Origin of the sequence: Posidoniimonas polymericola, assembly GCF_007859935.1 — a bacterium.
In the GTDB taxonomy this organism is placed as follows: Bacteria; Planctomycetota; Planctomycetia; order Pirellulales; family Lacipirellulaceae; genus Posidoniimonas; species Posidoniimonas polymericola.
This window is the reverse complement of the sequence record NZ_SJPO01000010.1, coordinates 171626-220000: the sequence shown is the minus strand read 5'-3', so window position 1 is coordinate 220000 and position 48375 is coordinate 171626. Positions and strand designations below refer to the sequence as shown.

Here is a 48375-nt window from a genome sequence, read left to right as displayed (position 1 = left end):
ACAAGTGAGTGGGGTGGAACGTGATGACACGCAGCCGCTTAAGTCTTTTTCCGATCCTGTTAGCGTTAGCCGGGGTAGGCGTGATGACTTCTCTGTCGGGCGCACAGATCATTGTCGGCCACCGCGGCGCCTCGCACGACGCGCCGGAGAACACCCTGGCCTCGTTCGAGCTCGCCTGGCGGCAGGGCGCCGACGGGATCGAGGGCGACTTCCACCTCACCAAAGACCGCCGGCTGATCTGTGTCCACGACTACGACATGAAACGTGTGTCCGGGGACCCACGGAAGGTAGTCGACCTGACGTTCGACGAGATCCGCTCGCTGGACGTCGGGAAGTGGAAGGCGCCGGAGTTCGCCGGCGAGCACCCCCCCACACTAGAAGAGATGCTGGCGACCGTGCCGGCAGGGGGCAGAGCCGTCGTCGAGCTGAAAACCGGGCCCGAGATCGTCGACCCGTTCTTGTCTGAGCTCGGCGACGCCGGGTTTGCCCACGACAAGTTGGTCGTGATCGCGTTCAACGAGGCGACCATTGCCGCTTGTAAACGCCGGCTGCCCGAAGTGAAGTGCCACTGGCTGACCGGCATCAAGAAGAAACAAGGGGCTTGGACCCCCACGGTCGGCGAGGTGGGCGAGTCGGTCCGCCGAGCGTCGGTCGACGGCGTCGGCTTCCAGGGGGTCCCCGAGGTGCTCGACGCCGGCTTCCTCCAGGAGGCTGGCATTCGCGAGTTCCATGTGTGGACCATCGACGACGCGGCGGACGCGCGGTACTTCCGCGAGCTCGGCGCGCTCGGCATCACGACCAACCGGCCCGCGTGGCTGCGGGAGCAGCTGGAAAAGACTCCTTAGAACCGCCCCGCGTCACAGCGGTCAGTAGCCACAGCTCAGCACGCCGAACACGCCGCGCTGCACGTCGGTCGTCGAATTGACGCGTGACGGTTCAACAAACTCGGTGTGGCTTGGTTGCAGCAGGTTCTGGCCGACAAGCGCGGCCTCCATGCCGTTGCGGAGTCGCCAACCGAGTCGGACATCCATCTCCACGTAGGAGCCCACCCTGGCCAGCGAATCGACATAACGAATCGTCGTGTCGAGGGTTACGCACTCGGTGAGGTCGGTCGAGGAAACGAGGTTCGCCATGCTTCCCGGGTAGGTCCCTGAGACATTCAGCAGATCAAAAGCGTTGACGCCACGCTCATCGAAAACCTCTCGGTAGAACGAGTACGAGGCCCTGAATCGCTGCCGGTCTGAGGCTTCGTAGGTCCCCCAGATCTCGGCTCCGTAGGTATCTGCGGCTGCGTAGTTGGCGAACACCCCATTCACAAACGGCGGTGTAACGCCGGTCGGCACGGTCTTGATCAGGTCTTCGTAGCGGGTAAAGTACGCGGCAAAATCCCAGTAAAACCGCTCGGTCGGCTGCCGGCGCATTCCTAGTTCGTAGGTGATTGCCTGCTCCTCAGTCGTCGCTCGAGAACCGTTGACACGCAGGAATTGGCCGCCCCCAAGTGGCGCTATGAACCGGATGTCTCGGTTCGTTACCGACGGCGTACGCACCGATCGCGAGACCGACGCCCACAAGCTGGTCCGCTCGTCTGGAGTCATCGCCAGCTTGGCGGCCGGCTGGTACAGGAAGCCGACGAAGCCGTTGTGTTCGAACTTGCAGCCAAGGGTCAGGAACAGCAGGTCGTCGCTCAGCGTGACCGTGTCCTGAACAAATTAGCTGACGCTGTCAAAGACGTCCTTGTCGGGCTCAAAGTCGAGCGCCTGGCCGGGGCCCGACGCGTTGAACGTCTCGTAGTTCCGGTACCCGATACCGCACACCCATTCGTGAGCACCAAGCACCTTGTGAAGCTTGGCGTCGAGGTCGGTGGAATTCTGCCACACGACGTCGGCCAGCAGCGAGCCCGGCCCGTAGTCTACCTTTAGCCGGTCGTAGTACGCCTGCACCGACCAGTCGGTGTCGTCGTCGATCTGACGGTTCCACCGCCAGAGGATGTTGCCGAGCGAGTTCTCGTTGCCGGGGGCGCCGACACCCTGAGTGACGTCCGCCAGGTCGCCCTGCAGAGTGATTGTGTCGTCGCAGTTGGGCCGCCAATCGAGACGGAAGCCGACCTGCGTGCCACGCCGGGCGTCCGCCGGGTCGCCTAGCGGCACAAGGCCCGAATCCTCGTCGATCTGAGCGCCGTACACGCGGTAATTCGCATTCTTTCCGATCTGTCCGCCGACACGCGCGTGGCTGAACGAACGGTGCTCGTTGCCGCCGCCTCCCTCGGCGAACACGCCTGTGGTGTCGCGGGAGTCCTTCGTAACGACGTTGATGACGCCGTTCACCGCGTTGGCGCCCCACACGGCGCCGCCGGAGCCGCGGATCACCTCGATCCGCTCGATGTCCTGCAGCGGGATCAGTTGAAGCTCCCAAAACACCCCGCTAAAGAACTGATTGTAGATCGGCCGCCCATCAATCTGCACGAGCAGCTTGTCGGCGAAAGAGCCGTTGAACCCGCGGATGCTGATCGCCCAAGCGTTTGCGTTGATCCGCGCGACGTGCAACCCGGGTACCGTGCGCAGCGCCTCCATCACATTGCGTGCGCCGGACCGATGGATCATTTCCTGGGTGAGGACGTAGACCGCCGAAGGGGTCTGGCGGACCGACGTGTCCGTGCGCGACACGGTGCTCACGACCGTGTCGAGCCCCACCTCGCCCAGCGCCGTGACCTTCACGTCCGCTCGGGCCAGCTGGTCAAGGTCCAGGTTGAGCAGGTCTTCGCCGCCGGCGAGTGGGTCGTCGTCGGACGGGCTCGGCTCGATGCCCTCGACGTCTTCGGGTTGCTGCAGGGCGGGCTCGGCCGCAGACGCGACCGAGAACGCGGCTAGCGTTCCTATCAGCGTAATGGCTGCGCACCGCCTCGTGATCTGCCCAGTCATCCGGCCTACCCCTCCATGGAAACTCACGCCGCGCATCGGTGCGCGGGTTCAGTTGCCATGAATCGTCGCCGCAGACCTCCCAGGCCTCGCAGACTTACACAATGTGCGGTGGGTACGCAGCGCGTGTGGTTCTTACGCAGCGGACTTGGGGCAGCAGGCCGCGGGCAGCCGGCTCAGGCGTCGCAGGCGGCGAGCAGGTCGTCCTTGCCGATCCGGTCGCAGTAGTCGCCGAACGACTCGCCGTCGTTGCGTCCCTGCTTGTAGTGCTCGAGGACCGGCTTCAGGGTCGACACGACGTCCTCCTCGGGGACCAGGTCCTTGTAGATCCAGTTCAGGCGGTCGCCCTCGACGCGGCCGCCCAGGAACAGCGTGTACTTGCCCTTGGTTTTGCCGACGAGTCCGATGTCCGAGTTGTACGGCCGCGCACAGCCGTTCGGGCAGCCGGTCATGCGGGTCGTGAACCGGGCATCGGACAGGCCAAGCGTGTCGAGCTCGCTCTCGAGGTCGTCCATCATGCTGGGAAGCACCCGTTCGCTCTCGGTAACCGCCAGGCCGCACAGCGGCAGGGCCGGGCACGCCATCGACCAGCGGCGGACGGTGGTAAACTCGTCGGTGAGCGGCACGCCGTGCGACTTGAGGATCGACTCCAGCCGCTCTTTGTCCTCCGGCTTGATGTCGCAGAAGATGACGCCTTGGTGCGGCGTCATCCGCATCGGCGGGGCGAGCGTGGTGCAGATCTCACGCAGGGCCGACTTCAGGCGGTAGTCGCCCTCGTCCTTGATGCGGCCGTTCTCGATGTTCAGGCCGTAGAACCACAGGCCGTCGCCCTGCTCGCGCCAGCCCATGCCGTCGTCGTGGCCGTTGACGACCATCGGGCGGGAGTCTTCGATCGCATCGCCCAGGTACTCCTCGACCTTCTGCTTGAACTTGTCCATGCCCCAGTCGTGGATCAGGTACTTCATGCGGGCCCGCTTGCGGTCGCTGCGGTTGCCGTAGTCGCGCTGGACCTTCATCACCGCCTTGACGACGTCCACGACCTTGTCGGCCGGCACGTAGCCCAACGGCGTGGCGACGCGGGCAAAGGTTTTGGCGGCTGAGGGCGTGACGCCGAAGCCGCCACCGACGACAAAGTTGTAGCCGACCACCGTGTCGCCCTCGCTGGTTTGCTCAACGATGCCGAGCATGCCGATGTCCTGCGAGTAGACGTCGGCCGAGTTGTCGCCCGGCAGCGCGACGCCCATCTTGAACTTGCGGGGCAGGTAGGTCGCGCCGTAGAGCGGCTCGTCGTCCTTCGGGGCCCCGCCGGCGGCCAGCGTCTTCTCGCCGTTCTCATCGGTCAGCCACAGCTCGTGGTAGGCCGTGGTGCGGGGCATGGTCTCGTCGGCAACCTTGTCGGCCATCGCCTGCAGCTGGTCGTAGACCGGGTTGTTTTTGTAGGGCGCCGGCGAGCACATCACGTTGCGGCGGACGTCGCCGCAGGCGGCGATGGTGGTCAGGCCGACCTCGTTGATCCGCCGGATCACCTTCTTCAGGTTCCCCTTCAGCACGCCGTGCAGCTGCAAGCCCTGACGGGTCGTCACCCGCAGGGTGCTGTTGCCGACCTCGTCGCACAGGTCGAGCTGCGCGAGCAGCTGCGGGCTGCTGATCAGGCCGCCCGGCATCGCGATGCGGATCATGTAGCTGTAGTACTTGCCGCCGGCGATCTTCTTCTCTTTGGCTTCCTTGCGGCGGTCGCGGTCGTCCTGCTCGTAGGAGCCGTGGAACTTGATCAGCTGGATCGTGTCCTTCCCCAGGTTGGGGTTCCCATCCACCAGCTCTTCGGCGATGTTGCCACGCAGGTAGTTGCTCTCGGACTTGATGCCTTCAACGGCGGACAGCTTTTCTTCGGCTTCGCTCATTTGGGTATTCGTGACTGACCTGAGACAGGTTTAGCTGGAAGGGCGACTTGTCCCACAGCGCCGGGCGCAACGCGGGGCCGCGGGCGACGAGCAGCAACGGCCGCGGGTCGCCTGCGCCCGTGCGAACGGGCGCCCGTAGGGCGTGAGGCTGGGAAAGATAGAACGAAATGATACTCTGCTAGGGCTGGACCGGCTATATCGGCTCGCCCGGCCCCTTCTTAGGACTAACGACAGCTGGATTTGGTTCATGTCGGAACAGCACCCCAAGCAACGCTTCTCGCTCTCGGTGCTGCTCGCCACGGGCCTGGGGGTGGGATTGATCGCCCCGGCCCCGGGCACCTTCGGGGCTCTGTGGGGGATCCCTTGGGCCTGGGCGGTGCTCGCCTGCCCCGAGCCGTGGGGCGCGTGGGCGTCGGTCTGGATTGGGATTGCAGTGGGAGTCCCCCTCTGTGCGGCCGCCGCGCGGCACATGCCCCAGCCCAAGGACCCCGGCGAGGTGGTCTGGGACGAGATCGCCACGGTGCCGCTGGTGTTCCTGCCGGTCGGCGAGCTCGGCCCTTGGTGGTGGCTGGCGGTCGGGTTCGGCCTGCACCGCTTGTTCGACATCAGCAAGCCGTGGCCCTGCAACCGGTTGGAGAAGCTCCCCGGCGGCCTCGGCATCATGGCCGACGACGTCGCGGCCGGCCTGTACGGGGCGGCCGCGATGGCCCTCGTCCGCTGGTTGGCCGGCTACTAGCCTGACCGGGTTTTGTCCGGCTGGTGTTTTGTCCGAAATATCGAGCGGAGGGGACAAAACCCCATCCGCGGCAATCTCCATCACGCGTTTGACTCTTGTTTAGCAGGGATTTCTGAGTTTCCCGCCGCCGGCTCAGGTTGGGTTTTGTCCGCCAAGCACTGGCACTGCTCCCCCACAGAGCAGCTCTCCACCGGTTCAGCCCACGGCGCCAGCCGTGGGACCGCGCGCCGGCGCAGCACAAAGGCCAGTCCCATGGCCGGTCCCATGGCTGGCGCCATGGGCAAGTCCGAGCGGTCGTGGCCCTGAGTGGGAACGTTTTGCCCCCTCTATTAGAACCGCCCCGCTGGCTCATTTCTCGCGGAAAAATCGGCGGGCTGGCAAACCTACTCGACGCTTCGCCAATGCCCGCACGGAATCCCTGACTACCGGTCGGCTGGGCCCCTCTCCGCCCCCGGTCAGCTGGGCTAAAATCGGGGCTTCACTCGACACGCGCGGAGACCTCAGGAACGAGCATGGCCCAGGTTATTAGTGGCAAGGAAATCGCCAAGCAGCTCAAGAGCGAGCTGGCCGAGCAGGTAGCAGTGTTCATCCAGAACAACGCCAGCGTGCCCCGTCTGGCCGCCGTGCTGGTCGGCGAAGACCCGGCGAGCGACGTCTACGTCCGCAACAAGCGGAAGGCGTGCGAGGCGGTCGGCATGGAGAGCGACCTCCACCGCCTGCCCGCCGAGACCACCCAGGACGAGCTGCTGACGCTGGTCGCCAAGCTCAACAAAGACGACGCCGTCCACGGCATCCTGATCCAGCTGCCGCTGCCGCCGCAGATCGACTCCGACCGCGTCCTCCGGGCGGTGAACCCGGCCAAGGATGTCGACGCGTTCCACCCGGAGAACGTCGGCCTGTTGGTGCAGGGCCAGCCGCGGTTCCTGCCGTGCACGCCGCACGGCGTGCTGCAGATGCTGAAGCGGTCGGGCATCGAGACCGAGGGCCAGCACGCCGTGGTCCTGGGCCGCAGCCACATCGTCGGCCGCCCGCTGTCGATCATGCTCAGCCAGCCGCCGTACAACGCCACGGTGACGCTCTGCCACAGCCGCACCAAGGACCTGGCGGAAGTCACCAAGCAGGCCGACATCCTGATCGCGGCGATCGGCAAGCCGAAGTTCGTCACCGCCGACATGGTAAAGCCAGGCGCCGCGGTGATTGACGTCGGCACCAACCGCACCGACGAGGGCCTGGTCGGCGACGCCGACTACGCCGCCGTCAGCGAGGTGGCGGGCGCCATCAGCCCTGTGCCGGGCGGCGTCGGGCCGATGACCATCACGATGCTGCTGTTCAACACGCTGGAAGCGGCCAGAGGGCTAGAGACTTAGCCGCACCTATAGGGGTGCCGGGGGCGCTCCGCGACAGCGGAAGCCCCCGAGAGGTACCAGCCGTGGTCTGATGGCAGTCGGGGGCTTCCCTAGCGGGAGCGCCCCCGGCACCCATTCTGGTATTCGATCCGCTACGACCGCGCGTACTCGGCGAACAGCTGCTTCAGCTTCTTGCTGATCGGGCCGGGCTTGCCGGTTCCGATGACCCGTGTGTCGACCTTCACGACCGGGATCACCTCGGCGGCGCTGCCGGTCAGGAAGCACTCATCGGCCACGTAAACGTCGTGCTTGGTGAGGCTCGTCTCGTGGGCCGTGACGCCGTGCTCCTTGGCGAGGTTGATCACCACGTTGCGGGTCACGCCCGCCAGGATGCCGGCGTCGAGCGGCGGGGTGTACAGCTCGCCCCCCTTCACCAGGAAGATGTTGTCGCCGGTGCACTCGGCGACCTCGCCCTTGTGGTTGAGCATCAGGGCCTCGATGCAGCCGGCGCTGAGGCCCTCGATCTTGGCGAGTATATTATTGAGATAGTTGAGCGACTTGATCCGCGGGCTGAGCGCGGCTGGGTGGTTGCGGATCACGCTCGAGGTGATGATCTCCAGACCGTTCTCGTAGTACTCCTGGGGGTACAGCGTGATGCTGTCGGCGATGATGATCACCTGCGGCACGCTGCACTGATTGGGGTCGAGGCCCAGGGCGCCGCTGCCGCGGGTCACGACCAGGCGGACGTAGCCGTCGGTGATCTTGTTCGCCTTGACCGTCTGGTTGACCGCGTCGGACATCTCGTCCGGCGACATCGGCAGCTCGAGGCAGATCGCCTTGGCCGACTCGTACAGGCGGTCGATGTGCTCGGCCAGGTGGAACACCTTGCCGCCGTAGCTCCGCAGGCCCTCGAAGACGCCGTCGCCGTACAGGAGTCCGTGGTCGAAGACGCTGATCTTGGCGTCCTCCTTTGCGAAGAAGGACCCGTTGATGTAAACCTGTCGCGACATGGCATCAAAGCGTTGAGAGTTCAAGAGTTACGCACCCCGCCTGCGGGCGCGTTGGGATCAGGCATTCTAGCGACCGCCGCCCGCTTGCGTGAGGACCACCCGGAGAGGAGCCCGAAGGCCACTCGCAAGTTTGCGAGGGCGGGGGCCGTTTGCCGCCCGCCGAGTGGCGTGACGCTAGCACACGGCTGGGAGAATCGCGGCCGCGATTCTCCCAACCCGAAGCGTCGTCGGGACTTGCGTCGATCGCGGCCGCCCCGAACGCGCCTTGACCCCCTCGTCGGGCGGCCCCTATACTCCGCCGCCATTTTATCGGCCGGCGTGCGCGCAAAATGCGCGACCGCGGGACCGACCGTTTTGCGGCGTTTGAGGCTCTATCATCTTCCTGTCCGCCCCAACCAAGCGACGCATTTTAAGCAGGCCAGGCCGTGCTGCGCGGTCGGTGTGCGCGCTATTTGCGTTCACCTGCCTGATGGCGGCGCAGGCGTGGGGCGACGTGCAGATGCCGACGCCCGACCCGTCGGCCGCGATCGAGATCGACGCCGGCGGCGCGACCCAGTGGGTCGAGGGCGCGTACAACGTGCGGCTGCTGTCGCGGGGCGTGAAGATTACCCAGGGCGCCACGACCATCGAGGCCGACCAGGCGGTCGTGTTCACCGATATCGCGCCCCGGCTGGGCGACCCGCGGCGGGTGATCGTCTACGCCGAGGGGACCGCCGAGTCGCCGGTCGTGGAGAAGCTACGCAAACCGGGCGCGGAGCCCGCCGACGCGCCGGTCGCCCGGCAGCAGTCGCCCAACTGGTACGCAACGCTGGTGACCGAGGTGTCGGTCGAGTGGCGGTCGCCACCGCCGTCGCCCCGCGGCGAGGCGTTGCCCGAGATCGCGTCGCGAGCGCTCACACGCCTGCGGAAAGTCGACAGCGAGGTGCAGGTCGCCCAATTTGCTGCGCCCGGGTTCGCGACCCCGCTGGCCCCTCCGCCCGGACCCGAGCTGCCGACGCAGCCCGGCTTCCGGCAGGTCGAAATCTTCCGCCGGAGCGCGGTGGGCAGCAACATCCTGATCGAGCCCGACCAGATGACCGGCGAGACGGTCTACCTGATCTCCGAGGGCATCAACATCGTCGTGAAGGGGATCAACGCGGCGGGCCTGCCCGACATCCTGGGCGATGTCGAGGGCTTCGACCTCGAGACCGACCGCGCCGTGGTGTGGGCCGGCGGCGCCGCCGGCGGCACCAGCTTCCAGCAGCAGCGCGGCGACCCGCTCGAGATCTACATGGAGGGCAACATCGTCTTCCGCCAGGGCGACCGCACCGTCTACGCCGACCGCATGTACTACGACGTCCGCACCCGCAGCGGCGTGGTCCTGAACGCCGAGCTGCAGACCCCGCTGCCCGATCTCAACGGCAAGTCGATCCGTGGCCTGGTGCGGCTCAAGGCGGGGATGATCCGCCAGCTCGACGCCAACCGCTTCGTCGCGACCGACGCCCTGATCACCAGCAGCCGGCTGGAGGTCCCGAGCTACCACATCGGAGCCGACACCATCACCTTCGAGGACAAGCAGCGGCCGGTCATGAACCCGCTGACCGGCCGGCAGGCCCGCGTCGCCGCGACCGGCGAGGGCGTCTTCGAACACGAACGCACGGCGTCCGCGATCGGCAACAAGGTGTACGTGAACCAGGTGCCGGTGTTCTACTGGCCGACCATCACGACCAACCTCGAGGAGCCGGCCTACTACATCCGCGGGCTGAACGTCGGCAACGACAGCATCTACGGCTTCCAGCTGTCGGTTGACCTCGACCTGTACCAGCTGCTCGGCGCCCGTGCGCCGGACGGCCACGCGTGGGAGCTGAACCTCGACTACCTCGGCGACCGCGGCCTGGGGCACGGCACCAGCTACTCGTACGTCGACGACTCGTTCCTGGGGCACAACGGCCCGGTGGTTGGCCGCGCCGACTTCTGGGCGATCGACGACAGCGGCCTCGACAACCTCGGCTTCCTGCGTCGGGCGCTGGTTCCCGAGGCGGGCTACCGCGGACGCGCCTACTGGAATCACCGCCAGCACGTCACCGACGGGCTGCTGGAGGGCTGGATCGCCCAGGCCGAGGTCGGCTGGATCAGCGACCGCACGTTCCTGGAGCAGTACTACGAGTCGGAGTGGGACGAGAACAAGGACCAGACCACCGGCGCGCGGTTCCGGCGGCTGTCCGGCAACCAGTCGGTCTCGATCGAGGCCAACGCCCAGCTCAACGAATTCTTCACCCAGACACAGTGGCTGCCGCGGCTGGACCACTGGATCATGGGGCAGGAGTTCCTCGGCGACTCGATGACCTGGTACGGCCACACCAGCATCGGCTACGCCGACCTGGACGTCGCGACCGCGCCGGCCGACCCGGCCGCGTCGCTCGGCCTGGCCAACTACACCGCCTTCCCGTGGGAGGCCGACGTCAGCGGCGAGCGGTTCCTGACCCGCCACGAGATCGACCTGCCGATCGACGCCGACCCGTTCAAGATCGTGCCGTACGCCCTCGGCGAGTTCGCCCACTGGGGCGAGGACCTTACCGGGCAGGACGTGCAGCGGACCTACGTGCACACCGGCGTGCGGGCGAGCATCCCGTTCTGGGCCGCCAACCCGAGCATCCGCGACCCGCTGTTCAACCTGCACGGCCTGGCCCACAAGGTAGTGTTCGACGCCGAGCTTTCGTACACCGACGCCAGCGAGAACTTCGACCGCTTCCCGTTGTACGACGAGCTGGAGGACAACTCGCTCGAGGAGCAGCGGCGGCGGTACTTCGACCCGCTGTTCGCCCCCGGCCTGGCCGGCCTGTACTCCGCCGGGACCATCAACCCGCGGGTCGACCCACGGGTGTACGCCATCCGCAGCGGCATCCACGGCTGGGTCGCCTCGCCGTCGGCCGAGCTGGTCGAGGACCAGATGGCGATGCGGGTCGGCATGCGGCACCGGCTGCAGACCAAGCGTGGGCTGCCGGGCCAGGAGCGGATTGTCGACTGGCTGACGTTCGACTCCAACGCCACCTGGTTCCCGGACGACACGCGGGACAACTTCGGCGAGCCGTTCGGCCTCCTGGACTACGACATGCGGTGGCATCTCGGCGACCGGTTCACGATCCTCTCGGACGGCTTCGCGGACACATTCGCCGACGGCCTGCGGACGGTGTCCGGCGGCGTGCAGCTGAACCGGCCGACCATCGGCAATATCTACGTCGGCTACCGCACGGTGCGGGGGCCGTTTAGCGCCGACCTGATCACCGCCACGATCAACTACCGGATGAGCCCGAAGTGGATCGGCTCGGCCTCGACCGTGCTCGACTTCAGCGAGGCGGGCAACATCGGCCAGTCGTTCATGATCAGCCGCCTGGGCGAGGCCCTCATCACCAGCATCGGCGTCAACGTCGACGAGTCGAAGGGCAATGTCGGGTTCAACTTCGCGATCGAGCCCCGCTTCCTGCCGAGCCTGGCCATCACCCGCCGCACCGGCATCGACGTGCCGCCCGCTGGTTATTATGGGCTGGAGTAGGGTGGCCGTTGGGCCGCAAAGCGGCCTCCTCATCCCCCTCCCCTGCAGGGGGAGGGGCTAGGGGAGGGGGCTAACTCCTCCGATACGAGTGATCCCTCCTGTCCTCTCCCGGCCACCCAATAACTAACCCATGTTCCCCCCACCAAAACGCTGGTCCGAAAAGTACCGCTGCGCCCTCCGCGGCTTGGCGGTCGCCGTCCGCGGCGAGGACAGCTTCTGGGTGCACCTCCCTGCGGCAGTCGTGGTGATCGGACTCGCCGCGTGGCTGCGGGTGTCGGCCGTCGAGTGGCTGCTGCTGGTGCTCTCGATCGGCGTCGTCTGGACCGCGGAGCTGTTCAACACGGCGCTGGAGCACCTGGCGAAGGCCGTTACCCGCGAGCCGAACGACCACGTGGGTAACGCGTTGGACGTCGCTGCAGCGGCGGTGCTAGTAGCGGCGGGGGCGGCGAAAGTCGTCGGGACCGTAATCTTCGCGACGCGGCTCTTCGGCTGGTGATTAATCACCTTGCGCAGGTAGGTAATGAAGTATCTACCTCGTAGCAGGAGAGGACTCGGCGGGTCAACGTGTCGGGTGTGCTGACTGGTTACCCAACGTTAAGAAGTCGTCTCGTTCCGTGGATGACGATGAGGAGCATCACAAATCCGCCAAGAGCACCAACCAGCCCTAGAGCAAGCAGCAGCATGAAAATACCGGGCTGGTAACCAGCTGGGTCTGCTGAGTACCGCGTGACCGAACCAATCAGCCCCACCACCATCAGCAAGGTGGAAGAGGTAAGTGTCGCGGCCGCTATCGTTGAAAGTTTCGGCTGCTTAGCGGTATATGCCGCAGAAAGCCAGGAGAGCTGAAAAGCAAATGCGGACAGGCTCGCGAACGCGAAGAGGTGCATCCCGAGGGTGCTAAAATCCGTCCCGTACTCTACTTGAAGGTAGATAAGCGTCGGAGGCCGCCAGACGCCAACAACTAAACAAGCCATCGCCAACGATTGGAACAGAACGGCACAGCACCCGGAAACCGTCCCTCGCCGATCGCTAGCTACCAATGTGCATAGCAACTGCCCGGCCAGACGCACTCCAAAAGGCACGAACACACCAACACCGAGGATCCAATGCGCCGGTCGCCCCTGGATATCAGCTAACACGGTTCGGCCGATCACCATCGCCGCACTCAATACGATCGACGCATACAGGACTAAGCCCAGGCCGATCCGGAGTAGGCGCGGCGATCGGCCTGGCGTCGCGTGTGGCTGCAAATCGCCCGTCTGCTCCTCAGAACTGGGCGATTTGTACGGGTTCATTGCTGAGTCACTGCCCCCTACTGCAGCTTGCCCGCCGCGAACACCGCCGCCACGTCTACCGAGAAGCCGTCCAGCAGCTTCGACGGGGCCTGACCGTCGGTGGCAACGCGGTGCTCGAAGTACCTGTCGCCGTCGAGGGTCAGCACGGTGATCTTGTGCTGCTGAGGATCGACAATCCAATACTCAGTGGCTCCCCCTTCGGCGTAGTCGGCGATCTTCGTCTCGTAGTCCCGCTTGCGACTTTCCTGGTCGTCGCTCACTACCTCGACGACTAAGTCTGCGCCGCGGTAGTACCGCTCGCCACTCTCTGCTGCGTTGGCAGCAAACTTGAACGCAATATCCGGCTCGCGGTACTTGCCTTCGCGGATGTACACACGCAGCACGGCGAACAAGACCTCGCCCAGCTGCCGCGGGTCGACGAACGCACGCAGGGCGTCGTACAGGAATCGAACAATCCGCTGGTGCTCGATCGTCGGCATCGCGAGAAACTCCACGCGGCCATCGGTGAATTCAATGAAGCGATTCACCGAGTCGGTGAGCTGTAGGTACTCGCTCTCTGACCAATTCCCCTGCTGCGGATAGAGCGTAGCAACTTCCCAGGTCCAATCAGCGTTCTGGCCGTGATCAACTGGTAAAGATGACATCGCGATAACCTAGAAATCCGCTTGGGCGCTGCTGGATTGCCCCATTGTAGCCGGCGGTCGCCCGCTGGTGCAATAAAACCGCGGCGGCTCTAGTCCAGCCAGTCCTGCGCCTCGAGCCGCTCGGGGACGTACACCTCGGTGACGTAGCTGATGTCCTTGGCGATCAGGGATTCGACCTCCAGCTTGAAGTCGTTCTTGATCATCTTGTCGATCTCGCGCTGCCAGTCGCGTTTCTTCTCGAACCAGGGGTACTTGGCGATCTGCTTGGCCCGCTTGCGGTCGCTGTCGTTCAGGGCGATCTTGACGGTCTCGGGGAGGTCGCAGCGTTCGTAGTCGATGCTCCGCAGGCCGAGGAACTTGGCCTCGGGGATCGCCATCCGCTGGCTCTCGAAGGCCAGGTTGATGGAGCCCTGCTTCAGCACGCTGTAGATGTAGTACCCCCAGGGGTCGTTATCGAGGACGCAGTAGATCGGCAGCTTCAGCTCGTTGTGCATCCGGAACAGCAGCCGCCGCACGCCGCGGGGGGGCTGGCCGCTGCCGTGGGTGAGGATGCAGTTGTGTTTCTCCCAGAACCGGTCCTCGTTGAATCGCTGCCAGACGGTGCCTTTTTCGACATGCAGGATGAACTTGGCGTCGCACTTCTTGGGGTCGAGCTCGATGATCTCCGGCTCGACGATCGACGGGATCGCGTAGCCGCCGGAGCCCATCCGCCGGCAGTCGATCGTGTCGCCGCGGTCGGTCAGCGTGATGGCGCCGACCATCGCGCCGCGGTTCTCGGCGTACAGGTGCAGCTCCTCGCGGATGCTGTTGAGCAGCACCTCGGCGTCCTCGATGATAGTGTCGCACTCGTTCTGATCGTCAAAGGTATTCTCCTTCGTGTTCTCGATCGTGTGCTTGAGCATGTAGAACAGCCCTCGAAGGCTGGTGGTCTTGCCCTCGTCCAACAGCCGCTTGCAGCCGCTGGCGACCAGCATGGTCCGCATGTAGGCCTTGGCCTGCGAGAGGTCGAACAGCTGCCGCCGGTTCTTGGCGCCGCCCATCTCGAGGATCCGCTTCCGCGGGCTGTACTTGACGTTCGACAGCGTGCGGCTGGGGATGTCGACGTACGGGTCCCGCTTTTTCTGAGCCGCCGTGACGACGCCGTCCGCCAGCGCCCGGAGCGAGGCCATCGTCTTCTTGTCCCGCGGCGTCAGTTTGACCGGGGCCTTGGGCTTGGGGGCGGGAGCGGCTTTTTTCTTCTTGGCCATATTCGCTGAGATGCACGTCGTGCATCGATTCGTTTTGTGGGTTCCTCTTGGTGCGTCTCGTGCACCTTGTCGCGTCGCGTCTTGTGCGGCGCGTTGGGGCCTAGCCGGCCCCGACTCCTACGAAAACATCCAGTACCCGACCGCCCCCAATGCGCCGACCGAAGCGACCAGACCGAACACCGCCAGCAACCCGTCCCGGGCGGTGACCGCCAGGCCGAGGAACAGGATCGCGGCGCCCGGGATCGCGCAGGCGAACGGCAGCAGTTCCAGCGGCGGCATGGTGCACGCCATCAGGATGCAGACCGCGGCGATCACGTACTTCATCGGGCCGGTGACCATGGAAGTCATCCTCTCGGCGGTGAACGAGTCGACCCACTTGAGCCACGGCCGCACCTTCTCCATCGAGTCTTTGAACTTTTCCTCGTCAACTCCCCGCTCTTTGATTATGCCGGGCAGCCAGGGGTGCTTCCGGCCGAACAGCGACTGCCCGGCGACCAGGATAATAAACACCCCCATGGTAGTCGGCACGAACGGGATCCCGCCGACCGGGGTCATCACCAACAGCCCGGGGATCATCAGCAGCGGCCCGAACAGCCTGCCCGCAAACTCCTCGAGGGCGTCGCCGACGAGCAGGTCGCCGTCCTCGGCGGCCTTGTCCTCAAGCTGGTCGACGACTCCGGTAAGGGATTCTGCGGTCTGTTGCTCTGCCACGTGTCTATCCTCGCAGGGGGTGGTCGATGCTCGCCACGGCTGGCTCATTGGTCTCCAGAGAGCAAGTGACGTGCCATGCAGGTGCAATCCAAACGAAACGGCTCCCTCCCCGGTTACTTCGGCCCGGACAGAGCCGCGCCTACGACGGTGACCAGCCGCAACCGCAGGTCAACTTGATAAACGACCAACAACGGGCCCCGCAGCAGAACCCGGTCGGTATCCGAGGCTCGCGACTCCCCCTCAAGCATTGGCGCCGTTGCAAGCAAATGGTCGGTGTCGTCGAGTAGATCAAGCACCCGACGCCTGCCTTTGGCATCCAATGCGTCCCACTGCACGGCCAGGTTCTGAAGCACCTCTGGGCGCCAAGTAAGCTGAAAGCTCATGGCAACTCTTGGAGTTTGGCCTTGAGTTCTTCGGTTGTGAGACCGGGTTCGTTCGACGCAAGACGCCGCTGGATCTCCTCTTCTGTCAGCTCCGGCATAAGATGTTGCCACCCTTTCGCTGAGTCGGTCTCTGTCCCCATGAAGGTGCCGAGCATTCTGCCGGACGCGTCGACCAGCTCCACCGGCTCGCCCGCCGAAAGTAGTTGCTCTGCGAGCTCTGAGGTAACTTTAATTCGCACCATTGATCTGGCTCCTAGGCCGCGTTATTCCTCGACACCAAGATTCTACTCCTCGGCGCCTTCCTCTTCCTCCTCGGTCACGACGCGGTTAATCGCCGCCTCGTGGCCGGCCGGGTCGACGATCAGCACATTCTCGCCGAGGTTCATCTCGGTCGGGTCCTCTTCGATCTTTCGGCCGCGGTCGTCGAGCTTCATGTCGGCCTCGGCGGTCCGCTTCTGCGCGACCGCCACCAGCTGGTCGTAGAGCTCCTTCTCTTCCGCGGCGTTGATCACGCTGACCGCGCCGGCGACCTCCTTGAGGTAACGGAGGAAAATCTCGCGGCGGTCAGACTGCTGCTTGACCTTCATCCGCCGGCGGAGGTACATGCCGAGCTTGCGGCCGACGGCCTGCAGCCCGAGGCGGATCTCCTTCTGGATCTCGGGGTAGCTGGCGATTGCTTCCTTGCTCTCGCTGGTGAACGGCACCCACACGCTGGCGATGTGCACCATCAGGCTGACCGGGCCCTTGGGCATGGCGCCGCGGGACTGGCTCAGGCCGTAGCCCCGCCAGTTGGTGCCGAGGATGGTCTGGGTCACGGCGCAGGCGGACTGCTGAAACTGCAGCGGCACGCGGTTGGCGTACCGCATGACTTCCATCTGCTGCCCCTCCGCGACGTTGACGTGCTTCATCGCGTCGAACAGCTTGTCGCGGTCCTTCGGCTTTAGCCCGCCGGGCGCCTGGCGGGTCTTGAGGCCCGACGTCTTGACGATCTTGTCGGCGGCGTCGCCACCGAGGCCGTTGAAGGTGTGGATCAGGAACTGCCGCACGGTGCGGGTGTCGGTTTCCTCGAGGAGTTCCAGGAGCAGCTCTTTGGTGATGTTCTGGGTTGGGGCCGTGCCGCCGTAGGCGAGCCCGACCTCGATCTGAAAGGGGTTGCCCCGGTACACGCCGGGCGGGCGGGTGGCGGCGGCGTAGAATTCGCCGGGGACGACCTGGTGCAGGCCCTTGAGGATCAGGTCCTCGCCGATTGGGCAGATGCAGTCGGTGGCCGGCGGGCTGATGCGGGTCGCCTGGATCGCCTCGTAGAGTTTGTCGATCTGCGGGCGGTCGACCTTGTGGACGCTCACACGCGAGCTGACCTTGGCGGTGGTGCAGACCTTCTTGGCGACCGCCGGGGTGACCCGCGAGAACTTGGTCCGCATGAACTCGCTGACGCTCATCGCCTCGGACTCTTCGAACATCTGCGCCATGCGGCCGACCTCGACCCCGTACGGGTGGGGCTTGATCTCCTTGGGCTCGCTGGGGAGCTGGTCGGTGCTGCGCAGAAAGTCGTACTGGTAGTCGTCGGGGTCGAGGTAGTGGAGCGTGACGTGCGGGTTGGCGATGGCGGTCTGGGTGAGGTACTCGTCGACGCTGCCGCGGCCGCGGACGTACTTGGCCTCGAGCTCGATGGTGACCCGCGTGCCGTGCGGCTGGTCGACCCACTCGATGCCGTGCTTCTCGATGTACTTGGCGCCCTTCTCGCCGGGCGGGATGTCGACCCCCTCGCCCTTGCCGTTGAGGATCTTGGGCTCGTTCTTCTTGGTGTCGATCTGGATCTCGTAGTAGTGCGCGGGCTTGCGCACCGAGACCTTCGACACGATCTTGACCGGCTTGCCGGTGGTCTGGACGCCGTACATGCCGGCGGCGCTGATGCCGATGCCCTGCTGGCCGCGGCTCTGCCGCAGGCGGTGGAACTTGCTGCCGTAGAGCAGCTTGCCGAAGATCAGCGGGATCTGCTTCTTGAGGATGCCGGGGCCGTTGTCCTGGATGCCGACCTTGTAGCGGTTGGCGGAGGTCGGCTGGATATGGACCCAAATCTCCGGCAGGATGCCGGCCTCTTCGCAGGCGTCCAGCGAGTTGTCGACCGCCTCCTTGACGGTGGTCAGCAGCGCCTTACGCGGGTTGTCGAACCCCAGCAGGTGACGGTTCTTCGCGAAGAACTCGCTGACGGAGATCTCTTTCTGCGAGGCGGCCATCGCCTTCGCGGTTGACCGTCGCTTCGTGCCGCTTGTCGCCAAGACGATAGCTCCTGAATACGGAAAAGGGATCGCGGAATGATTGCAGTCGGGCGCCGCCCGGCGGAATCCACAATTCGAAATCCGCAATCCGAGATTTGGCAAACCCTGAGGGTCGCAGCGATTATAGCCCCGGTCTGCCCCCCCTCCCAGGCGGTCCGCAGCCCTACCAGTGTTAAGAGACGCACGACTGTTACGGCTGGCGTGAAAAGTCTCACCGGAGGAACCGGGCCTGCCGATTCCACCGTGTAGCAAATCATCAGCGGGCTGCCGGGGCGACCAATCGGGGGAGTCCTAGCGCCCACCCGCCCGCTGCCCGCACCACCGCCGATCCGCCCGGATCAAAGGAGGCACCCCATGTTGCGACGCCCCGCCAAGTTCTTGGCCACCGCCGCCGTGCTGACCGCCGCGTGGCACAGCCTGCCGCTCACCAACCAGACCGCCGAGGCGGCCTACGGCTGGGAGGGCCAGCGCCGCGTGAGCCACCAGGACCCCCACGATCTGTTCTACAACTACTACGTTGGGCCCGGACCGAGCGGCGCCGCCGCCCAGCTTTACGTGTCGCCCCTGCCCGTGCCCGAGCACGTCGGCCACACCTACAACACCTACCAGCCGTTCTACCCGCACGAGTACATGTACGGCCACCAGCGGGCGTACTACTCGCACCAGCCGGGCGCCGGCTGGACCCGCACCAACGTGCGGTACAACACGGGCGGCGGCAAGCTGAAGTTCATCCAGTACCGGCTGAACCACTAGCCACGGCGCTGGTCCCACCAAGCAACCCCACCAGTCAACACAGGAGGCCCCCCATGCCCCGAATCAAGATCCTGGCGGCGGCGGTGATTCTGTCCGCCGTAGCGGCCTCGTCCTGCGAGGCGGTCGCCCCGTCGATGTGGGCCACGCGGTACCGCGCCCCGACCTACAACTGGAACGGCAACTACGCCCATGTGCAGTACGGACAGCCGGTCGCCGTGGCCCTGCCGCCGACCGTCCGCCTGCAGACCAACTGGGGCTGGGGCGTCGGCAGCAGCCACATCTCGCGGGTCGACCACCAGTTCGGCCGCGACTACCCCGGCGCGGGTCAGTTCGGCGGGCCGTTCCAGAAGCAGCCGATGTGGCCGCAGAACACCAACCAGTTCGGCTCCTACTACGTCCGCGGCCCCTGGTGAGCTGTCGGAACGTTTGAAACATGCGTAGCGGGTGAGTCCATTCCCCCTGGTCGATCCCGCCGCGTTGAGATAGCCCCGGTCGCTTGCGGCCGGGGCTATTTTTATTGGCAGACTAGCGGGGCGCTCCCAGCCGCCTCGCGAGTTCCTCGCGGCGTGCCCGCAGGCGCTCGTCTGCCGGCGGCTTGTAGAGCGCCTCGGTGAGGCGCCACAACTTGGCGGCCTCCTCCCGCCGGCCGAGGCGGTCGAGCAGTTCGATGCGGGCAACCCGCGCCTCGTGGAATTCTCGGGAACCCTTGGAGGCTGGCCGCTCGAGCTGCGTCCACAGCGACAACGCCCGCTGCTGGCTCTCCTCGTCGGCCTGCTTGGCGAGCGTTTGGGCGGCGAGCCGGCGGTCGTCGCCCCGCGGCGTGCTGCCTGCCGGCGGCTCGGCCGCGAGCTGGTCGGCGGCGTCGGCATCGCCGCGGCGGGCCCGGACCAGCAGCCGCCCCCGTTGCAGCCAGCCGGGATCGTCGGGCAGGTCGTCTCCTTGGGTGAAGTCGGCTAGCAACTCCAAGGCCGCGTCTTCGCTGGGGTTGGCCGCGACTTGCCTGGAGAGCTCTACCACTACCGGTCGCAGCGCCGATGTCGGCTGCCGAGACGCCCGGGCGGCGACCTGCCGGGCGACCTCCCAGTCCCCCACAGCCGCGGCCGCCTGCAGCATCGACGGCAGCGCCGCGAGGTCCCACGCCGCCGTGGGGCGTGGCGCACCGGTCGCCGAGGCCGCCAGCAGTCGGTAGGGGTAACGCGGCCCCGCTGCGCCGTAGGCGAGGTGGATCCGCGCCAGGGTGAGCGCCGCCTGCCGCTGCGAAGGGTCCCATTCGGTCGGCCATTGATTCTCGGGACCGGTCACCGCCGGCTGCAGGAAGTTGGTCGCGTGGCGGAGCAGTTCCTGCGAGTCCGCCTCACCACGCAAGGCAATGACGGCCGAGGCGTAGCTAGGAAGCAGCCCGGCCGCCGCCAGCTCTGCCGATCCCAGCTGCTCGCACAGGGCGGCTGCCTCGCGCCAGTCTTGCAGGACCAGCAGCACACGCACCCGCCGCGGGTAGGCCTGCCGTGCCGAGGGCGCTTCGCGCCACTGGTCGAGGTGCTCGCGGAGCGCCTCGTCGAGCTCGGCCGCATTTTGCTGGGCGTTGCCGCCACCCACGCCGCCGTTCCACAGGCAGACAACCGCCGCCCAGTGGGTCGCGGCCGCGTCGGGGTGGTCGGCGGAGCCGAGAGCGAGCCGCCGGAGTCGCTGGCCAGCCTTCGCCTCCTCGCCGCTGGCCTGCAGGATCGCCGCCGCGGTGCGCGACAGTTCAAACGCCCGCCCGACGGCGCCCTCGGCGAACGCCAGCGCGCTCGCCTGGTCGTACTTGGCAATCGCCTGCGGGGTCTTCTCCGTTCGGTACAGCTTCTCCGCCTCGGCGACCAGGATCTCAACCCGCACCGACGCGGCGTCGTCGGCCCGGGCGTGCGGTCCAACGCTCGACGCAAACAGGCCCAACAGCGTCGCGAGCAAACGAGAGATCATGCTTGGCCGACGCAATTCAAACTACTCCACCGAGGCCGCGAACTTGACATCGACAAACCCGGCCGAGCGGGCGGCGTCGAAGCCGTCGATGACGCGGCCGAGCTCGACCTTGCGGTCGGGGTCAATCACCACCGGCAGCGTGCTGTCGATGCCCGCCAGCTGGCCGAGCAACGCGCGGAGCGCCGCGTCGGTCGGGCACGGGCTCTCGTTGACGGTCCACGCAACGCCGGCGCCGGACTGCTCGGCGCGGATCACCACCCTCTCGAGCGGCGGCTGCTCCTCCTGCGGGACACCAGCGCCGCCGGCGCCAGAAATCAGCAGGTCGCCCGGCAGCAGGGCCTCGACCGGCTGGAAGCTGGCCGTGCAGACAAAGAAAATGAGCAGCAGGAACACGACGTCGATCATCGGCGTCATCGACGCGCCGAGGGTCGGCTGGCTGCGGGCGGCGGGTCGCCAGGTGGTGCGCACGGCTAGTTCCCCTCGCCCGGGCCTGGCTCGCGGACCGCGAAGCGGAGGTTCCAGACGTTCGCCTTGGCGCAGGCGGCCAGGATCGGCTCGACGTCGCCGTAGGGCACAGAACGGTCGGAGCGGAGCCGCACCTCGACCGGGGTCTGATCGCGTTGGACCTCCCGCTCGAGCTTGGCTGTCAGCTCCGCGGCGGGGGTCGACTCGCCGGCGACCATCAACTCTCCGGTCGGCAGCAGATTGACGGTCACCACCCGTGCGGTGGACGCCTGGGCGAGCTCGCCGCTGGCAGCGTCGGGCAGGTCGAGGTCGAGCTGAGTCTCCTGCCGGGCGAGGTGGCTGCTCACCAGGAAGAAGATAATCAGCAGGAACACCACGTCGATCAGTGGCGTCATGTTCATGCTGACCGAGTCGTTCTCGCGGCGGTATCGGAGCATGCGGTATCAGAGCAAAGAGAAGTAGCTGGTGGCTCGGGGCGAGCTACTAGCTTACCAAGTCCCCGCCCGCTGCGCACTCCTGGCCGCCCTATTCTGAGCGAGTCGATTATTGAATGGGGGCTTCGATCTGGTTGACCGCCAGCCGTGGTTCGCGGCGTTCGGTCTGCCCGGCGACAAAGAGCCCGCCCTGGCTGTACTGGATGTCCTGGAGGGTGCGGCGGTGCCGCGCGTCGGAGGCCAGCTGCTCGAAGTCGACTAGGAGCGCGGGGCGGCCCTCGACCTCCGCCCACTCGAGCGGCAAGCCGGCCTCGGCGAACACCGACCGCGAGGCCTCAACAATCCTGCCGGTCGGCAGCGGCACGGAGCCGACGCGGGTCTCGGTCAGCTCGACGCCAAGCCGGCCGTCTTCGGTGACAAACGGCGCGACGCGGAAGCGGACCACGGCCTCGATCACGCCCCGTTCGATGCGGAACGCCAGGGTCAGGCCTTCGTCGGTGAACATCACCCGCGGGTCGACCAGCCCCTGGGCGGCCGCCTCGGGGAACTCCGTGGCCAGCCGGGTGGCGAGCCAGCCATTGATATGCTGGTCGGTGACCGCAGAGCTCCAGGGCCGCGCGTCCGAGTCCTCGTCGGCGATCGACTGCGTCGCGTCGCTGTAGACGGCCGCGAGCTGGGCCTCGAGCTCCTTGCGGCGCTCGTCCTGCTGCTCCGGCGCGACCTCCAGCACCGCCTGGTAGTCCTCCGGCAGAGTGGTGGCGGCCCGGTAGAACCAGTAGCTCGAGATCGCCGAAATGGTGAGAGAAACCCCCAATGCAATCGCGGACCTGCGGAGCCACTTCGCCATCTGCCGCTCTCCATGAAAGACGGGCGCCTGAGGGTGAGGCCCTAGGGCGCGGGGCCTGAGCCGCGGGAATGCTAGGAGCATCGCCCCCACGGGTCAACGCGGACGCGACGCAGGCGCCGTTGACCAAACGCTAGCTGGCCGGCGAGAATGCCTGCCCAACGCGAATCATACCGCCCCGTTTTCTTCGGGGAATCGACTCCGATTTATTGCAAAGAGAACCCAATGTCGCAGGAAGAACCCGACTCGACCGACCCGCTCGTAGCCCGCCGGCAGAAGCTAGCTGCTATCGCCGAGCTGGGGTTGGACCCCTGGGGCAGCCGGCTTGACGATCATACGCCAGTCGGCGAGGTCCGCGCTCGGGCGGGGGAGATCAAGTACGTTTTCCCCGACGGAACCGAGATCGACCTGCCCGATTTCGAGGCCCAGCCAGAAGACTTCAATTTCCGTCAGTGGAAGGCCGACCGCAACGCGGAGAAGGACAACGCCCGCGGCGAGGTTGTCGGGCCCAATTTCCGCGTGGCGGGCCGCATCGTGCTGAGCCGGCCGGGCGGCAAGCTGGTGTTCATGAACCTGCGGGACATGACCGGCGACATCCAATTAATGATCGGCCAGAAGCAGGTCGGCGACAGCTGGGCCGTTATCGACAAGCTCGACCTCGGCGACCTGATCGCTGTCGACGGCATGCTGATCGTCACGAACACGGGCGAGCTGTCGATCGCGGCCGAGAAGGTGCACTTCCTCACCAAGAGCCTCGAGCCGCCGCCAGAGAAGCACCACGGCCTGACCGACCCCGAGATGCGGCAACGCATGCGGTACGTCGACCTCGCCTACAACGACGGCGTCATGCAGCGGTTCCTCAACCGCTCGAAGATCGTGTCGTCGGTCCGCAGCACGCTGGCCGAGCGGCGGTTCGTCGAGGTCGAGGGGCCGACGCTGCACTCCATCGCCGGCGGCGCCGCCGCGCGGCCGTTCACCACGCACCACAACGCGCTGGACATCGACCTGTTCATGCGGATCGCGCTGGAGCTGCACCTCAAGCGGCTCATGGTCGGCGGCATCGAACGCGTTTACGAGCTCGGCCGCGTCTACCGCAACGAGGGGATCAGCCCCAAGCACAACCCCGAGTTCACCATGCTCGAGGTGTACCAGGCGTACGGCGACTACCGCTCGATGATGGACCTCACCGAGTCGGTGATCATCGACGCCATCGGCGCAATCTCGCCCGACGAGAAGCCGAGCTACGTGCTGCCGTGGGGCGACGACTCGATCGACTTCACCCCGCCGTTCGCCCGCAAGACCTACGACGAGCTGTTCGAGCAGCACGCCGGCGTCGACCCGTCGGACGAGTCGGCCGTGGCCGACCTGGCCAAGAAGATCGGCTTTGACGTCGACGGCCGCCACCCGGACGTCGTGAAGAATGAGGTGTTCGAGGAGAAGGTGGAGGACGCGCTGATGGCGCCCACGTTCGTCATCGACTACCCGGCCAGCATCTGCCCGCTCACGAAGCGGAAGACCGACAACCCCAAGGTCGCCGAGCGGTTCGAGCTGTTCATCCGCGGCATGGAGGTGGCCAACGCGTACACCGAGCTCAACGACCCGGACCTGCAGGAGGAGCTGTTCAAGAACCAGCTCGCTGGCCTGAGCGAGGAGGACAGCATGGCCAAGATGGACGACGACTTCATCCGCGCCCTGCGTCACGGCATGCCCCCGGCCGGCGGCCTCGGCATCGGCATCGACCGCCTGGTGATGCTGCTGACCAACAGCCAGACCATCCGCGACGTGATCCTGTTCCCGCTGTTGCGGCCTGAGAAGTGAGCTCTGCAGACGACCGCCGCCGCTTTGCAACGGCGGGTAGTGCCTAAGAACGCCGGCTGACGCGAGGCAAACCCCTTTAACAACAGGCCCTAGTGGGTGTTGAGGAAGGGCGGTTGCTCCGAGGCGCAATCGACGCGGCACTCCGCTACATTGAGGGTCTCGTCTTCCTCAGAGAGCCTCATCGATGTTCAGACTGTTCTGCTGCTGCCTGTCCGCCGGCCTGGCGACGCTCGCCTCGCACGCCAACGCCCAGATTTCCGCGCCCATCCTGCCCGGTGTGACGGTCGGCGTGCAGGACGTCGTTTCGTTCCCCGACACGCGGGGCATCGCGCAAGAAGACAACCGCTCGGCCGCGAACGTCGCCCGAATCAACTTCATGCGCGAGATCCCCGGCTACTCCGACCAGTGGCTGGTCAACGACCTGCGCGGCCCCATCTACCGCGTCGAACCCGCGAGCCAGCAGGTTGTCGAATACCTCGACGTAGCCGATGTGTTCTCGCGGTTCAACATCGGGCCGGGCGGGCTCTCGACCGGCCTCAACACGGTGGCCCTCCACCCAGAGTTCGCTGTGAACGGCAAGTTCTACACCATCCACTCGGAGTCGGCGGCCGGCAACCCGGGCGCAATCGACTTCGGCAACCTGTCGCCCTCGTTGGGGCACACGGTGGTGGTCGAGTGGACCGCTGACAACCCATCGGCCGGGACGTTCAGCGGTACGCACCGCGAGTTGCTGCGGGTCGGCCAGGGGAGCCGCATCCACAACCTGGGCGACATCTCGTTCAACCCGATGGCCACGCCGGGCGACCCCGACTACGGCATGATGTACATCGCCGGGGGCGACTCGAACACCGGCTCGCCGGCGCAGGACCTCGGCTCGATCTTCGGCAAGCTGCTGCGGATCGACCCCGCCGGCAATAACAGCGCGAACGGGGCGTACGGCGTGCCGGCCGACAACCCATTCGCGTCCGACGGCGACCCCAACACCCTCGCCGAGGTCTGGGCCTACGGCTTTCGCAACCTGCACCGGATCAGCTGGGACCAACAGACGGGCGCCTTCCTGGGGACCGACATCGGCGACGGCAGCGTCGAGGAGGTCAACTTCCTCGCCGCGGGCAGCAACTACGGCTGGAGCACCTTCGAAGGGACCTTCTTCCGCGGCGGCGGCGCCATCCCCCGCGGCACAGACACCGACTCCTTCGTCTGGCCGGCCGCCCAGTACGACCACGGCGACGGCCTCGCAATCGCCGGCGGCTTCGTCTACCGCGGCGCCGAGGTCCCCGAGCTGTACGGCAAGTTCGTCTACGGCGACATCGTCAACGGCCGGCTGTTCTACAGCGACTTCGACGAGCTGGTCGCCGCCCACGAGGACGGCGACTTCCGCAGCACCGCCGACGTGCACGAGCTGTTCCTGACGCAGGGCGGCCAGGCGGTCACGGTCAAGGACCTGATCATCGACGCGCGGACCGACGCCAGCCTGCCGAACAATCGGACCGACCTGCGGTTCGGCCAGGACTCGGCCGGCGAGATCTACCTCAGCACCAAGCAGGACGGCTGGATCCGCACGCTCACCGGCGACCGCACAGCGGTCGACTACAACGGCGATGGCCTGGTCGACGCCGCCGACTACACCGTGTGGCGTGACGCGGTGGCCACGAACGACCTTACGGCCGACGGCAACAACGATGGCGTGGTCGACGCCCTCGACTACGCTGTGTGGCGGAGGAACTTCGGCTTTACCTATGTGGCGCCGGGCGGGGCGGTTCCCGAGTCGGGGGCAATGCTGCTGGCATGCTGGGTTTTAGCCGGCAGCCTCGCGGCGTCGCACCTACGCCGATCGCGGGAGTGGGCCCCGCGCGAATCAGTCGTAGATGCGATCGACGTTGCCGTGTGCTGAGTAGCCACTGTAGCCATTACTCTCGCTGGAATAGCGCGCAACCGCGGAGTTGATCGCGTCATGCTGCTTGGTTCGGGCATCAAAGAGCGCCTCCATCAGAAAGCACCCGTTATTGCTCATTAGCAAGACCGCAAGTAGTGCTAGGCATTTCCTACGCTGCATCGGAACTCCTCCTAGGGCGAACGGTAAGCCGCGACTTTTATCAGTAGGCGTCCCTTTCTGGCAACGCCGGACCTGATTCCCGGCGTGCTAGCACCCGCGCCGCACTTCTCTGGCGGCCCGCCGGCCTTCCCGCTATCCTCCCCGGCCCAGCTACCCCCGCGCCGCGGGACCTTGGCCCCTGCCGATAGCCAATAGCCGACTGCCCCATGTACAAACTCCTGCTCTGCTGGCGTTACCTCCGCACCCGGTACATCGCGCTGGCGTCGATCATCAGCGTGACGCTAGGCGTGGCGACCATGATTGTGGTCAACGCGGTGATGGCCGGCTTCAGCCACGAGATGCAGGACCGCATCCACGGCATCCTGAGCGACGTCGTGTTCGAGAGCCGCCACCTGGACGGCGCGTCGGACGCTAGCCTGCACATGCAGAAGATCCGCGAGGTGGCCGGCCAGTACATCGAGGGCATGAGCCCCACGGCCCACGTCCCCGCGGCGATGCAGTACTACGTCGGCGGCCAGCACCGCACCCAGCAGATCAACCTGATCGGCATCGACCCTGACACCTACTCTTCGGTCAGCGACTTCGGGCAGTACTTGCAGCACCCCGAGAACCGTGAGGAGCTCGAGTTCGAGCTCAAGCAGGGCGGCTACGACGTCTACGACCACCAGACCGACGACCCCAGCAAGGTGGTCGCCCGCGACGACATGCAGCGGGCCGGCTGGGAGCACCGCAAGATGATGGCGCAGTACCGCCAGCCGATTGTGGCGCCGCCGGCGTACGCCTCGGACGAGGCCGCCGCAGAGAGCGACTCTGACGCCTCGCCGCTGCCTGCCGACCCGTTCAGCAGCAGCACCAGCAACCACCAGGCGACCTTTGACCCTAGCAAGGAGATCTTCACCGGCTGCGTTCCGGGCATCTCGCTCTGCTCGTACCGCGACGCCGCCGGCGCCGATAAGTTCTTCTGCGTCCCCGGCGACGACGTCACGATTATGTTCCCGTCGGCCGGTCAGAAGCCCGAGCCACGCTCGGCCAAGCTGACCATCACCGACTTCTACGAGAGCAAGATGCAGGAGTACGACCAGTCGTTCGTGTTTTTGCCGCTGGCCGAGATGCAGAAGCTCCGCGGCCTGGTCGACCCGCTGACCGGGGTCGCCAACTTCAACTCGATCCAGATCCGCCTGAAAGAGGGCGTCGAGCCAAACATGGTGCGGGACCTGCTGCGGAACAGATTCCCCGAGCAGTTCTACGTGGTCAGCACCTGGCGCGATAAGCAGGGCGCCCTGCTGGCCGCCGTGCAGATGGAGACCATGGTCCTCAACGTCTTGTTGTTCTTGATCATCGCCGTGGCCGGCTTCGGCATCCTGGCGATCTTCCTGATGATCGTGGTCGAGAAGACCCGCGACATCGGCATCCTCAAGAGCCTCGGCGCGAGCGGCTCGGGCGTGATGGGGATCTTCCTCAGCTACGGCCTGACGCTGGGCGCGGTCGGCGCCGGGATCGGTGTGGTCGGCGGCTTAGTGTTTGTCGACCAGATCAACGAGATCGCCGACTTCCTTGGCTGGCTCACCGGCACGCCGGTGTTCGACCCATCGGTCTACTACTTCTACAAGATCCCGGCGATTATCGAGCCGTTCACGATTCTGTGGGTCGCCGTCGGGGCGATGCTGATCGCCGTCTTGGCGAGCGTGCTGCCCGCCTGGCGGGCGGCGTCGCTGCACCCGGTGCAGGCGCTGCGTTGGGAGTAGTCAATGTATCCCCGGCTCTCCGAGCCGGGAAATCGTCTCCCGCTTCGCCGATGCGGGGATACCTTCAGCTACCGAGTAGAGTTGCCATGAGCACTACCAGCCCCACGCTCGCCGACTTCCTGCCGACCGCCGACGCCCCGCCGGCCAAGCCGCGGGCCAAGTCGACCGGTCCGGTCATCCTGTCGTCGCACGACCTCCACCGCACCTACCGCAAGGGCGACGTCAAGACGCCCGTGCTGCAGGGGGTCGACTTCGAGGTCCGCAAGGGCGAGCTCGTAGCGATCGTCGGCCAGTCGGGCAGCGGCAAGAGCACGCTGCTGCACCTGCTCGCCACGCTCGACCGGCCCGACGCCGGCGAGGTCCGTTTCGAGGGCAACCGCATCGACAACCTGCCGGGCGAGGGGAAGAACATCCTCCGCAACCGCCACATCGGCATGATCTTCCAGGCGTACCATTTGGTGCCGGAGCTGACCGCGATCGAGAACGTGCTGTCGCCGGCGATGATCCGCTACAGCACCCTTGGCTATTGGCGCAACCGGAAGCAGCTCCGCCAGCGGGCCGAGCAGCTGATGGAGACCGTCGAGCTGTCGCACCGCCTAAACCACAAGCCGCGCGAGCTGTCGGGCGGCGAGATGCAGCGGGTCGCGATCGCGCGTGCGCTGATGAGCGAGCCGCGGCTGCTGTTGGCCGACGAGCCGACCGGCAACCTCGACCAGAACACGGGCGAGGAGATCCTGCGGCTGCTGGAGCGGCTCAACGAAGAGCAGCAGCTGACAATCGTCCTCGTCACGCACGACCTGCGGATCGCTGATCGGGCGCACCGCATCGTCACGCTGGTCGATGGCCGTGTGCAGGGCGGTTCGCTGGCGGCGGCTTAGCTCGTCACCCTTAGTTGCCAAGTCGAACCGCTGTTGTTCAGTGTGATCTTGCCGCTGGCTAGCTCGGCTTCGACTCTTTGCTCGTCGCAGCTCATCCAAGTGAATTCCCCCGCGACGACACGGCGCACCTCGCCGCGGCTGCCGCTCACCGGGCCCTCGTAGTCTAGGTACGCCAGCCGGTGATCGGGGAGCCGCTCGGCTTCGATTTCGTCTCCCGAACTGCCTCCCCACCGCGCGGGCAACCTCGGCAGCGACCAAGTGAGCAGCACGCCGTCGCGCTCGAGCATCAAGTCCCAGTGCGAACCGACGCGGTAGTCGGGGGGGCACTCGTGGCGGAGGAGGACGTAGCGGGGCATCGCTTGATAGTACCCCCACCGGCACGCATTCGGCAAAGCCCTACGGCTCGACCGTGACGATCACGCGGCCATCGGACGGCGCCGTGCCGCCCTGCCACGTGCCGCGGGCTTCTACCGCGCCCTGCCCTGGGTTCACCGCGTCGTACGGGACGCGGATGGTCGCCTTGCCGCCGGGCGCGAGCGAGGCGATGGCCGGGCTGAGCCGCAGGAACGGCTGCTGGGCGATCAGCGCTGTGCCGATCGGCGTGTCGGCCACCAGCGGCCGCGGCGAGAGCTGCGGCGGGATGCGGATGTCGACGTTCACCCCCAACAGCGGCTGGGCCGTGTTGTTGGTCAGCGTGACGGTTACGTCGGCCTGGCCATTCCGCCGGATGGGGTTCGCCGAGGTCTGGACCGACACGCCCAGCGGCGCGGCCGCCGGGGGCGCGGCGGCCGCCGGCAGGATCTCGATCTGCTCGCGGCCCGCCAGGCTGATGCCGTCGCCCTTGAGGAAGGCGGTGATCTCGGCCGGGTTGCCGATTTGGGTCGCCATGTTGGCGTTGCAGCCGTAGCGGATCGTGACCTTCTGCCCCGCGGCCAGCGTGCCGAGCGGAGTGATCGCACCGCCCGTGGTCAATGCCTGCGTGACGTTGCTGAGGTTCTCCGGCAGGATTCCGGTGACCCTCAATGCGGGGTCGGGGGCAATCTCGAGCCGCAGGTTGGTCGCTGGCACGTTGGAGGTGTTTTCGAGGACGATCTTGAATCGCACCTCGTCGCCCACGGTGGGACGCACAGGCGCGATGTCGGTCTGCATCGTGACCGCGGCGGCAACCGGCTGGTCGTCGATCGCGGTGAAGTCGGCCTTGTAAAACGCGTCGACTCCGCCATCGGCCTTCACGGTCACCTCGTGCCAATGCTCGCCGGCGGTGAGCACATCGAAGGTGAGGGGAATCTCGCGAGTTCCTGTCGGCGCAATGTCCTTGATGTTGTCTTTGGAGTCGATCCGCCCCACGCGTTCCCCGTCTTGCGGGCTGGCGAGCCCGGGGTCGAACACGTCGAACAGACGCACGTTGCGGGCCACGCCGTCGCCGATGTTGCGGATGACGATGTTGTAGGTCACTTCTTGGCCCACCTTGATCGGGTCGGGCGTGATCTTCTGAACCCTCACCTCTAGGTCCGGGCGGCCGGGGGGCTCGATGCCGATGGGGGGCTCGTTGTCCGGCGGCAGCTGGGGACGCGGGTTGGGCTCGGTCGGTTGCTGGGGGAACGCGGGCGGCGTCGCTGGCAGTTGCGGCGTGACCGGCGGGAACAGCGGCTGCGTGCCCGCGGCGGTGTTCGACCAGGTGATGGTCGCCTCGCCGGCGCCGACGTCCAGCCGCGGGCTCGACGCGATGCCGGCCTGCTCGGGACGCACCACCGTGATCCGGATCCGCGACGAACCGGGCTGGGCGTCGGTCGGGGTGACCTCGACCTGCGCGACGCCGCGGTTGTCCGATGTGACCTCCGAGACTTGCCCGGCGTCGTAGCCGAGCCGGGCGCCCGTGCCGTCGGCGACCTCGTAGCGGACGATCCAGCCGGCGAGCGGGGCGCCATCGGTCTGGCGGGTGATGGTGGTCGCCAGGACATGGGGCTGCCCGGCGGCGATCACGGCCGACGGCGGCAGCCGCCACTGCGCGTCGACCCAGTAGATCGTGGCCTGCGCGCGGCGGGCGTTCCAGTTGTCTTCGTTCGGCGCGTAGGCCGTGATGTAGCTAGTCCCCTCCGACGGGCTCGTGATGCTCACCCAGGCCTCGCCGTCGTTGATCTGCAGGTCGTCGGCCGGGTCGGCGGTGCCGCGTCGCAGGCAGGTGTGCACCGGCGAGGTGTAGCCCACAGCGTAGGTGTTGTTGATCTTCTTCGGCGTGCTCCAGGGGTAACGCATGAAGTCGCGCTGGCCGGCGTCGCCGATCTCGGCGAACTGCCCGACGCCCTCCTGGTCGATCATCCATTCAACCTTGCGGTTGGTCAGCAGGTAGCCGTCCTTGCCGCAGACGCCGGCGCGGAGCACTACCTCGCTGCCCACCGGCGCGAGCACGCGACCTGGCGTGAGGGTGACCCGGTTGGTCGGCTCGACCGGCGGCGGTCCGCCCGCCACCGGGCCGATCACGGTCTTGTCATCGAATAAGCCGCCCAGCGGGCAGCCGAGCGGGCACAGCGGACAAAGCGGGCAGCTCGGCCCGGTCGAGGCGGTGGTCCCGGCGGAGCCGACCGGCGGCAGCGTGGCGTTGCCGCCCGGCGGGGCGATCACCGCCCCGGGCGAGGCCAGCGGCCCCACCACCGGCTGGCTGTCGGGCCAGATAAAGAACCGCTCGCCAGACGGGTCGATCCGCGGCAACCCGTTCATAGCGCAGCCCGTCAGCGTGGCGACCGCCAGGGCGGCCAGCACTAGGGGGAGAGCGGATTGGGGAGTTCGGGGCTTCATGCTGGGCTGGGGCTGACCGCATCCGGCGTGGTCAGGGGGTTGGGGCCGGTCTCGCCGCAGCGTCCTCCAGGAGCGCGCAGCGGGTCGGCCACGCAACTCTACCGCCCGACTTGGGGCGTGTTGTTAATTTGCAACCTCTGGCGGTGAGTTTTCTCAACATGCCGGTTGGGGGCCTGCGGGTGGCGCCGGCAGTAGCGGTGGTAGGGCCGCGAGACGGGGATTACGTCGTGTTGCGGGCGCCAGAACCGCCCAAAACCCTGCCTATTTCTTGCTTTACCTATTTTGACTGATTACGATCAACGGAAGGTGCCACGGGTCTTCGACCCACCTTGCGCCCAGCCCGCCGCATCGAGAATTGGCAAGGCGGGCATCCCCGCGAACCAGGAACCCCGGCGGCTGCTCACCGCCCCTGCCGGGCGAGAAGAAACCGCCGACCTTACCAGGGTGATCCGACCATGCGTGTCGCTGCTCCAACACTTTTTTGTAGCCTGTTTGGCGGCCTGCTGGCCGTTGCTTTGTGCGTCGTGCCGGCGTCTGCCCAGTTTGGTGGCGGCGGCGGTGGCCAAGGCGGCGGCGGCTTTGGAGGCGGCGGTGGCGGCTTGGGAGGCGGCGGTGGCGGCACCACCGGCACCCAGGGCGCCTCGGGCGTGGTCGTCGACGCCGAGGGCGTGATGAAGCGTGTCTCGGTGGCGGACCCGACAGGCAACCTCGGGCGGCAACGCGTACAGCAGGCAATGGCCGCCTTCGAAGGCGACCTCACCAAGCCGAGCAAACTCCGCAAGGTGTCGCTGACGCGGCTCGAGAAAGAGATCGAGAACAAGATCGCCGCCGGCCAAGAGGCCGATGACGTCATGCAAAACCTGGCCGGGCTGACCCGCATCGACTACGTGTTCTGCTACCCCGAGTCGGGGGATGTGGTCATTGCCGGCCCGGCCGAACCGTGGGCCGAGTCGCTCGAGGGACGCAAGCTGGGCGTCAAGAGCGGCCAGCCGGTGATCGAGCTGCAAGACCTGGTGGTCGCCCTGCGGGCGTTCCCGCCGGCTGGCAGCGCTGCCGCCGAGTCGGCCAGCAGCAACCCGCTGATCTACTGCTCGATCGACCCCACCCAGGAAGGCCTGGCTCAGTTCCAGCAGTTCCTCGGCGGCCTTTCCCGCACCAGCACCGGCCGCATGCCGACCCAGGCCGAGACCCAGATGCTGGTCTCGAAGATGCAAGAGAAGCTCGGTCCGCAGATGATCACCGTCGGCGGCGTCCCGGCCTCGACCCATTTCGCCCAGGTGCTGGTCGAAGCCGACTACCGCATGAAGCTGATCGGCATCGGCCTTGAGCAGCCTCCAGTACGGCTGAAGAGCTACGTCGACCGGGCCAACCCGTCGAATGTCGCCCGCAACGCGATGCAGCGTTGGTTCTTCGTCCCCGACTACGAGCGGATCCGGGTGAGCGAGGATTCGCTCGCGATGGAGATGGTCGGCGAGGGCGTGAAGCTGATCGGCGAGGACGAGATGATCCAGCAGTCGGGCGCCCGCCAGGCCGTCGGCCGCGGCAACCGCGCCAGCCAGGCGTTCGTCAACGCGTTCACCAAGGTCTACCCGCAGCTCGCCGAGCGTTCGCCCGTGTTCGCTCAGCTCCGCAACTGCATCGACCTGGCGGTAGCCGCGGCGTTCATCCAGGACCGCGACCTCTACTCGCAGGCCGACTGGCAAATGACGACCTTCGCCGACGAGCAGGCCTACCCGGTCCAGACCGAGAACGCGCCGCAGAAGGTTGCCTCGGCCGTGAACAGCCTGTGGAAGGGCAACACGCTGATGACCCCAATCGGCGGCGGCGTCCAGATCCGCCCCGGCGAAGCCCTGCAGCCGGTCAACCTGCTGGCCGACGAGGCCGGCGAGGTGAGCTCGACCCGCGAAGAGGTTGACCTCAGCGGGCTGAACGCCGGCCAGTGGTGGTGGGACTGATCCCGCGGCTCTGCTGCGATTACCACGATTTCGTACAACCGAGTCCTCTAGCCCTGGCCTTGCTGGGGCTAGAGGACTTTTCGTGTTCGGGCTCCGATTTTGAGCCGCGCTCAAGAACTGGTCGCCAGCGGACTTTGCGGATCAGCGCAGCGGCCAACCGGCGACTGCATGACGTACAACACGCTCGCTTTTGCGTCGCTACCCGAAGATTCCCGTGCTTGCGTTTCGTCCTCGCCAAATTTCGCGCGAATCGCAGACTTAAATGCGCAAGCTTTGCATTTAGGTTTGGGGCGATTGTGACTCTACTAAGAGAGAGCGCGAGAACGCTTGTGCGCGGCCTGCTTGGCCCCGCGTGAGCGACACGCGATGCCAACGGTTTGCCGCTTGCGGATTCCGACGGCGCCCCCCCGATACAGGCAGGCGATTCCCTTCTTGGATCAGAGCTCCACCATGTCCGCACACCTCCCCACGAGCCAAAAGATGATGAACTCAGCGTGGCGCCTCCTGGGCAACGCCCCCACCCGTATTGCCTCGGCCCTGGCCGCCGGCCTGCTGCTGACCGCCGGCGCGAACGCGCAGGTGGTGATCAACGAGCTGGCGTACGACTCGTCTCCGAATGCGAGCCGCTTCGCCGAGTACATCGAGCTCTACAACGCCGGCGCCTCGGCCGTGAACATCGGCGATTGGAGCGTCGCGAGCATCGAGCTCGCCGACAACTTCTTGTTCTTCGAAGACTTCATCCCGTCCGGCACCATGCTCGCCGCGGGTGAGTACTACGTGCTGGGCGCCACCGGCACTCCCAACCTGGACCAGGACCTCGGCAACTCGCTCGACCTGTGGCCGAACGCCAACACCGTGATCGAGCTCCGCAACGGCCCGACGACCATTGTCGACGCCATCGCGTACGAGGCCAACAAGGGCAACGCCAACCTGACCGCGGCCCAGATCGCTGAGGTTGGCGCCGGCTGGTGGGGAAACACTCAGAACTACGACCGCCCGGACCACCCGATCTCAATCGGCCGCTACATCGACGGCCGCGACACTAACAACAGCGGCGCCGATTTCGGCATCGTGCCGACCACGCCGGGCGCCTCGAACGGTTTGCTGATGACCGGCGCCTATTCGATTCCGGACGTCGATGGACTTTCCGCGGCGTCGAACGATCCCGTGCCCGGCATGAGCGGCTCGTTCACCGTGCCCCGTGTTGTCGATCCTACGGTCGTCGATACCATCAACCCGAACGCCATCCCGGCGTCGCCTCAGGGCGGCAACGCGATCATGGCATGGGACGAGTCGGGCGGCGGCAACATGAGCTTTGCGCCGGAGCTGATCACCAGCTATGACATGTACGCTTACATCGACACCGTCCCCTACGGCGGAGGCGGCGCCGAGTCCACCACCTACGGCATCGGCACTACCGGCAGCCTCCACAACCTGCCGGACCCAACGGGCCTGTTCTTCGGCGACGTCGGCACCGCGAACGGCAACACCGGCATCGGCTGGGTGATCCAGAAGGAAGACAGCGCGAGCCTTAACCGCGTTATGCTGGTCGACTTCAACGATGGCGGCCCGAGCAACCCGGCTAGCGGCGACTGGACCGTCCTCGAAAGCATTGAGATGGGTGAGATGGCGTCCGACTGGTACCGCCTGTCGCTCGACTACGACCCCGTTACCGGTGACGTGGTCGCGGTCTTCGGCGACCAGACCTTCACCCACACCGCCACGACCGACATGATCGGCACTTTCTACATTGGCTACCGCGAATCGGTAGACCAGTCGCTGGTCCAGATTCGTCCGCCGACCTTCGACATGATCGGCGAGGCCTCTGGTCTGGCCGGCGACTTCACCGGCGACGGATTGGTCGACGCGGCCGACTACGTCTTCTGGCGTGACGACAACGGCGCCACGCTGACTCCTGGCGACTACGCCGTTTGGGCGTCGAACTACGGCGCCATGGCCGCCCCCGGCCCGTCGGCCGCGGCGGCCCCCGAGCCCACCGCGCTGCTGCTGGCGGCCCTAGTTGGCGTCGGGTTTGTCTGCCGTCGCTCGTAGTCTTTCCCGCCCCACTAGCGGGGGCGTGGGGCAGAATTGCTAATTGAGAGCCGGCGGTTTGTTCGCAAACCGCCGGCTTCTTTTTTGCGCCGGCGACACGTCTGGACCGCGGCGGAGTTGATACGATGGTCAGCAACCTCGTCCGGCCCTCGTCTTTGCAACTGGAGCCCCAAGCATGCGTCACGCCACCCTCCCCTGCCTTGCGGTCTTTGTCTCGCTCTTGTCTACGGTCCGCGCGCAGGGTGAGGACCCGGTGACCCGCCTGGAGAACTCGCCGCGGCACCACGAGTGGGTCAACATCAAGACTGACGCCGGCCGCACGGTGCGGACGTTCGTCGCGTTCCCCGAAGCTCCGGGCCCAACAGCCGCGTTGGTCGTGATCCACGAGAACCGCGGCCTGAACGTCTGGGCCCGCTCGTTTGCCGACCAGATGGCCGAGGCCGGCTACCTGGCGATCGCGCCGGACCTGCTCAGCGGGACCGGCCCCGACGGCGGCGGTACCGAGGCGTTCGGCTCGGCCGACGCCGCCCGCAACGGCATCTACAAGCTGCCGGACGAGCAGGTTGGCGCCGACCTCGACGCGGTGATCGCGTTCGCCCAGAAGCACCCGGCGGGAACGGGAGTGGTGGCGGCGGCCGGCTTCTGCTGGGGCGGCGGCAAGTCGTTCGCCCACGCGGCCACCAACAGTGGCGTCTCGGCGGCCTGCGTTTTCTACGGCACGGCGCCGCAGGACGACGCCACCTACCAGGCGATCTCGGCGCCGGTTTATGGATTCTACGGCGGCAACGACCACCGCATCACCGGCGCCGTGCCCGAGGTCAAGAAGAAGATGGAAACGCTGGGCAAGAAGTACGACCCGGTCGCCTACGAGGGCGCGGGCCACGCCTACATGCGGGCCGGCGAGTCGGCTAGCGAAGGCGATCCGAACTACGAGGCCCGGGCCAAGTCGCTGGTGCGGCTTAAGGGCATCCTCTCGGAGTTGACAAAAGAGAAGCAGTAAGAGGGGCGCCCGGGCGCCGAAATCAGGCGCCCGGGCGTCTCTGAATAGCGTCTCGGCTAGATACGACGACGCTTCCCCAGCGCGGCGCCAAGCACCGCTAGCAGCACCACGCTGGCCGGCTCGGGGATACCGGCAACCCTGGCTTTGACGTAGTCGATTGCGGCGTCGTGCACCGACTCATCGACATTCTGATTGAAAACCAGGTACAGCGGTTCCGAGTCTCCGATAGTGGGGTCACTGCTGCCGAGCTTGAGCGACAGCAGGTAGACGCCGTTTGTGGCGGGGGGATTTAGCAGGTAGTCGAGGTGGCGGTGCCACGAGCCGTCGGCCGCTACATTGAGGGCAAACCCTTCCACAACGCCGGGGGTCGACGGCGTAGTAACGGGGCCGAGCGAGCTCCCGAACTGAGTCGACATCGTCAACGGAGCAATCTCATCAAAGTCGATTCCATCCCAGACCCGCAGCGAGTCCACAAACGCGAACCCAACACTCGACCCGGCCGGGAAGGTCCCCGGATCGCTGTCGAATCCCGGCTCGTCGACTTCGTTCGGCAGGATCTCGCCGAGTTCGGCCCCGTAAACGCGTTGGCCGGTCACGATCTTTCCACCAGAGACGGTCAGATCGACGTCGCCGCCGTGCAGTTGGGCAGACGCGGGGCCAGCAGACAGGATCACAAGGCAAAACGCGTGCATCTTCGCATTCATAGCAATCGTTCTCATTCATAGTAGGATTTAAGGATTATTGAGGCGGCAGCATGAAGTTGTCGCCGTGGTCCGCCAACTCACGGAGCGTCGACTCGGCGACAAACTCCACGTGCGCGTCCGCATAGAGCAAGTGGGAGCCCGAAGTGTGGCGGTCAGACTGCATCTCTTCTTGGACCGCCGACCAGACGAGCCGATCCCGCACGTTGCTCCGCTTGAACCACGCCTTGGCGTGGATGTGCTCGTGGTAGAACGATAACGGCAGGTTGTCAGAGGCCTCGAGCGCAACCACCGTGGCGTGGGTGGCGGGCAGGTCGTGCAGGCTGGTGATCGCCCCGCCGCGGGGGACCGTGACGTAGTCGTTGAGCACGTAGCTCGTCAGCTTCTTCCGCAGCCGCTCGGGCCCACGCGGGTCCTCGGGGCAGATGCGCAGCTCGTCCACCGCCTCGGTGTAGGGCCCAAGCGTGTAGATCCACGACCGGGACTCGTCCGCGTCGACGATGGTGTGCATCGTCTCCGGGAACCTGCCGTGGTGGTCGTTGCAGTAGCCGTGCAATCCCAGGCCGATCTGGCGGAGGTTGTTCACGCACTGGGTGCGACGCGCCGCCCCCCGAGCGGCCTGGACGGCCGGCAGAAGGAGGGCGATCAGAAGCCCCACAATCGCGATAACAACCAGCAGCTCGACCAGGGTGAACGCGACGCGCGCGGCGCGTGACATACTCCCCTCCTTTCGAGGTGGGCAGGCAAATAGCGGAAGGGCCCCGCCGACGCGGCGTGTCTACCGCAACGGTGGTCGGACCGCATGACGACATGCGCCAGACGCCGGCGAGGCGATCGGTGCGCAGCCGTCCCCCCTACCGCGGCGACGTGGCCGCGATGATAGTTGGGAAGTGACCGCGCTTATAACAGCGGCGCGGCGGGCGGCCCGCGCGAACGCGGCGCACGTCCGGGGGCATAAGGAACGCGGGGTTCAATCGCCGGCGCGACCACGGTCGCGAGGCCGGCGACCACAACCAACGGCCGCGGCGCAGGTCGGTCCTGCGATAGCGCGAAAAGTGCGCAGATGGGACAGTCGTCGACCGGCTGTGGATTGACCGGCTGCCGCTGGTCGCCCGAGGGGATGGTCTGACGGTAACGAGCGAACGGCGAATCGTCGTGATTCAAGCCGCAGCTGCAGTGCTCGCAGGCGTTTGTACTGAAGTGGTCAAGCCACGGGAGGGCGTGCAGCGTCTGCCCAAACAGTGCGAGGGCACTGTAGAAAGCCGCGAGGGCGAGGGGGACGCATTTCTGAAACGAAGCACGCATAAAGGCCGCTGTTCCTACCGATTAGCAAGAAAAGCGGTCCGACCGGAAGGTATTGTGCTCCGCCCGAACGACCGGGTCAACCCATCAAGCGGCAGATTGCCGACGGCTGCGAGACAATCCCGCCGTCACGCCATCAGCTCGACAGGAACACCCCGATCGGTTGCAGGCTGCGGTAGTGGTCGCAGGCGATCTTCAGCACCAGCAGCATCGGCACGGCAAGGAAGATGCCGCCGATGCCCCACACCCAGCCGCCAACGAAGACCGATAGCAGGATCACCACCGGGTTGAGGCTGATCGAACGGCCGAGCACGGCTGGCGTGACGAGGTTCGCCTCGATGCCGTTCGCCCCCAGGTAGATCGCCGGAGCCATCAGCTGCTCGCCGAGGGTCGGCAGCTCCGCCATCGCGGCCAGAAAAACCAGGCCGGAGCCCAGCACCAAGCCGGCGAACGGGATGTAATTGAAGAGCGCCGCCAGCACGCCCCACAACAGTGGGTTAGGCATGCCAATCGCCCACATCCCGAATCCGATCACAACGCCCAGACCGATGTTGATCAGCGTGATCGCGCCCAGGTAGGTCGAAACCTTGCTCTGCAGGTCCTGCAGCAGCACGACGACATCACGCTTCTCTCGCCAGGTCGGCATCACCTCGACGGTCTTTACCATGAAGTGGTCGCCGGCCGAGAGCAGGAAGAACAGCAGCGACACCGTGATCACCACGCCGGTAGCGAACCCGCCGGTGCTGTTGAGCATCTCGCTGCTGAGCGCCGGCTGCTTGATCCGCACCTCGAGCGGAGTCACCTCGCCGGAAACCGCCGTCATGTCCGCCACCTTGGTCTGGGCGTCCTTGATCTGCTGAAGCGGTGTGGCGAGGTCACGCAGCTCTTCGCCCAGCACCTTTAAGCTCTTGGGGGCCTCGCCCATCAGTTCGGCGGTTGGCTCCCACAACGCCCGAGCTCCCAGCAGTGTGGCGATGCAGAACGCCGTAAGGATCAGCATCGCCGCGAGCATGTTCGGCAGGCCCCACCTGTGAAGCCGGTTCGTGACCGGCTTCAGCACCAGGCTCAGCATCACCGCTAGCGTTGTCGGCAGCAATATGGCGCGAGTGAAGTAGAACGTGTAGAAGATCGCCAGGCCGGTGAGGACAATCAGGCAACGTCGCTCTACGGAGCCTATTGGCAACCTGGACCTCACGGGTGGCGTCGCTTCGCGGCCCTGATCCCGGGGGGGATCTTCGATGGAAGCAACTCTTAGCTCTGACATTGGGATTCCTGGCTGCCCTTGACTGAAGCAGTCGACCCGCCCGACGGACGGTCGACCGCCAGCGATGGGGAAGCAATCGGCGTGCCGCGGCCGCCGGGCCGACAGTCAGGGGGGAGGCTGCTCGCACGGCGGCTTGGGGGTGGTCGCCTTCCCGCCAACCTGACCGTTTTGCATCCGCGCTTCGCGGCGGCGCCGCCCTCGGGATCCGCACATTCTGTCGTGTTTTACTGCTCGGTCGGAGTTGGCGCGGTAGTTGCTTCCCAAGTTCCCGACGAAGACGCCACTAACTAGAGGAACGTGCGGCCAATTGGCTGACCCGCTCTTCGAATCTCAAAGGGAGTGACCCACGATGAACACTCAAGGCTACGAAACGCAGGCCGCCGGCGACTGGACCGAACTCAAGGGCAAAGTGAACGAAGGCTGGGGCGAGCTCAGCGGCGACGAGGTGCGTGAGTTTCAGGGCAACGTGCAGCAGCTAGTCGGCTATATCCAGCAGAAAACCGGCGAGACCCAGCAGCTCATCGAGCAGAAGCTCGTCGCGCTGGACGCCCGCTTCCGCCCGATGCTAGAGCAGGCTAGCGCGACCGCGCAGGAGTATCTGCAGAGCGGATCCGACGCCGCCAACGACGCGGCCGCCTACGTCCGCGACGCGGTCGCCGCCAAGCACGCACAGGCCGAACAGGCGGTGCGTCGCAAGCCGATCGAATCGGTGGCGGTCGCCTTCGGGACCGGCATCATCGCGGGCGCGGTGATCGGGCTAATCCTGAAGCAGCGGTAACCCAAGTCAACTCTGCTCTCGAATCACACCGCACGTCAAAGGAGAGACGCCATGACCCCTACCAATCGCATTGAAGACCACGACTCCTCGTGCCTCACGGCCCGATCGCAAGAATTTATCCGCTCGCGGCCCGACGAATCGGTGCTGCTCGCCCTGGCGGCGGGCGCCGCGGTGGGGGTGGGCCTGGCGTTGCTCAGCGGCGGGCAGCGGCAAGGCTGGTCCTTCACCCGCGACCGCCGGGTTGCCGAAGGATTGGGCGAACGGCTCATGCACTCGTTAGAGAAGGTGCTGCCTGATTCGCTCAGCTCGTCGCTAGGAGTTAAATAATGTCCGCGGGCAACCATCACAATGGTCGCTACGGAGCGAGCGGCTCGTCGAACGGGCACAGCTCGAGTAACGGGCACGGCCCAGACCAGCTCTCCGAGCGGATGAGCCGCGTCCGCCGCGACCTCGAGCGGGACGTCGAGAAGCTGTCGGACGACGCTCGGCAGGTGACCGACTGGCGGTACCTTGTTAAGCGGCACCCGTACGCCGCCGCTGGGCTAGCTGCGCTGGTTGGGTACAGCTTAGTGCCGGGCAAGAAGCAGATTGTTACCGCCTCGCGGAGCGACATCGAGTCGCTGGTGCGGGCGGGCAAGCTGCAGATCGTTGCTGACGGGCAGGGCGCCCAGAAGGCTGGGTTGCTCTCCACTTCGCTGCTAGCGGTGGGCACTGTCGCGGCCCGAGCCGTCATGGCGTACGCCGGCAAGCGGATCGGCGAGAAGCTCGACAGCAGCGGGTCCGCCTTTGGACCGGCGCCCTCGGAGTAACCCATCGCTCTTACGCGAAGAGTCACAAGCATGCCGCACGAAACCACAGAAGTCAGGGTCCCGTCGATGTACTCGGCGGAGGCCCTCAACAAGCAGAGCGTCTCGAGCCTCGCCGAGCGGATCGCGTCGATCGCGACCGCGAAGCCGGCGGCTTGCTTGATCGGCGCCCTGACGACCGGAGTCATCATCGGATGGTTAGTCAAACGACGTTAAACCGAGACCCGCACTCCCCGGCGCCCGAACCCGAGCTCGGCCGCAACAGCAAGGGCCTGACCCACGACGCGATCGAGCTCTGCGAGCTGCAGTGGGCGTTGCTCAGCGAAGACCTAAAATCCGCCGTGCGTGGCGGACGGACCGGCGGCGTGCTGGTGCTCATCGCTGGGGCGATGCTGTTTGCATCGGCGCCGGTGCTGCTGCTGGCGCTCGCAGCGTGGATTGAAACCGCGTTCGAGCTCAGCCAGTCGCTAAGCCTGCTGATCGCCGGTGCGGCCGCCGCATTGGCCGCCTTTATCTCGCTGGCGGTCGGTTGGAACATCGCCGCGAGAGGAGCCGCGTCCCTCAAACGCTCGCGGACCGAGGCCCAGCGTAACGTCGCTTGGCTCAAACAGATGATCGCCAGCAAACCCGCCTGCCGCAACTAGCCACCCGCAAACCTGCGCAACCTCAGACAGATTTACACGAAGGAGAATACCATGGGCCAAACAGCCACTGCGAACAAGCCGTTGGAAGACACTACCGAGTACCCGCCGCGGGGCGCCGACCTGCAGCCCACCGCGGACATCTCGGAGTACATCAAGGAGTACGCCCGTCAGAAGCCCGAAGTCGCCGCGATGTGGTGCTTTGGCATCGGCTTCATCATCGGGTGGAAGCTTAAGCCCTGGTAGGCGACTGGGCCTCGCCCGCCGCGTCGGCTAGCAGTGCGGGCTCCTTTCCGGGGCCGCTGAGCGAGTAGGCCGGGTCACGGCCAGCCAGCTCCGCGGCCCGCGTGAAGCAAGCACGGATCTGCTCGTCAATCAGCTGCATGATCGCGTCGTTGCTCATCGACTCGAGCTGCTCGTGGGGGATCGCCTCGCCGTAGACGATGGCGATCTTCTTCGGCTTCGGGTAAGACGCTTTGTAGGGCATGGCCTCCCAAGCACCGTTGATCGCGGTCGGGATGAGCGAAGCCTTGCCCCGCCGCAGCAGTGTCAGCACGCCGGGCATCATCGGCTGGAACCGTCCATCGAGCGTCCGCGATCCCTCGGGAAACACGAGCACGGCGTCGCCCAGTTTGACCCGCGCGAGTGTCGCCCGCAGGCCGGCTAATGCGCTCCCCTCCTGGTCGACGGGGATGGCGTCGTACGATCGGATCAGCACTCCGAACAGCCCGCGGAACAGGGTCTCGCGCGCGAAGTAGCAGATAATCCGCGGGCAGAAGACACCTACTAGCAGCGGGTCGAGGTGGCTGCCGTGGTTGCAGACGAACACGGCCGGGCCGCTCTCGGGGGCGTTGTGCCGCCCCTCGGTCACAAGGCGGAACCAGACCCGAGCTACCAGGCCGATCACCCACTGGGTCAGGCGATACCACAACCGCTTCGCGAGCGGGCGGTGATGCACGGCGGGAGGGGGGTTGGCTTCCATGCAGATGCTCCGTTGCTTTTCTCTTCGCTAGCAGCCAGTTGGCTTGCACTGTTGCACGATATCCATCAGCTTCGCTACGACCTCGTCGTGGCTCATGCCGTCGGTGCTGACCCTGATGGCCCCGTCAGCCTTGGCGAGCCCGCCCTGGGGCCTTGCCTTGTCGCGGCCGTCGCGGTCGCGTTGCTGGTCGAGCACGTCCTGCAACGAAACCCGCTCGCCGCGATTGACGAGGTCGATGTAGCGGCGTTCGGCGCGGACCTCCTCGCTGGCGGTCAGGTAGATCTTGCACTCCGCGTCGCGGAACACGACGGTCGCCTGGTCGCGGCCCTCGGTGACGATGTCGCGGTGGCGGCCCGCGTGGCGCTGCAGCTCGGTCAGGTGGGCGCGGACGCCCTGGTGGTCGGCGGCGTGGTGGGTCGCCGCGGTGACGCTGCTCGCGCGGATCTCGCGGGTGACGTCCTGGCCATTGAGGGTGACCTGATCACCGGTGGCGGTGATTTCGCAGCCCTTAGCGACCCGCAGCAACGCGTCGGCGTCTGCCAGGTCGATACCCTCCCGCTGCGCCGCCAGGGTCACAGCCCGGTACATGGCGCCGGTGTCGAGGAACTGGAAGTCGAGCCTCCGCGCCAATTCACGGGCGGCGCTGCTCTTTCCGGCTCCGGCGGGGCCATCGATAGTGACAATCATTTAGCAGCGTTGGCGAGGGGTGGGGTCCCGCTCTATCCTAATCTGGCCCGGCGGGGTTACCAAGTGAGCTCGATCCGCCGCGATTCGTACGCACTGAGCGGCACGACCACGGCCTCGCCAACGAGGTCGAGCATGCCACCCCGCTGCCCGCCCGCAGCAATCCAGAACGCGGCCTTGGGGTATTTCGCCAGCCGCACACGCACGTCGGCGCTGCGGCCTTCGGTCTCGACCAGGTCGATCTGTAGGCCCAGCGCCCCGGTGTCTAGCGGCTTAGTCGTGAGCCGAGATGCCTGAACATTGCCGCAATCAAGATGAGCAAGCCAACCCGATTCGCCGATCGCCGCGGCGCACCCTGCTTCGGCCGCCGCCGCATACTGCGAACGCAGGTCCAGCGTGACCCGCAGCGGCCGCGGTTCATCCAGGCCAAACGCGAGCCGGTGGAAGCTGCGGCCCGCGGGTTCGCGGGTGAGCAGGCTGTCGAGCATCCGCCCGCCGAAGCGGATGTGCTCGCTGAAACGGTCGCCGGCCAGCGTCACCGAGCCTTCGGCCGCCGCGGCGTGGACGTAGTCGGTCGCGGCGAAGCTGCTGCGGTGCGTCGGCAGCCGCGTCCACTGCACGCCCCGGCTGATCAACCAGTCTTCCTCCGGCAACGCGACCCGGCTGGTTAAGCACAGATCGTCGAGGGTTGTGGTGGCGTCGGTCGTGTCGAGCAGGATGTCGACGTACAGCCGGTTGCAGCGGGCCAGCAGGTAGTAGCGTTGCTCGAAGCGCGCGATCAGGCCCCCCTTCAGGTCGAACAGCCGCCCCGCAACCGACGTCGCGCCGCGGTCCGCAGAGCAGGCCAACACGCGGGCCTCGTCGCGTTCAACGCGGATCGGCAGGTCGACGCGGCGTGGGCCGCGGCGGACGCCGATCCGCTGCGACAAGCGGTTGCTGCGTTTGGTTTGTGTGCGGAATGAACGCACCCCGCCGGTCTCTGGGTCGATCAGCACTTGGAAGAACTCGTTCTGCAGACCGTCGCTGGTCGCGCGCGGCGGGGCGTTCTTGGCCAGCGTCGGCGGGTCGCTGGGGCCGATCACGCGGTAGCCGAGCGCCGGCACGTCGGGGACTAGCGTCGCCGATGTCAGGTCGCACGGGCGTCCCACTTCTACGCATTTCCCGAGCAGCACCACCGCGCTGTAGCTTCGGTCGTTAACGACGATTCTTCCCTCTGGTTGTACTTCTGGTGTTCCTTCTGGTCTTATCTCCGGCTTGCCGCCGGCGGGCTTCACCCGCGCGACGGACCTTCCTATTCGCGTCGCCAGCTCGCTAGCGCCCGCGTCGCTGCGGCATACGTCTCCAGGCCCGCCATCCAGGCCGACCAGCGCCTCGGCGTACTCGGCCATGCCGGCGAGCACCTCTTCGTTGCGGGGCGCCGACGGCGCCGAGGGCGCGAACACGGCAAGCTGGTCGTCGCTCACAACGCTGATTGGCGCCACGCCGAGCGTGTCCGAAAAGTACTGGTCGACCGTCAGCAGCCGGCCGAGCAGGGTGCTGCGGGTCGCGACCCGACGGAGGTCGTCGAACAGCTCGTGCCGGTGTCCGGCCCAGGCCGCAAAGAGCTCGGTCGAGACCGCGTCGCGGTACAGCGATTCGCTCAGCTGCGCGCCGAGCCCGAGCAGGGCGCCGGCAGACGCGGCGTTGTGGGGGGCGAGGGCGAGGGTTTCGGTGTGCTCGCCGTCGGCGTTCTGCCAGGCAAACCGCCGCTCCTCGACTGCCGGCGGCCGCACGCCGTCGAGCGGAGCCACGAGCAGCCCAGCGGCGTCGCACTCCTTGGCGATTGCCGACAGCCGCGGCGGCACACCGCCGTGCGTTTGGGCGAACGCCGGGCGCCCGTTCGGGTAGTGCTGGGCGACCGCGTCCACTGCTTGCTGCACGCGGCGGCGGGCCGCGGCAGGCGAGAGGCTTGTCAGCTGGTGGTCGCCACAGGTCGCGACCAGGCACTCGCCGTTCAGCCGCGCTGACACGGTCGGGGCGTCCGTTAGTTGGTCGCAGAGCTCGGGCGTCAGCAGGTAGCTCTTGGGCGACGGCTCGTCGAGCTCTTGCTGGAGGCCCGCGCCGCGCGTCGGGTCGCTCAGCAGCACTAGGTCGAGCAGGTAGGTCCGCACCGCGAACGAGTGGTCGCGGGCCTGCTCGAGCAGGTCGTACACGCCCCGCAGGCCTGCCTCTGCCTGCTGGTCATCCCCGGCAACGGCGCCCTGCGCGGCGCTTACCGCCCGCTGCTCGAGCTCGTCGAGGCTGATGATCGAGCCGGTGCTGAGGGCCCGGGTCAGCAGCTCGGCCTGAACGAAGGCGTAGCCGAGTGCGTAGAACTCGGGGGCCCAGCGGTCGCCGGTTGGCGTGAGCGTCAGCCCCCGCGCCGCGAGGTCGGCAATAATCTTGTCCCGATGCTCGAATCCTTCCACTAGTTGGATGGTCGACTCGCTGTCCGCCGCGAGCTCCTCTCGCCAGGACGCCAGTTCGCGGGTGTCGCTGAGCGGCGGGATGATGAGCACGGCGCCCGAGATGTTCTCGACCGCAGGCGGCGAGTAGGCCGAACCGACGCGGGGCAGCCGCTTAGTTGCGGCCAGCAGCTCGGGCCGCCAGGCGGCGGTCCAGCTGTGCAGCACGGTGGCGGAGTCCCGCTCGGTCAGGTGGGTCGGGAAGTCGCCCAGGCCGTCACAGGGCAATACGGTGATGACGCTCCGTAAGTCCATGCGATGCCACAGTTTGCTGGGATAGGGGTCGGGATTTGACAATCGTCCGGGATAACCAGCCCCGGGACGCGGTGCTGCCGCCCGAGATGCCCCAAACCAAAGACTACCCAGGCTCCAAAGTCAGATTAGAATGGAGGTTACGACAACAGGCCGCTGACGGGAAGCGGCCCAGCCGGATGGATTATGGAACTCCCTCCCCGGTTGACGCTTCTCACTGATTGGGTCTCGCCCCGAGGGCGCTCGTCCGACCTGCCGCCGCTGGCGGGAATGGCGGCGATTGCCGGGAAAATCGGGGGCGGTACGTTTTTCGTCGCCGCGTCGCCCTCACGGGCTCGGTATGATGAGAGGCTTGCAGCGCGGCGACGAAACGCACGCTCTACGGAACAGAGGAAACGACAAGAATGGCCAAGTCCGGCGCCGTTTGGGGTATCGATATCGGTCAGTGCGCGCTCAAGGCGTTGCGCTGCCGCGCGCACGAAAAAGACACGAATAAAATCGTTGTCGAGGCGTTCGATTACATCGAGTACCCGAAGATCCTAAGTCAGCCCGACGCCGATCGCGATGAGCTGATCCGCGAGGCGATCGAGACCTTCCTCTCGCGCAACGAGGTCAAGGGCGACCGCGTGGCGATGTCGGTGCCCGGCCAGAGCGGCCTGGCGCGGTTCATCAAGCTGCCGCCGGTCGAGGCCAAGAAGATCCCGGACATCGTCAAGTACGAGGCCCGGCAGCAGATCCCCTTCGCGCTGGAAGACGTCGTCTGGGACTACCAGCCGCTCGAAGGCGGCAGCCAGGACGAGGGCTACGCGCTGGAGACCGAGGTCGGCCTGTTCGCGATGAAGCGGGACCAGGTCGCCAAGGCGCTCGAGCCGCTCGAGGCGGCCGGCATTGAGGTCGACATCATCCAGCTCGCCCCGCTGGCGGTCTACAATTACGCATGCTTCGACCGCATGAACAACCTGGAGGACGCGCCGCCGTTCGACCCGGAGAGCCCGCCGCCGTCGAAGGTGCTGTTGTCGCTCGGGGCCGACACTACGGACCTGGTCATCACCAATGGCTTCCGGGTGTGGCAGCGCAACATCCCAATCGGCGGCTCGCACTTCACTAAGGCGCTCACCAAAGAGCTGAAGCTTACCTTCGCCAAGGCGGAGCACCTCAAGCGGAACGCCAAGAAGGCCGAGGACCCCAAGGCGATCTTCCAGGCGATGCGGCCGGTGTTTAGCGACCTGGCCGCCGAGATCCAGCGGTCGCTCGGCTTCTTCATGAGCAACAACCGCGGCGCCGAGCTCGAGGAGGTGATCGCGCTGGGCAACCCGATGAAGCTGCCCGGCCTTCAGCGGTTCCTCTCGCAGAACCTCGACCAGGAGGTGACCCCGATCAAGGAGTTCCCCGGCCTGGTCGGCGGAAGCGTCACATCGACGCCGCAGTTCGAGGAGAATCAGCTGGCGTTCGCGACCGCGTACGGCCTGTGCGTGCAGGGGCTGGGGCTCGCCAAGCTGTCGACCGACCTGCTGCCCGACGAGCTGATCACCTCCCGGCTGGTCCGGGGCAAGAAGCCGTGGGCGGTCGCCGCGGCCGCGCTGCTGATGGTCGGCATGACCGCCAACTACGCCGGCTACTTCGGCGCCTGGCAGACGGTGGACGTCGCCGGCGACTGGAGCGGCCCGATCAAGCAGGCCGAGACGCTGTCGCGGACCTCGTCTACCTACACCGGCGAGTTCACCA

At 66.4% G+C, this 48375-nt stretch carries 45 protein-coding genes and 1 pseudogene (2 of these 46 only partly in view); 22 read left to right on the top strand and 24 right to left on the bottom strand.

The window, feature by feature from the left end; genetic code table 11:
- A protein-coding gene (gene aroH / locus Pla123a_RS19465) for a chorismate mutase (RefSeq protein WP_391542821.1) crosses the window boundary here: on the top strand, positions 1 to 8 show its 3' portion. 418 nt of this gene lie to the left of the window's left edge; 8 of the gene's 426 nt are visible here — the last part of the coding sequence; its start codon lies off the left edge, out of view; its stop codon occupies positions 6 to 8.
- 75 nt (positions 9 to 83) lie between these two features.
- On the top strand, positions 84 to 845 hold the full coding sequence (locus Pla123a_RS19460) for a glycerophosphodiester phosphodiesterase (protein WP_231956557.1): 762 nt from the start codon (positions 84 to 86) through the stop codon (positions 843 to 845).
- Positions 846 to 866: 21 nt separating this feature from the next.
- On the opposite strand, the gene Pla123a_RS19455 is transcribed toward Pla123a_RS19460, so the two are convergent.
- The 3 genes from Pla123a_RS19455 to Pla123a_RS19440 all read right to left on the bottom strand — a co-directional run bounded on the left by Pla123a_RS19455 (position 867) and on the right by Pla123a_RS19440 (position 4816).
- On the bottom strand, positions 867 to 1667 hold the full coding sequence (locus Pla123a_RS19455; RefSeq protein ID WP_231956563.1) for a TonB-dependent receptor domain-containing protein: 801 nt from the start codon (positions 1665 to 1667) through the stop codon (positions 867 to 869).
- Positions 1668 to 1709: 42 nt separating this feature from the next.
- A complete protein-coding gene (locus Pla123a_RS19445; RefSeq protein WP_197528121.1) occupies positions 1710 to 2918 on the bottom strand; it encodes a TonB-dependent receptor plug domain-containing protein in 1209 nt (402 codons plus the stop codon).
- Between the two features lie 173 nt (positions 2919 to 3091).
- Positions 3092 to 4816, bottom strand: coding sequence for an NADPH-dependent assimilatory sulfite reductase hemoprotein subunit (locus tag Pla123a_RS19440; protein WP_146590072.1), 1725 nt, complete (start codon positions 4814 to 4816; stop codon positions 3092 to 3094).
- Between the two features lie 247 nt (positions 4817 to 5063).
- Between Pla123a_RS19440 and Pla123a_RS19435 the strand changes: the two genes are divergently transcribed.
- Both Pla123a_RS19435 and folD read left to right on the top strand, forming a co-directional pair.
- Complete coding sequence (locus Pla123a_RS19435) at positions 5064 to 5552, top strand: phosphatidylglycerophosphatase A family protein (protein ID WP_146590070.1); 489 nt, start codon at positions 5064 to 5066, stop codon at positions 5550 to 5552.
- 512 nt (positions 5553 to 6064) lie between these two features.
- Positions 6065 to 6919, top strand: coding sequence for a bifunctional methylenetetrahydrofolate dehydrogenase/methenyltetrahydrofolate cyclohydrolase FolD (gene folD, locus Pla123a_RS19430; RefSeq protein WP_146590069.1), 855 nt, complete (start codon positions 6065 to 6067; stop codon positions 6917 to 6919).
- Positions 6920 to 7050: 131 nt separating this feature from the next.
- On the opposite strand, the gene ilvE is transcribed toward folD, so the two are convergent.
- Positions 7051 to 7908: a branched-chain-amino-acid transaminase gene (gene ilvE / locus Pla123a_RS19425; RefSeq protein WP_146590066.1), complete on the bottom strand. Its 858-nt coding sequence runs from the start codon at positions 7906 to 7908 to the stop codon at positions 7051 to 7053.
- Positions 7909 to 8347: 439 nt separating this feature from the next.
- On the opposite strand from ilvE, the gene Pla123a_RS19420 reads away from it, so the two are divergent.
- Both Pla123a_RS19420 and Pla123a_RS19415 read left to right on the top strand, forming a co-directional pair.
- The gene (locus tag Pla123a_RS19420) at positions 8348 to 11440 is read left to right on the top strand and encodes an organic solvent tolerance protein OstA (protein ID WP_146590064.1); all 3093 of its coding nucleotides are present in this window, start codon (positions 8348 to 8350) and stop codon (positions 11438 to 11440) included.
- Positions 11441 to 11570: 130 nt separating this feature from the next.
- On the top strand, positions 11571 to 11936 hold the full coding sequence (locus tag Pla123a_RS19415) for a diacylglycerol kinase family protein (RefSeq protein WP_146590063.1): 366 nt from the start codon (positions 11571 to 11573) through the stop codon (positions 11934 to 11936).
- Positions 11937 to 12024: 88 nt separating this feature from the next.
- On the opposite strand, the gene Pla123a_RS19410 is transcribed toward Pla123a_RS19415, so the two are convergent.
- The 7 genes from Pla123a_RS19410 to Pla123a_RS19380 all read right to left on the bottom strand — a co-directional run bounded on the left by Pla123a_RS19410 (position 12025) and on the right by Pla123a_RS19380 (position 17999).
- Positions 12025 to 12735: a hypothetical protein gene (locus tag Pla123a_RS19410; RefSeq protein ID WP_146590061.1), complete on the bottom strand. Its 711-nt coding sequence runs from the start codon at positions 12733 to 12735 to the stop codon at positions 12025 to 12027.
- Between the two features lie 17 nt (positions 12736 to 12752).
- Positions 12753 to 13379 carry a Uma2 family endonuclease gene (locus tag Pla123a_RS19405; protein WP_146590059.1) on the bottom strand — a complete coding sequence of 209 codons (627 nt, stop codon included), beginning with the start codon at positions 13377 to 13379 and terminating at the stop codon, positions 12753 to 12755.
- An 89-nt stretch (positions 13380 to 13468) separates the two neighbouring features.
- Entirely contained in the window at positions 13469 to 14626 is a 1158-nt protein-coding gene (locus Pla123a_RS19400; protein ID WP_146590057.1) for a DNA topoisomerase IV subunit A, read from the bottom strand.
- 117 nt (positions 14627 to 14743) lie between these two features.
- Entirely contained in the window at positions 14744 to 15337 is a 594-nt protein-coding gene (locus tag Pla123a_RS19395) for an exopolysaccharide biosynthesis protein (RefSeq protein WP_197528120.1), read from the bottom strand.
- Positions 15338 to 15450: 113 nt separating this feature from the next.
- Entirely contained in the window at positions 15451 to 15720 is a 270-nt protein-coding gene (locus Pla123a_RS19390; protein WP_146590053.1) for a hypothetical protein, read from the bottom strand.
- Positions 15717 to 15962 carry a hypothetical protein gene (locus Pla123a_RS19385; protein ID WP_146590051.1) on the bottom strand — a complete coding sequence of 82 codons (246 nt, stop codon included), beginning with the start codon at positions 15960 to 15962 and terminating at the stop codon, positions 15717 to 15719. Before Pla123a_RS19385 ends, Pla123a_RS19390 begins: the two co-directional genes overlap by 4 nt.
- 42 nt (positions 15963 to 16004) lie before the next feature.
- Positions 16005 to 17999, bottom strand: a complete 1995-nt coding sequence (locus tag Pla123a_RS19380) for a DNA topoisomerase VI subunit B (protein ID WP_231956556.1) — start codon at positions 17997 to 17999, stop codon at positions 16005 to 16007.
- Positions 18000 to 18353: 354 nt separating this feature from the next.
- On the opposite strand from Pla123a_RS19380, the gene Pla123a_RS19375 reads away from it, so the two are divergent.
- Together Pla123a_RS19375 and Pla123a_RS19370 are read left to right on the top strand one after the other, a co-directional pair.
- Positions 18354 to 18752, top strand: a complete 399-nt coding sequence (locus Pla123a_RS19375) for a hypothetical protein (RefSeq protein WP_146590049.1) — start codon at positions 18354 to 18356, stop codon at positions 18750 to 18752.
- A gap of 53 nt (positions 18753 to 18805) precedes the next feature.
- Positions 18806 to 19165, top strand: a complete 360-nt coding sequence (locus Pla123a_RS19370) for a hypothetical protein (protein ID WP_146590047.1) — start codon at positions 18806 to 18808, stop codon at positions 19163 to 19165.
- A 112-nt stretch (positions 19166 to 19277) separates the two neighbouring features.
- On the opposite strand, the gene Pla123a_RS19365 is transcribed toward Pla123a_RS19370, so the two are convergent.
- The 4 genes from Pla123a_RS19365 to Pla123a_RS19350 all read right to left on the bottom strand — a co-directional run bounded on the left by Pla123a_RS19365 (position 19278) and on the right by Pla123a_RS19350 (position 22460).
- Positions 19278 to 20714 (bottom strand): hypothetical protein, encoded by a 1437-nt coding sequence (locus Pla123a_RS19365; RefSeq protein ID WP_146590045.1) that lies wholly within the window; start codon positions 20712 to 20714, stop codon positions 19278 to 19280.
- A gap of 21 nt (positions 20715 to 20735) precedes the next feature.
- Entirely contained in the window at positions 20736 to 21182 is a 447-nt protein-coding gene (locus Pla123a_RS19360) for an ExbD/TolR family protein (protein WP_146590042.1), read from the bottom strand.
- A gap of 2 nt (positions 21183 to 21184) precedes the next feature.
- Entirely contained in the window at positions 21185 to 21616 is a 432-nt protein-coding gene (locus tag Pla123a_RS19355; protein WP_146590040.1) for an ExbD/TolR family protein, read from the bottom strand.
- A gap of 106 nt (positions 21617 to 21722) precedes the next feature.
- The gene (locus tag Pla123a_RS19350; RefSeq protein WP_146590038.1) at positions 21723 to 22460 is read right to left on the bottom strand and encodes a hypothetical protein; all 738 of its coding nucleotides are present in this window, start codon (positions 22458 to 22460) and stop codon (positions 21723 to 21725) included.
- A gap of 222 nt (positions 22461 to 22682) precedes the next feature.
- Here Pla123a_RS19350 and lysS point away from each other — a divergent pair, with 222 nt between their 5' ends.
- From lysS to Pla123a_RS19330, 4 genes are all read left to right on the top strand, one after another.
- On the top strand, positions 22683 to 24275 hold the full coding sequence (gene lysS, locus Pla123a_RS19345) for a lysine--tRNA ligase (RefSeq protein WP_231956555.1): 1593 nt from the start codon (positions 22683 to 22685) through the stop codon (positions 24273 to 24275).
- 184 nt (positions 24276 to 24459) lie between these two features.
- Positions 24460 to 26169, top strand: coding sequence for a PQQ-dependent sugar dehydrogenase (locus tag Pla123a_RS19340; RefSeq protein ID WP_146590034.1), 1710 nt, complete (start codon positions 24460 to 24462; stop codon positions 26167 to 26169).
- A gap of 368 nt (positions 26170 to 26537) precedes the next feature.
- Complete coding sequence (locus Pla123a_RS19335; protein WP_146590032.1) at positions 26538 to 28076, top strand: ABC transporter permease; 1539 nt, start codon at positions 26538 to 26540, stop codon at positions 28074 to 28076.
- A gap of 86 nt (positions 28077 to 28162) precedes the next feature.
- Positions 28163 to 28954: an ABC transporter ATP-binding protein gene (locus tag Pla123a_RS19330; RefSeq protein ID WP_146590030.1), complete on the top strand. Its 792-nt coding sequence runs from the start codon at positions 28163 to 28165 to the stop codon at positions 28952 to 28954.
- On the opposite strand, the gene Pla123a_RS19325 is transcribed toward Pla123a_RS19330, so the two are convergent.
- Positions 28951 to 29310: a DNA polymerase ligase N-terminal domain-containing protein gene (locus Pla123a_RS19325; RefSeq protein ID WP_146590028.1), complete on the bottom strand. Its 360-nt coding sequence runs from the start codon at positions 29308 to 29310 to the stop codon at positions 28951 to 28953. The two genes, Pla123a_RS19330 and Pla123a_RS19325, sit on opposite strands and share 4 nt — an antisense overlap.
- A 40-nt stretch (positions 29311 to 29350) precedes the next feature.
- Entirely contained in the window at positions 29351 to 31750 is a 2400-nt protein-coding gene (locus tag Pla123a_RS19320) for a DUF11 domain-containing protein (protein WP_146590026.1), read from the bottom strand.
- A 455-nt stretch (positions 31751 to 32205) separates the two neighbouring features.
- On the opposite strand from Pla123a_RS19320, the gene Pla123a_RS19315 reads away from it, so the two are divergent.
- The 3 genes from Pla123a_RS19315 to Pla123a_RS19305 all read left to right on the top strand — a co-directional run bounded on the left by Pla123a_RS19315 (position 32206) and on the right by Pla123a_RS19305 (position 36757).
- Positions 32206 to 33705, top strand: coding sequence for a DUF1598 domain-containing protein (locus Pla123a_RS19315; RefSeq protein ID WP_146590024.1), 1500 nt, complete (start codon positions 32206 to 32208; stop codon positions 33703 to 33705).
- A gap of 450 nt (positions 33706 to 34155) precedes the next feature.
- A complete protein-coding gene (locus tag Pla123a_RS19310) occupies positions 34156 to 35757 on the top strand; it encodes a lamin tail domain-containing protein (protein WP_197528119.1) in 1602 nt (533 codons plus the stop codon).
- Positions 35758 to 35932: 175 nt separating this feature from the next.
- Entirely contained in the window at positions 35933 to 36757 is an 825-nt protein-coding gene (locus Pla123a_RS19305; protein WP_146590020.1) for a dienelactone hydrolase family protein, read from the top strand.
- A gap of 56 nt (positions 36758 to 36813) precedes the next feature.
- On the opposite strand, the gene Pla123a_RS19300 is transcribed toward Pla123a_RS19305, so the two are convergent.
- From Pla123a_RS19300 to Pla123a_RS19290, 4 genes and pseudogenes are all read right to left on the bottom strand, one after another.
- On the bottom strand, positions 36814 to 37461 hold the full coding sequence (locus tag Pla123a_RS19300) for a PEP-CTERM sorting domain-containing protein (RefSeq protein WP_197528118.1): 648 nt from the start codon (positions 37459 to 37461) through the stop codon (positions 36814 to 36816).
- Positions 37462 to 37495: 34 nt separating this feature from the next.
- Positions 37496 to 37900 (bottom strand): H-X9-DG-CTERM domain-containing protein, encoded by a 405-nt coding sequence (locus Pla123a_RS25350; protein ID WP_391542834.1) that lies wholly within the window; start codon positions 37898 to 37900, stop codon positions 37496 to 37498.
- A 3-nt stretch (positions 37901 to 37903) separates the two neighbouring features.
- Positions 37904 to 38176: pseudogene (locus tag Pla123a_RS25345) on the bottom strand (type II secretion system protein); the annotation flags it as partial.
- A gap of 720 nt (positions 38177 to 38896) precedes the next feature.
- Positions 38897 to 39943, bottom strand: coding sequence for an AI-2E family transporter (locus Pla123a_RS19290; RefSeq protein ID WP_197528117.1), 1047 nt, complete (start codon positions 39941 to 39943; stop codon positions 38897 to 38899).
- A gap of 430 nt (positions 39944 to 40373) precedes the next feature.
- On the opposite strand from Pla123a_RS19290, the gene Pla123a_RS19285 reads away from it, so the two are divergent.
- From Pla123a_RS19285 to Pla123a_RS19260, 6 genes are read left to right on the top strand one after another with little or no spacing between them, the layout of a single operon-like run.
- A complete protein-coding gene (locus tag Pla123a_RS19285) occupies positions 40374 to 40802 on the top strand; it encodes a CsbD family protein (protein WP_146590011.1) in 429 nt (142 codons plus the stop codon).
- A 51-nt stretch (positions 40803 to 40853) separates the two neighbouring features.
- Complete coding sequence (locus tag Pla123a_RS19280) at positions 40854 to 41129, top strand: hypothetical protein (RefSeq protein ID WP_146590009.1); 276 nt, start codon at positions 40854 to 40856, stop codon at positions 41127 to 41129.
- A complete protein-coding gene (locus Pla123a_RS19275) occupies positions 41129 to 41611 on the top strand; it encodes a hypothetical protein (RefSeq protein WP_146590007.1) in 483 nt (160 codons plus the stop codon). Before Pla123a_RS19280 ends, Pla123a_RS19275 begins: the two co-directional genes overlap by 1 nt.
- 30 nt (positions 41612 to 41641) lie before the next feature.
- Complete coding sequence (locus Pla123a_RS19270) at positions 41642 to 41824, top strand: hypothetical protein (protein ID WP_146590005.1); 183 nt, start codon at positions 41642 to 41644, stop codon at positions 41822 to 41824.
- The gene (locus Pla123a_RS19265) at positions 41803 to 42252 is read left to right on the top strand and encodes a phage holin family protein (RefSeq protein WP_146590003.1); all 450 of its coding nucleotides are present in this window, start codon (positions 41803 to 41805) and stop codon (positions 42250 to 42252) included. Before Pla123a_RS19270 ends, Pla123a_RS19265 begins: the two co-directional genes overlap by 22 nt.
- 51 nt (positions 42253 to 42303) lie before the next feature.
- Positions 42304 to 42495 (top strand): hypothetical protein, encoded by a 192-nt coding sequence (locus tag Pla123a_RS19260; protein ID WP_146590001.1) that lies wholly within the window; start codon positions 42304 to 42306, stop codon positions 42493 to 42495.
- Here Pla123a_RS19260 and Pla123a_RS19255 read toward each other — a convergent pair.
- The 3 genes from Pla123a_RS19255 to Pla123a_RS19245 are packed head-to-tail and all read right to left on the bottom strand — an operon-like array spanning position 42482 to position 46653.
- Positions 42482 to 43231, bottom strand: a complete 750-nt coding sequence (locus tag Pla123a_RS19255) for a lysophospholipid acyltransferase family protein (RefSeq protein WP_146589999.1) — start codon at positions 43229 to 43231, stop codon at positions 42482 to 42484. The genes Pla123a_RS19260 and Pla123a_RS19255 overlap by 14 nt on opposite strands.
- A gap of 27 nt (positions 43232 to 43258) precedes the next feature.
- Positions 43259 to 43918, bottom strand: a complete 660-nt coding sequence (cmk, locus tag Pla123a_RS19250) for a (d)CMP kinase (RefSeq protein WP_146589997.1) — start codon at positions 43916 to 43918, stop codon at positions 43259 to 43261.
- 56 nt (positions 43919 to 43974) lie between these two features.
- Positions 43975 to 46653 carry a hypothetical protein gene (locus Pla123a_RS19245; protein WP_146589994.1) on the bottom strand — a complete coding sequence of 893 codons (2679 nt, stop codon included), beginning with the start codon at positions 46651 to 46653 and terminating at the stop codon, positions 43975 to 43977.
- A gap of 401 nt (positions 46654 to 47054) precedes the next feature.
- Between Pla123a_RS19245 and pilM the strand changes: the two genes are divergently transcribed.
- Positions 47055 to 48375: the 5' portion of a pilus assembly protein PilM gene (gene pilM, locus Pla123a_RS24755; protein ID WP_197528116.1), read on the top strand. 1121 nt of this gene lie beyond the right edge of the window; only the first 1321 of its 2442 coding nucleotides appear in the window; its start codon is at positions 47055 to 47057; its stop codon lies beyond the right edge, outside the window.

Coding starts and splice junctions, on each gene's coding strand:
- Pla123a_RS19460 (WP_231956557.1), top strand. CDS start 84: ATGACTTCTCTGTCGGGCGCACAGATCATTGTCGGCCACCGCGGCGCC.
- Pla123a_RS19445 (WP_197528121.1), bottom strand. CDS start 2,918: ATGACTGGGCAGATCACGAGGCGGTGCGCAGCCATTACGCTGATAGGA.
- Pla123a_RS19440 (WP_146590072.1), bottom strand. CDS start 4,816: ATGAGCGAAGCCGAAGAAAAGCTGTCCGCCGTTGAAGGCATCAAGTCC.
- Pla123a_RS19435 (WP_146590070.1), top strand. CDS start 5,064: ATGTCGGAACAGCACCCCAAGCAACGCTTCTCGCTCTCGGTGCTGCTC.
- folD (WP_146590069.1), top strand. CDS start 6,065: ATGGCCCAGGTTATTAGTGGCAAGGAAATCGCCAAGCAGCTCAAGAGC.
- ilvE (WP_146590066.1), bottom strand. CDS start 7,908: ATGTCGCGACAGGTTTACATCAACGGGTCCTTCTTCGCAAAGGAGGAC.
- Pla123a_RS19415 (WP_146590063.1), top strand. CDS start 11,571: ATGTTCCCCCCACCAAAACGCTGGTCCGAAAAGTACCGCTGCGCCCTC.
- Pla123a_RS19410 (WP_146590061.1), bottom strand. CDS start 12,735: ATGAACCCGTACAAATCGCCCAGTTCTGAGGAGCAGACGGGCGATTTG.
- Pla123a_RS19405 (WP_146590059.1), bottom strand. CDS start 13,379: ATGTCATCTTTACCAGTTGATCACGGCCAGAACGCTGATTGGACCTGG.
- Pla123a_RS19400 (WP_146590057.1), bottom strand. CDS start 14,626: ATGGCCAAGAAGAAAAAAGCCGCTCCCGCCCCCAAGCCCAAGGCCCCG.
- Pla123a_RS19390 (WP_146590053.1), bottom strand. CDS start 15,720: ATGAGCTTTCAGCTTACTTGGCGCCCAGAGGTGCTTCAGAACCTGGCC.
- Pla123a_RS19385 (WP_146590051.1), bottom strand. CDS start 15,962: ATGGTGCGAATTAAAGTTACCTCAGAGCTCGCAGAGCAACTACTTTCG.
- Pla123a_RS19375 (WP_146590049.1), top strand. CDS start 18,354: ATGTTGCGACGCCCCGCCAAGTTCTTGGCCACCGCCGCCGTGCTGACC.
- Pla123a_RS19370 (WP_146590047.1), top strand. CDS start 18,806: ATGCCCCGAATCAAGATCCTGGCGGCGGCGGTGATTCTGTCCGCCGTA.
- Pla123a_RS19365 (WP_146590045.1), bottom strand. CDS start 20,714: ATGATCTCTCGTTTGCTCGCGACGCTGTTGGGCCTGTTTGCGTCGAGC.
- Pla123a_RS19355 (WP_146590040.1), bottom strand. CDS start 21,616: ATGCTCCGATACCGCCGCGAGAACGACTCGGTCAGCATGAACATGACG.
- Pla123a_RS19350 (WP_146590038.1), bottom strand. CDS start 22,460: ATGGCGAAGTGGCTCCGCAGGTCCGCGATTGCATTGGGGGTTTCTCTC.
- lysS (WP_231956555.1), top strand. CDS start 22,683: ATGTCGCAGGAAGAACCCGACTCGACCGACCCGCTCGTAGCCCGCCGG.
- Pla123a_RS19340 (WP_146590034.1), top strand. CDS start 24,460: ATGTTCAGACTGTTCTGCTGCTGCCTGTCCGCCGGCCTGGCGACGCTC.
- Pla123a_RS19335 (WP_146590032.1), top strand. CDS start 26,538: ATGTACAAACTCCTGCTCTGCTGGCGTTACCTCCGCACCCGGTACATC.
- Pla123a_RS19330 (WP_146590030.1), top strand. CDS start 28,163: ATGAGCACTACCAGCCCCACGCTCGCCGACTTCCTGCCGACCGCCGAC.
- Pla123a_RS19325 (WP_146590028.1), bottom strand. CDS start 29,310: ATGCCCCGCTACGTCCTCCTCCGCCACGAGTGCCCCCCCGACTACCGC.
- Pla123a_RS19320 (WP_146590026.1), bottom strand. CDS start 31,750: ATGAAGCCCCGAACTCCCCAATCCGCTCTCCCCCTAGTGCTGGCCGCC.
- Pla123a_RS19315 (WP_146590024.1), top strand. CDS start 32,206: ATGCGTGTCGCTGCTCCAACACTTTTTTGTAGCCTGTTTGGCGGCCTG.
- Pla123a_RS19310 (WP_197528119.1), top strand. CDS start 34,156: ATGTCCGCACACCTCCCCACGAGCCAAAAGATGATGAACTCAGCGTGG.
- Pla123a_RS19305 (WP_146590020.1), top strand. CDS start 35,933: ATGCGTCACGCCACCCTCCCCTGCCTTGCGGTCTTTGTCTCGCTCTTG.
- Pla123a_RS19300 (WP_197528118.1), bottom strand. CDS start 37,461: ATGAATGCGAAGATGCACGCGTTTTGCCTTGTGATCCTGTCTGCTGGC.
- Pla123a_RS19285 (WP_146590011.1), top strand. CDS start 40,374: ATGAACACTCAAGGCTACGAAACGCAGGCCGCCGGCGACTGGACCGAA.
- Pla123a_RS19280 (WP_146590009.1), top strand. CDS start 40,854: ATGACCCCTACCAATCGCATTGAAGACCACGACTCCTCGTGCCTCACG.
- Pla123a_RS19275 (WP_146590007.1), top strand. CDS start 41,129: ATGTCCGCGGGCAACCATCACAATGGTCGCTACGGAGCGAGCGGCTCG.
- Pla123a_RS19270 (WP_146590005.1), top strand. CDS start 41,642: ATGCCGCACGAAACCACAGAAGTCAGGGTCCCGTCGATGTACTCGGCG.
- Pla123a_RS19265 (WP_146590003.1), top strand. CDS start 41,803: ATGGTTAGTCAAACGACGTTAAACCGAGACCCGCACTCCCCGGCGCCC.
- Pla123a_RS19260 (WP_146590001.1), top strand. CDS start 42,304: ATGGGCCAAACAGCCACTGCGAACAAGCCGTTGGAAGACACTACCGAG.
- Pla123a_RS19255 (WP_146589999.1), bottom strand. CDS start 43,231: ATGGAAGCCAACCCCCCTCCCGCCGTGCATCACCGCCCGCTCGCGAAG.
- cmk (WP_146589997.1), bottom strand. CDS start 43,918: ATGATTGTCACTATCGATGGCCCCGCCGGAGCCGGAAAGAGCAGCGCC.
- Pla123a_RS19245 (WP_146589994.1), bottom strand. CDS start 46,653: ATGGACTTACGGAGCGTCATCACCGTATTGCCCTGTGACGGCCTGGGC.